General features: G+C 72.3%; 49 protein-coding genes (2 of these 49 only partly in view). 33 read left to right on the top strand and 16 right to left on the bottom strand.

The features are described 5' to 3' along the window. A protein-coding gene (locus OG904_RS03090) for a helix-turn-helix domain-containing protein (RefSeq protein WP_405487098.1) crosses the window boundary here: on the bottom strand, positions 1-537 show its 5' portion. 315 nt of this gene lie to the left of the window's left edge; 537 of the gene's 852 nt are visible here — the first part of the coding sequence; its start codon is at positions 535-537; its stop codon lies off the left edge, out of view. 194 nt (positions 538-731) lie between these two features. On the opposite strand from OG904_RS03090, the gene OG904_RS03085 reads away from it, so the two are divergent. After that, positions 732-1,223 (top strand): ATP-binding protein, encoded by a 492-nt coding sequence (locus OG904_RS03085; RefSeq protein WP_405487096.1) that lies wholly within the window; start codon positions 732-734, stop codon positions 1,221-1,223. A gap of 39 nt (positions 1,224-1,262) precedes the next feature. Here the strand turns inward: OG904_RS03085 and OG904_RS03080 are convergent, their stop codons facing one another. From OG904_RS03080 to OG904_RS03070, 3 genes are all read right to left on the bottom strand, one after another. After that, positions 1,263-2,903, bottom strand: a complete 1,641-nt coding sequence (locus OG904_RS03080; RefSeq protein WP_405487094.1) for an ABC-F family ATP-binding cassette domain-containing protein — start codon at positions 2,901-2,903, stop codon at positions 1,263-1,265. A 252-nt stretch (positions 2,904-3,155) separates the two neighbouring features. Next, complete coding sequence (locus OG904_RS03075; protein WP_405487092.1) at positions 3,156-3,572, bottom strand: SsgA family sporulation/cell division regulator; 417 nt, start codon at positions 3,570-3,572, stop codon at positions 3,156-3,158. A gap of 263 nt (positions 3,573-3,835) precedes the next feature. Beyond that, positions 3,836-4,138 (bottom strand): YciI family protein, encoded by a 303-nt coding sequence (locus OG904_RS03070; protein ID WP_405487090.1) that lies wholly within the window; start codon positions 4,136-4,138, stop codon positions 3,836-3,838. 26 nt (positions 4,139-4,164) lie between these two features. On the opposite strand from OG904_RS03070, the gene OG904_RS03065 reads away from it, so the two are divergent. Continuing rightward, complete coding sequence (locus tag OG904_RS03065; protein ID WP_405487088.1) at positions 4,165-4,845, top strand: endonuclease V; 681 nt, start codon at positions 4,165-4,167, stop codon at positions 4,843-4,845. A 51-nt stretch (positions 4,846-4,896) separates the two neighbouring features. On the opposite strand, the gene OG904_RS03060 is transcribed toward OG904_RS03065, so the two are convergent. Further along, on the bottom strand, positions 4,897-6,105 hold the full coding sequence (locus OG904_RS03060; protein WP_405487086.1) for a saccharopine dehydrogenase family protein: 1,209 nt from the start codon (positions 6,103-6,105) through the stop codon (positions 4,897-4,899). 96 nt (positions 6,106-6,201) lie between these two features. On the opposite strand from OG904_RS03060, the gene OG904_RS03055 reads away from it, so the two are divergent. From OG904_RS03055 to OG904_RS03030, 6 genes are all read left to right on the top strand, one after another. After that, a complete protein-coding gene (locus OG904_RS03055; protein ID WP_405487084.1) occupies positions 6,202-6,588 on the top strand; it encodes an MmcQ/YjbR family DNA-binding protein in 387 nt (128 codons plus the stop codon). A gap of 119 nt (positions 6,589-6,707) precedes the next feature. Then, positions 6,708-7,856, top strand: coding sequence for a CaiB/BaiF CoA transferase family protein (locus OG904_RS03050; RefSeq protein WP_405487082.1), 1,149 nt, complete (start codon positions 6,708-6,710; stop codon positions 7,854-7,856). Continuing rightward, entirely contained in the window at positions 7,856-8,881 is a 1,026-nt protein-coding gene (locus tag OG904_RS03045) for an LLM class F420-dependent oxidoreductase (protein WP_405487080.1), read from the top strand. Before OG904_RS03050 ends, OG904_RS03045 begins: the two co-directional genes overlap by 1 nt. A 12-nt stretch (positions 8,882-8,893) precedes the next feature. Then, entirely contained in the window at positions 8,894-10,036 is a 1,143-nt protein-coding gene (locus OG904_RS03040) for an acyl-CoA dehydrogenase family protein (RefSeq protein WP_405487078.1), read from the top strand. A gap of 56 nt (positions 10,037-10,092) precedes the next feature. After that, entirely contained in the window at positions 10,093-11,307 is a 1,215-nt protein-coding gene (locus OG904_RS03035) for an acetyl-CoA C-acetyltransferase (RefSeq protein ID WP_405487076.1), read from the top strand. 52 nt (positions 11,308-11,359) lie between these two features. After that, on the top strand, positions 11,360-13,531 hold the full coding sequence (locus tag OG904_RS03030) for a 3-hydroxyacyl-CoA dehydrogenase NAD-binding domain-containing protein (RefSeq protein WP_405487075.1): 2,172 nt from the start codon (positions 11,360-11,362) through the stop codon (positions 13,529-13,531). 54 nt (positions 13,532-13,585) lie between these two features. Here OG904_RS03030 and OG904_RS03025 read toward each other — a convergent pair whose 3' ends face one another. Then, on the bottom strand, positions 13,586-14,326 hold the full coding sequence (locus tag OG904_RS03025; RefSeq protein WP_405487073.1) for a MerR family transcriptional regulator: 741 nt from the start codon (positions 14,324-14,326) through the stop codon (positions 13,586-13,588). A gap of 118 nt (positions 14,327-14,444) precedes the next feature. Between OG904_RS03025 and OG904_RS03020 the strand changes: the two genes are divergently transcribed. From OG904_RS03020 to OG904_RS03005, 4 genes are all read left to right on the top strand, one after another. Continuing rightward, positions 14,445-16,313, top strand: coding sequence for an AMP-dependent synthetase/ligase (locus tag OG904_RS03020; RefSeq protein WP_405487071.1), 1,869 nt, complete (start codon positions 14,445-14,447; stop codon positions 16,311-16,313). A 121-nt stretch (positions 16,314-16,434) separates the two neighbouring features. Then, positions 16,435-18,117 carry an aspartate-alanine antiporter gene (gene aspT / locus OG904_RS03015; protein WP_405487069.1) on the top strand — a complete coding sequence of 561 codons (1,683 nt, stop codon included), beginning with the start codon at positions 16,435-16,437 and terminating at the stop codon, positions 18,115-18,117. 44 nt (positions 18,118-18,161) lie between these two features. Further along, positions 18,162-19,865: an aspartate-alanine antiporter gene (gene aspT, locus OG904_RS03010; protein WP_405487067.1), complete on the top strand. Its 1,704-nt coding sequence runs from the start codon at positions 18,162-18,164 to the stop codon at positions 19,863-19,865. 50 nt (positions 19,866-19,915) lie between these two features. Next, the gene (locus tag OG904_RS03005; protein ID WP_405487065.1) at positions 19,916-21,574 is read left to right on the top strand and encodes a bifunctional aspartate transaminase/aspartate 4-decarboxylase; all 1,659 of its coding nucleotides are present in this window, start codon (positions 19,916-19,918) and stop codon (positions 21,572-21,574) included. Positions 21,575-21,690: 116 nt separating this feature from the next. Here OG904_RS03005 and sph read toward each other — a convergent pair whose 3' ends face one another. Continuing rightward, a complete protein-coding gene (gene sph / locus OG904_RS03000) occupies positions 21,691-22,680 on the bottom strand; it encodes a sphingomyelin phosphodiesterase (protein ID WP_405487063.1) in 990 nt (329 codons plus the stop codon). A 135-nt stretch (positions 22,681-22,815) separates the two neighbouring features. Further along, positions 22,816-23,028, bottom strand: a complete 213-nt coding sequence (locus tag OG904_RS02995; protein ID WP_405487061.1) for a hypothetical protein — start codon at positions 23,026-23,028, stop codon at positions 22,816-22,818. A 95-nt stretch (positions 23,029-23,123) separates the two neighbouring features. Here OG904_RS02995 and OG904_RS02990 point away from each other — a divergent pair, with 95 nt between their 5' ends. Then, on the top strand, positions 23,124-24,035 hold the full coding sequence (locus OG904_RS02990; protein WP_405487059.1) for an oxygenase MpaB family protein: 912 nt from the start codon (positions 23,124-23,126) through the stop codon (positions 24,033-24,035). A 111-nt stretch (positions 24,036-24,146) separates the two neighbouring features. Here the strand turns inward: OG904_RS02990 and OG904_RS02985 are convergent, their stop codons facing one another. Beyond that, complete coding sequence (locus tag OG904_RS02985; protein WP_405487057.1) at positions 24,147-25,664, bottom strand: M1 family metallopeptidase; 1,518 nt, start codon at positions 25,662-25,664, stop codon at positions 24,147-24,149. A 286-nt stretch (positions 25,665-25,950) separates the two neighbouring features. Between OG904_RS02985 and OG904_RS02980 the strand changes: the two genes are divergently transcribed. The 6 genes from OG904_RS02980 (at position 25,951) to OG904_RS02955 (ending at position 33,132) form a co-directional block, all read left to right on the top strand. After that, entirely contained in the window at positions 25,951-26,526 is a 576-nt protein-coding gene (locus OG904_RS02980) for an isochorismatase family protein (RefSeq protein ID WP_405487055.1), read from the top strand. Positions 26,527-26,874: 348 nt separating this feature from the next. Beyond that, on the top strand, positions 26,875-27,738 hold the full coding sequence (locus OG904_RS02975; RefSeq protein WP_405487053.1) for an SCO6745 family protein: 864 nt from the start codon (positions 26,875-26,877) through the stop codon (positions 27,736-27,738). A gap of 124 nt (positions 27,739-27,862) precedes the next feature. Further along, positions 27,863-30,325: a Tex family protein gene (locus tag OG904_RS02970; protein WP_405487051.1), complete on the top strand. Its 2,463-nt coding sequence runs from the start codon at positions 27,863-27,865 to the stop codon at positions 30,323-30,325. Positions 30,326-30,565: 240 nt separating this feature from the next. Beyond that, entirely contained in the window at positions 30,566-31,087 is a 522-nt protein-coding gene (locus tag OG904_RS02965) for a hypothetical protein (RefSeq protein ID WP_405487049.1), read from the top strand. Beyond that, the gene (locus OG904_RS02960; protein WP_405487047.1) at positions 31,077-32,258 is read left to right on the top strand and encodes an MAB_1171c family putative transporter; all 1,182 of its coding nucleotides are present in this window, start codon (positions 31,077-31,079) and stop codon (positions 32,256-32,258) included. Before OG904_RS02965 ends, OG904_RS02960 begins: the two co-directional genes overlap by 11 nt. Positions 32,259-32,352: 94 nt before the next feature. After that, positions 32,353-33,132, top strand: a complete 780-nt coding sequence (locus OG904_RS02955; RefSeq protein WP_405487045.1) for an SDR family NAD(P)-dependent oxidoreductase — start codon at positions 32,353-32,355, stop codon at positions 33,130-33,132. On the opposite strand, the gene OG904_RS02950 is transcribed toward OG904_RS02955, so the two are convergent. The 4 genes from OG904_RS02950 to OG904_RS02935 form a co-directional block, all read right to left on the bottom strand. After that, positions 33,129-35,027, bottom strand: coding sequence for a hypothetical protein (locus OG904_RS02950; protein ID WP_405487043.1), 1,899 nt, complete (start codon positions 35,025-35,027; stop codon positions 33,129-33,131). The two genes, OG904_RS02955 and OG904_RS02950, sit on opposite strands and share 4 nt — an antisense overlap. A 122-nt stretch (positions 35,028-35,149) precedes the next feature. After that, entirely contained in the window at positions 35,150-36,787 is a 1,638-nt protein-coding gene (locus OG904_RS02945; protein WP_405487041.1) for an ABC-F family ATP-binding cassette domain-containing protein, read from the bottom strand. Positions 36,788-37,675: 888 nt separating this feature from the next. Further along, entirely contained in the window at positions 37,676-38,941 is a 1,266-nt protein-coding gene (locus tag OG904_RS02940; RefSeq protein WP_405497724.1) for an SLC13 family permease, read from the bottom strand. A 285-nt stretch (positions 38,942-39,226) separates the two neighbouring features. Next, positions 39,227-40,027, bottom strand: a complete 801-nt coding sequence (locus tag OG904_RS02935; RefSeq protein ID WP_405487039.1) for a maleylpyruvate isomerase family mycothiol-dependent enzyme — start codon at positions 40,025-40,027, stop codon at positions 39,227-39,229. A gap of 846 nt (positions 40,028-40,873) precedes the next feature. Here OG904_RS02935 and OG904_RS02930 point away from each other — a divergent pair. Further along, on the top strand, positions 40,874-41,845 hold the full coding sequence (locus OG904_RS02930) for a GlxA family transcriptional regulator (protein WP_405487037.1): 972 nt from the start codon (positions 40,874-40,876) through the stop codon (positions 41,843-41,845). Positions 41,846-42,112: 267 nt separating this feature from the next. Then, on the top strand, positions 42,113-42,751 hold the full coding sequence (locus OG904_RS02925; RefSeq protein WP_405487035.1) for a DJ-1/PfpI family protein: 639 nt from the start codon (positions 42,113-42,115) through the stop codon (positions 42,749-42,751). Here OG904_RS02925 and OG904_RS02920 read toward each other — a convergent pair. Continuing rightward, on the bottom strand, positions 42,726-43,475 hold the full coding sequence (locus tag OG904_RS02920) for an enoyl-CoA hydratase/isomerase family protein (RefSeq protein ID WP_405487033.1): 750 nt from the start codon (positions 43,473-43,475) through the stop codon (positions 42,726-42,728). The two genes, OG904_RS02925 and OG904_RS02920, sit on opposite strands and share 26 nt — an antisense overlap. 163 nt (positions 43,476-43,638) lie before the next feature. Here OG904_RS02920 and OG904_RS02915 point away from each other — a divergent pair, with 163 nt between their 5' ends. Both OG904_RS02915 and OG904_RS02910 read left to right on the top strand, forming a co-directional pair. Further along, positions 43,639-44,292, top strand: coding sequence for an HdeD family acid-resistance protein (locus OG904_RS02915; protein WP_405497722.1), 654 nt, complete (start codon positions 43,639-43,641; stop codon positions 44,290-44,292). A gap of 130 nt (positions 44,293-44,422) precedes the next feature. After that, complete coding sequence (locus OG904_RS02910; RefSeq protein ID WP_405487031.1) at positions 44,423-44,941, top strand: ATP-binding protein; 519 nt, start codon at positions 44,423-44,425, stop codon at positions 44,939-44,941. A gap of 125 nt (positions 44,942-45,066) precedes the next feature. Here OG904_RS02910 and idi read toward each other — a convergent pair whose 3' ends face one another. Further along, entirely contained in the window at positions 45,067-45,666 is a 600-nt protein-coding gene (gene idi / locus OG904_RS02905) for an isopentenyl-diphosphate Delta-isomerase (protein ID WP_405487029.1), read from the bottom strand. 188 nt (positions 45,667-45,854) lie between these two features. Next, complete coding sequence (locus OG904_RS02900) at positions 45,855-47,111, bottom strand: GNAT family N-acetyltransferase (RefSeq protein WP_405497720.1); 1,257 nt, start codon at positions 47,109-47,111, stop codon at positions 45,855-45,857. A 512-nt stretch (positions 47,112-47,623) separates the two neighbouring features. Here OG904_RS02900 and OG904_RS02895 point away from each other — a divergent pair. From OG904_RS02895 to hpnE, 10 genes are all read left to right on the top strand, one after another. Beyond that, on the top strand, positions 47,624-49,417 hold the full coding sequence (locus OG904_RS02895; protein WP_405497718.1) for a DUF5941 domain-containing protein: 1,794 nt from the start codon (positions 47,624-47,626) through the stop codon (positions 49,415-49,417). After that, positions 49,414-50,166, top strand: a complete 753-nt coding sequence (locus OG904_RS02890) for a sugar phosphate nucleotidyltransferase (RefSeq protein WP_405487027.1) — start codon at positions 49,414-49,416, stop codon at positions 50,164-50,166. The genes OG904_RS02895 and OG904_RS02890 overlap by 4 nt, the downstream gene beginning before the upstream one ends. Then, entirely contained in the window at positions 50,154-51,215 is a 1,062-nt protein-coding gene (locus OG904_RS02885; protein WP_328301834.1) for an iron-containing alcohol dehydrogenase family protein, read from the top strand. Before OG904_RS02890 ends, OG904_RS02885 begins: the two co-directional genes overlap by 13 nt. Then, positions 51,193-51,972 (top strand): CDP-alcohol phosphatidyltransferase family protein, encoded by a 780-nt coding sequence (locus OG904_RS02880; protein ID WP_405487024.1) that lies wholly within the window; start codon positions 51,193-51,195, stop codon positions 51,970-51,972. Before OG904_RS02885 ends, OG904_RS02880 begins: the two co-directional genes overlap by 23 nt. 35 nt (positions 51,973-52,007) lie before the next feature. Beyond that, complete coding sequence (locus tag OG904_RS02875) at positions 52,008-52,871, top strand: glycosyltransferase family 2 protein (protein WP_405497716.1); 864 nt, start codon at positions 52,008-52,010, stop codon at positions 52,869-52,871. A 96-nt stretch (positions 52,872-52,967) separates the two neighbouring features. After that, positions 52,968-53,897 carry an ABC transporter permease gene (locus OG904_RS02870; RefSeq protein WP_405487022.1) on the top strand — a complete coding sequence of 310 codons (930 nt, stop codon included), beginning with the start codon at positions 52,968-52,970 and terminating at the stop codon, positions 53,895-53,897. Continuing rightward, the gene (locus OG904_RS02865) at positions 53,890-54,669 is read left to right on the top strand and encodes an ABC transporter ATP-binding protein (RefSeq protein ID WP_405487020.1); all 780 of its coding nucleotides are present in this window, start codon (positions 53,890-53,892) and stop codon (positions 54,667-54,669) included. The genes OG904_RS02870 and OG904_RS02865 overlap by 8 nt, the downstream gene beginning before the upstream one ends. A gap of 383 nt (positions 54,670-55,052) precedes the next feature. After that, entirely contained in the window at positions 55,053-55,991 is a 939-nt protein-coding gene (gene hpnC, locus OG904_RS02860; RefSeq protein ID WP_405497714.1) for a squalene synthase HpnC, read from the top strand. Positions 55,992-56,134: 143 nt separating this feature from the next. Then, positions 56,135-57,067 carry a presqualene diphosphate synthase HpnD gene (hpnD, locus tag OG904_RS02855; RefSeq protein WP_405487018.1) on the top strand — a complete coding sequence of 311 codons (933 nt, stop codon included), beginning with the start codon at positions 56,135-56,137 and terminating at the stop codon, positions 57,065-57,067. 91 nt (positions 57,068-57,158) lie between these two features. Continuing rightward, positions 57,159-57,547, top strand: the 5' portion of a protein-coding gene (hpnE, locus tag OG904_RS02850; RefSeq protein ID WP_405487016.1) for a hydroxysqualene dehydroxylase HpnE. It continues 985 nt past the right edge of the window; 389 of the gene's 1,374 nt are visible here — the first part of the coding sequence; the start codon lies at positions 57,159-57,161; the stop codon falls past the right edge of the window.

Here is a 57,547-nt window from a genome sequence, read left to right as displayed (position 1 = left end):
CATGCGCAGCGCCGCCTCGTGCACGACCGCCTCGTACAGCGGCGGCGCCTCCCGCGCGAACACCTGCCGGCGGTGCATCCGCAGGGCGAGCCGCGCCCGGAGATCGGGCTCCGGCAGCGGCGGGTCGGCGGTGTCGAAGACGGCCCGCGCGTGCGCCTCGGTCTGCAGCAGGCCGGGTATGTGCGTGGTCACGGCCGTGTGCAACTCGGTGGAGTGGTGCTCCAGTTCGCAGATGTCCAGGAGGGCGGGCGGCAGCATTCCCCGGTGCTGCTCCCACCACCCCTTGTCCCGCTCCTGCGCCATCGAGGCGAGCAGGTCGACCAGCCCCGTGTCGGGACAGTCGTAGTTGAAGGCGAGGGTGCGGACACGCTCGGCGCTGATGCCGATCCGGCCGGATTCGATGTTCGGGATCCGGGTGCGGTCCACGCCCATGAGCGCCGCGGCCTGCTGGACCGTCGTTCCCGACTGCTCGCGGAGTCTGCGCAGCTCGGAACCCAGGCGCTGCTGGCGTGCGGTCGGTGTGCTCCTCGGTGGCACGTGGCCCCCTCTCCTGCGGCCGGGGCGTGCGGGCGTGCCCCGCAAGTCCGGAAATGCCATGAGAAATCATCAAGTCGTCGTACAAGTAGTAGCACTGTGCACCACGTTGCGCTACGGTCGGTAGCGCAAGTCTCACACGGGGCGACCTCGGGGCCTTGTATGACCACACGGCGATGACACCTTGGAGCAGCACGATGACGGGCACCCTCCGTGGCCTGCGGTCGGTCCACGAGTTCCGGCAGGCCCCGCTGGAAGCGGAGAAGCTGAGCTACTCCATAGGTCTGCCGGGCAGCGCCCATTGCGCCGGCAGTGCCCGCGGCGCCCTGCGGTCCCTGCTGACCCGGCACGGGCTGCCCGACCTGTGCGACACCGCGGCCCTCGCCGTCTCCGAACTGGTGGCCTGTGCCTACCGGTTCACGCCGGACAAGGAGATGATGCTCAAAGTCCGGTGGCAGTTCGACGCGTTGCGCATCGTCGTCTACGACCAGCACCCGACGCACTCCTCGCCCGGGCGGAGCGAGGAGTGCAGGCATCGGCGCAGCCGCGGGATGTGGCTGCTCGCGGCGGTGGTGGAGGCCTGCGGCGGGGACTGGGGGCTCACCCCCGTCCTCACCCCGATGGGCGGCACCAAGTCCTGGGCCTTACTGCCACTCCCTCTGCCGCTCCCGGTCCCGCCGCCGGGCTGAGGGCCGTCCCCGGTGCCCGGCCCCGCCCCGGTGCCCGCGTCACTCGTGCCACAGCGACTCCCGGACCTCCTCGGCCGTGGTGGGCCGCAGCCCGCCGTCGAGCAGCAGCCACCGGGTGATCCCGATCGATTCCAGGAACGGCACGTCATGGCTTGCCACCACGAGCGCCCCCTCGTACGCCTCCAGCGCGGCGGTCAGCTGGCCCGCGCTCGCCAGGTCCAGGTTGTTCGTCGGCTCGTCCAGCAGGAGCAGCTGCGGAGCGGGCTCCGCGAGCAGCAGCGCCGCCAGCGCCGCCCGGAACCGCTCGCCGCCCGACAGGGTGCCGGCCGGCCGGTCCGCCCGCGCGCCCCGGAACAGGAAGTGCGCGAGCCGCGCCCGGATCAGGTTGTCCGTCGCGTGCGGGGCGAACCGCGCCACGTTCTCCACGACCGAGCGGTCGTCGTCCAGGAGGTCGAGGCGCTGCGGCAGGAACCGGGTCGGCACGTGCGTCACCGACTCGCCGGCCGGCGGGGCGAGTTCCCCCGCGATCGTCCGCAGCAGGGTCGTCTTGCCCGAGCCGTTGCGGCCCACCAGCGCGATCCGTTCCGGACCGCGCAGCTCCCACTCCTGCGCCACCTCGGCGCCGTGGGCCAGGCACAGGGGGCCCAGCGTGAGCACGCGGCGGCCCGGTGGGACCTGGGTGGCGGGGAGTTCGATCCGGATCCCGGCGTCGTCGCGCACCGCCAGCGCCGCTTGGTCCAGGCGCTCCCTGGCCTGCGCGAGCCTCTCGGCGTGCAGGGTGCGGTGCTTGCCCGCCGACTCCTGGGCCGCGCGCTTGCGGGCCCCCATGACGATCTTCGGCTCGCGCTTGTTCTCGAACATCTTCTGGCCGTACCGCTTCCGCCGGGCCAGCTTGACCTGAGCCTCCGTCAGCTCGCGCTTCTGGCGCCGTACATCGCCCTCCGCGACCCGGACCATCCGCTCGGCCGCCTCCTGCTCGGCCTCGAGCATCTCCTCGTAGTCCGTGAAGTTGCCGCCGTACCAGCGGACTTCGCCGTCGTGCAGGTCGGCGATCTGGTCCACTCGCTCCAGCAGCTCCCGGTCGTGACTGACCAGGAGCATCACCCCGGACCAGGATTCGACGGCCGCGTACAGCCGGCGCCGGGCCCGCAGGTCGAGGTTGTTGGTCGGCTCGTCCAGCAGCAGGACGTCCGGACGGGCCAGCAGCAGCGCGGCCAGCCGGAGCAGCACGCATTCCCCGCCCGACAGTTCGCCGGTGGTGCGGTCCAGCCCGATCCGGGCGAGCCCGAGCTGGTCGAGCGTGGCCAGGGCCCGCTCCTCCACGTCCCAGTCCTCGCCGACGGCCGCGAAGTTCGCCTCGGTCGCCTCGCCCGCCTCGATGGCGTGCAGGGCGGTCCGGGCGGTGCGGATGCCGAGGGCCTCGTCCACCCGCAGGGCGGTGTCGTAGGTGACGGTCTGCGGGAGGTGCCCGATGGTGCCCGATACCGTCAACTGGCCTTCGCGTGGCGTCAGTTCCCCGGCGATGAGCTTGAGGAGGGTGGACTTCCCGCAGCCGTTGAGGCCGATCAGGCCGGTGCGGCCGGGGCCGACGGCCAGTTGGAAGCCGTCGAATACGGGTGTTCCGTCGGGCCAGTCGAAGGACAGCGCGGAACAGGTGATGAACGGGGGCGCAGGACTCATGGAGGCCTCCAGGTTGCGTGAGTGGTGAGTGCAACGCGGGGGGACAGCGGACCGTGAGTGATGACGGTGACCGGTGTCCGGACCTCAGACGAGCAATGTCCTGCTCCGTTTCGACGGCGATGGGGCGTCTACGAAGCTACGGGCGGCAGGGGGCGCCCGCAAACGAATAACGGGGAGCCGCCCGGGCGGGCCGACGCCTCGGCCGGCGGGCGGGCTGCCGCGCCGGCTGCCGTGCGGGCCGTCACGGAGCGGTCAGCAGGAGTCGCGCATCAGCTCGGCCAGGCTCTGGTCCATGTCGAGGTAGAGGTGCTCCAGACCGGGCGGCACGACCGTCGAGGCCCGCTCCAGGAAGCGGTGCAGCTCGGCCGTCACCATCAGCACGATCGCGACGCCCTCGGGGGCGTGGAACTCCACGGTGGTCCGGTCGGCGTCGTACGGGCGCACGCGCACGTCCCCGTAACCGGACGGGCGGTCCAGTCCGACCTCCAGCAGCTCGCGCGAGAAGGTCCAGGAGACCTCGACGCCCTCCAGGGTCGCGGGCGCGGGGAAGGCCATGCGGACGGCGAAGGGATCCGACCGGTCGTAGCAGAGCGTGACGGGGACGGTGTCGACCTTCGGTGCGGTGGCGACCAGTCGGGCCTGCACGGCCTGCTCGATGACAGTGATCAAGGCTCGCTCCCTTGCGGCGGATCTCGTGCCGGGCTGCGGGGTGGGGTCCGGCAACGGGATAGACGCTCGATTCGGTGAATCCGTGCACGCGGGATTGAGTGAGCTGTGTCACCGGATGGCCTGAACCCGCCTGTGTGATCGCACAGGGTGACGGGGGCGCAAGGATTCAGGCCCCGTGCGCGGCTCCCGGCGCGGGCACAGTACGGCTGGTTCCCGCTCACTCCACAGGCCCAAGCACGAGCCGGACCCGCCCCCGCCCGACCTCAGGCCACCGGGCTCTCCCGCACCGTCGCCAGGTCCGACGAGGTCCTCGTCGCGATGAACTCCGTGATGCGGTAGGTGCAGACCCCCGCCACCGTGAAGGGGTCCTCCGACGCGATCTTCTTGATCGCCGCGAGGGAGACCCCGCCGGCCGCCAGGATCACGCCCCCGTCGCGCGGGAATTTGCGGCCCGAGGCCAGGAAGATGCCGGCCGCGTAGTAGCCGTCCAGCCAGGCGATGTGCGCGGGCATCTCCTCTTCGACGGCTTCGACGGGCGCGGTGTAGGTGAGCTCCATGACGTACATGATCGCCAGGCTACTCTCGCACCACTATGACGAGTGCGAAGACCCCTGCCGACGAGGCCGAGGCCCGGGCGGTACAGGACGAACTGCGCGGGCGCGTCCTGCTGACCGAGACCGGACCCCCGCCCGGCGAGGGGCTGATAGCGGGGGTGGACGTCGCCTACGACGACGAGCGCGACCTGGTGGCCGCCGCGGCCGTGGTCCTCGACGCGGCCACCCTGCGGGTCGTGGAGGAGGCCACCTCCGTAGGCCGGGTCAGCTTCCCCTACGTGCCCGGACTGCTCGCCTTCCGCGAGCTGCCGACGGTGCTCGCCGCCCTGGAGGCGCTGAGCGTCACGCCCGGTCTCGTCGTCTGCGACGGCTACGGCCTGGCCCACCCGCGCCGCTTCGGGCTCGCCTGCCACCTCGGGGTGGTCACGGGGCTGCCCGCCATCGGCGTCGCGAAGAACCCGTTCACCTTCACCTACGAGGAACCGGGCGCCCGGCGCGGTGACGTCTCCCCGCTGCGCGCGCCCGACGGCGAGGTCGTCGGGCGGGCGCTGCGCACGCAGGACGGGATCAAGCCCGTGTACGTGTCCGTGGGGCACCGGGTGTCGCTGGACAACGCCTGCGCGCACGCCCTCGCGCTGAGCCCCCGCTTCCGCATCCCGGAGACCACCCGGCACGCCGACTCCCTGTGCCGGCGCGCCCTGCGCGAAGCCACCGCCTAGGCGGCGGCCGCGCCCCATGCCATGGCCGTGCCCCAGGCCATGGCCCGGCCCTCAGCCCGTGGTCGCCGCCACCCGGAAGCGGATGCCCGCCTTCTGCAGCCGGTCCAGCAGGGCGTCGCCCATCGCCACGGCGGTGGTCAGCTGGCCGGAGCGGTCGGGCAGGGCGTCGTACGCCAGGCTGAGCGCCGACTCCGCGACCATCTTCGCGGTCTCCCCGTACCCGGGGTCCCCGCCGGAGACCTCGGTCAGCACCCGCCGCCCGCCGCCCTCGCCGACGAACCGCACGCTGAACCAGCTGCGCGCCCGCCGCTCGGCGTCCGGGCCCTGCCCGGGCGCCCAGTGGCCCGCCAGCCACCGCCGCACCGGCGGGACCTGCGCCAGCGCCGCCGCCGCGCCGATCGCCGCGGTGCCGCCCACCGCGACGGGCAGGTGCCGCACGGAGGCGTAGTGCCGGTAGCGGAAGTCCGGCCCGTACCGCTCCAGCGCGGCCGCGGACCGGGCCACGACCCCGGCGTCCAGGGTGGGCAGCGGCAGCGCCCAGGTCCCGGTCTCGCGGCTGAAGCGCGGTGCGCCCAGCGGCCCCCGGGCCCGCCGCCCCAGCAGCCGCGGCTCGTGCAGCCGGCGGGCCCGGGCCGCGGCCAGGGTCTGCGCGCCGCGGCCCATGGAGGTGAGCGCGGTGGTCAGGGTGCCGCCGGAGAAGATCGCGTTGGAGCGTACGAACCCGTCCACGCTCAGCGGCACCCCGGCCGGCAGCTGCTGCACCGTGAAGTACGCCCCGAGGTCGGCCGGGATCGAGTCGAAGCCGCAGGCGTGGACGATCCGGGCGCCGGTCTCGCGGGCCCGCGCGTCGTGTTCGACGTACATCCGGTCCACGAACTCGGGCTCGCCGGTGAGGTCCACGTAGTCGGTGCCCGCCTCGGCGCAGGCGGCGACCAGCCCGGCCCCGTACCAGACGTACGGGCCCACGGTCGTGGCCAGTACCCGGGTGGCGGCGGCCAGTTGGCGCATCGCCGCGCTGTCCTCGGCGTCCGCGCGCAGCAGCGGCAGCTCCGCGCAGTGCGGGTGGGCGGCGGCCAGCCGCTCGCGCAGCCGCTCCAGCTTCGCGAGGTCGCGCCCGGCGAGGGCCCACCGGCAGTCCGCGGGGGCGTGCGCGGCGAGGTACTCGGCGGTCAGCGCCCCCACGAAGCCGGTCGCTCCGAAGAGCACGACGTCGTACTCCCGCTCCGCGGTGCGCGGTTCGTGTCGAACATCTGCGTTCATCGGGCGCCTCCCAGACGGTTTCGGTGGTGGCTGAGGCTAGCGTGAGCGGCGGCTGTCCGTGCGAGCAGGTGCGACCTGCGGCGAGTGGAGGTTCGAATGAGGGCTGCGGTGCGCAAGTGGGAGTCCGTCCGGGAGTTCGCCCGGGGGTTGCCCGAGGCCGGGGAGGAGTTCCCGTGGGGCCCTGAGGACGGCGTGGTGAAGGTCAACAAGAAGATCTTCGTCTTCCTCGGGAACGCCGACGGCCCGCAGCCGCCCCGGATCTCCGTGAAGCTCAGGGACGAGGCCCTGCACGGTCACGCCATGACCGCGCCCGGGGCGGAGCCGACCGGATACGGGCTGGGGAAGGCCGGTTGGGTCTCCGTGCCGCTGGGGGAGAAGGGCGCGCCCTCCGCGGAGGTGCTGTGCGAGTGGGTGGAGGAGAGCTACCGGACCGTCGCCCTCAAGCGGCACGTCAGGGAACTGGACGCGCGCATCGCAGGGTGAAACGCGCCGACCTAAGCGCTTGCTCTTGTGCTGAGTGGAACGGGTTCCTAGCATCACTGGTGTTACATCAGTTGTGTCACACCGTGGCGGCAGTGGTGCCACCGGATGCTGGGGGCTCGATGGCAGTGACAGGGAACGTGCCCGGTGGTGGCGGGGGCCCGCTCGCGGGCGTGCGCGTCGTGGAACTGGCGGGCATCGGGCCGGGCCCGTTCGCCGCCATGCTCCTCGCCGACCTGGGGGCCGACGTCGTCCGCGTGGACCGGCCCGGCGGTGGCGGCCTCGCGGTGAACCCGGCCTACGACATCACCAACCGGAACAAGCGCTCCGTCCTCGTCGACCTGAAGTCCGCCGACGGCCCGGCCCGCGTACTGGACCTGGTCGAGCGCGCCGACGTGCTCATCGAGGGCTTCCGTCCCGGGGTCGCCGAACGGCTCGGCGTCGGCCCGGCCGACTGCCACGCCCGCAATCCGCGGCTCGTCTACGGCCGGATGACCGGCTGGGGCCAGGAGGGCCCGCTCGCCCACACCGCCGGACACGACATCGCGTACATCGCCGTCACCGGCGCCCTCGGGATGATCGGCAACCCGGACGAGCCCCCGGCCGTCCCCGCCAACCTGGTCGGGGACTACGCGGGCGGCTCGCTCTACCTCGTCATCGGCGTCCTCGCCGCCCTCCAGCACGCCCGCACCCCCGGCGGTACGGGCCAGGTCGTCGACGCGGCGATCGTCGACGGGACCGCCCACCTCACGGCGATGATCCACGGCATGCTCGCGGCCGGCGGCTGGCAGGACCGCCGCGGGGCCAACCTCCTCGACGGCGGCTGCCCCTTCTACGGCACCTACGAGACCTCCGACGGCGGCCACATGGCGGTCGGCGCGCTGGAGCAGCAGTTCTACGACACCTTCGTGGAGCTCCTCGGCATCAAGGACCGGGCCCCCGCCCGCAAGGACCTGGCCCGCTGGGGCGAGCTCCGCGAGGCCGTCGCCGAGCGCTTCAGGACCCGTACCCGCGAGGAGTGGACGGCCGTCTTCGAGGGGACCGACGCCTGCGTGGCGCCCGTGCTCTCGCTGCGCGAGGCACCGCACCACCCCCACCTCGCGGCCCGGGGCACCTTCGTGGAGGCCGCCGGGATCACCCAGCCGGCTCCCGCGCCCCGCTTCTCCGCGACCCCGGCCACCGCCGTGGGCGCCCCCGCGCTGCCGGGTGCGCACACGGAGTCCGTGGCGGCGGACTGGGGCGTACCGGGGCTGCTGGGCAAGGAGGGCTGATGGAGCTCTCGATGATGCTCGACTACGCCGGGGACCCGCGCAGGGCCGCCGACGCGGCCGCCGAGCTGGAGGCGGCCGGGCTCGACGCGGTGTGGGTGGCCGAGGCCTGGGGCTTCGACGCCCCGACGATCATGGGCTATCTGGCGGCCCGGACCGAGCGGATGAAGATCGGCTCGGCCATCCTCAACGTCTACTCGCGCACCCCCGCGCTCATCGCCCAGACCGCCGCGGGCCTGGACGCGATGTCCGGCGGCCGGGCCCTGCTCGGCCTGGGGGCCTCGGGCCCGCAGGTGGTCGAGGGCTGGCACGGGAAGCCGTACGACAAGCCGATCGGCCGGACCCGCGAGACCGTCGAGCTGTGCCGGCGCATCTGGCGCCGCGAGACCATCGACCACCACGGCATCACCGACATGCCGCTGCCGGCGGACAAGGGCGGCCGGCACGGCAAGCCGCTGAAGATCCTGACCCGCCCGGTCCGCGCGGACATCCCCGTCTACGTGGCCGCACTCGGACCCGCCAACGTACGGATGACGGCGGAGATCGCGGACGGCTGGCTGCCCACCCTCTTCGTGCCGGAGAAGGCCGACGCGGTGTGGGGGAGCGCGCTCGCCGCGGGCGCGGCCCTGCGCGCACCCGGGCTCGGCCCGCTGCGGACGGTGGCGGGCGGACTGCTGGCCATCGGCGAGGACGCGGCGGCGCTGCGGGACCTCGCCCGCCCGCAGATCGCCCTGTACGTCGGCGGCATGGGCGCGGTCGGCAAGAACTTCTACAACGACCTGGCCGTCGCCTACGGGTACGGGGACGCGGCCCGCAGGATCCAGGATCTCTACCTCTCCGGGCACAAGCGCGACGCCGCGGCCGCCGTACCGGACGAACTGTGCGAGCTCACCACGCTGTGCGGGCCCGAGGGTTACGTGCGCGAGCGGGTCGAGGCCTTCCGGGCCGCCGGAGTGACCATGCTCAACGTCACGCCCGTCGGACCCGAGCCGGCCCGGCTCCTCGAAACCGTCAAGAACTGGCTCTAGGAGGCCCCCGAAATGAAACGCCGGCTCTTCGACGCCGACCACGAGGCGTTCCGCGAGACCGTGCGCACCTTCCTCAGCAAGGAGGTGCTGCCGCACTACGAGCAGTGGGAGAAGGACGGGATCGTCAGCCGCGAGGCCTGGCGCGCCGCGGGCCGCCAGGGGCTGCTGGGCCTGGCCGTCCCCGAGGAGTACGGCGGCGGCGGGAACACCGACTTCCGGTACGCGGCGGTGATCGCCGAGGAATTCACCCGGGCGGGCGCGGCCGGGCTCGCGATCGGCCTGCACAACGACATCATCGGGCCGTACCTGACCTCCCTGGCCACCGAGGAGCAGAAGCGCCGCTGGCTCCCCGGCTTCTGCTCCGGCGAGATCATCACCGCCATCGCCATGACCGAGCCGGGCGCGGGCTCCGACCTGCAGGGCATCCGGACCACCGCCGAGGACGCGGGCGACCACTGGGTCCTCAATGGCTCCAAGACCTTCATCTCCAACGGCATCCTCGCCGACCTGGTGATCGTGGTCGCGAAGACCACCCCCGAGGGCGGGGCGCACGGCATGTCCCTGCTGGTCGTGGAGCGCGGCACGGATGGCTTCGAGCGCGGCCGGAACCTCGACAAGATCGGCCAGAAGGCCCAGGACACCGCCGAGCTGTTCTTCAACGACGTGCGCGTGCCCAAGGAGAACCTCCTCGGCGAACCGAACGGCGCCTTCGTCCACCTGATGACCAACCTCGCGCAGGAGCGGATGGGCATCGCCATGGCGGGCATCGCCGCCGCCGAGTACCTGCTGGAGATCACCACGCAGTACGTGAAGGAGCGCGAGGCCTTCGGACGGCCGCTCTCCAAGCTCCAGCACATCCGGTTCGAGATCGCGGAGATGGCCACCGAGTGCGCGGTCACCCGCACCTTCCTCGACCGCTGCATCACCGACCACTCCAACGGGGAGCTGGACCACGTCCACGCCTCCATGGCGAAGTGGTGGGCCACCGAACTCCAGAAGCGGGTCGCCGACCGCTGTCTGCAACTGCACGGCGGCTACGGCTACATGACCGAGTACCGGGTCGCCCGGGCCTTCACCGACGGCCGCATCCAGACCATCTACGGCGGTACGACCGAGATCATGAAGGAGATCATCGGCCGTTCCCTGCTGGCCTGACCGCCGCGCAGCACCCCTCCCCGACCTCGCCTCCGCACCCCCGAAAGGCTTGACCAGTGAGCACCGAAGCGTACGTATACGACGCGATCCGCACGCCGCGCGGACGCGGCAAGGCCAATGGCTCCCTGCACGGCACCAAGCCGATCGACCTGGTCGTCGGCCTGATCCACGCCCTGCGCGAGCGCAACCCCGGGCTGGATCCCGCCACCATCGACGACATCGTGCTCGGCGTCGTCAGCCCGGTCGGCGACCAGGGCTCCGACATCGCCCGGATCGCGGCGATCGCCGCAGGGCTCCCGGACACCGTGGCCGGACTCCAGGAGAACCGCTTCTGCGCCTCCGGTCTGGAAGCCGTCAACCTGGCCGCCGCGAAGGTCCGCTCCGGCTGGGAGGACCTGGTCCTCGCGGGCGGCGTCGAGTCGATGTCCCGCGTCCCGATGGCCTCGGACGGCGGAGCCTGGTTCAACGACCCGATGACCGGCTGGAACACCGACTTCGTCCCGCAGGGCATCGGCGCCGACCTGATCGCCACGATCGAGGGATTCTCCCGCCGCGAGGTGGACGAGTACGCGGCCCTGTCCCAGGAGCGGGCCGCCGCCGCCATCAAGGACGGCCGCTTCGCCAAGTCGATCGTGCCGGTCACCGACCGCAACGGCCTGGTCGTCCTGGACCACGACGAGTTCGTCCGCCCCGGCACCACCGCCGACACCCTCGCCCGGCTCAAGCCCTCCTTCGCGGACATCGGCGACCTCGGCGGCTTCGACGCCGTCGCGCTGCAGAAGTACCACTGGGTCGAGAAGATCGACCACGTCCACCACGCGGGCAACTCCTCCGGCATCGTCGACGGAGCCTCGCTCGTCGCGATCGGCTCCCGGGAGGCCGGCGAGCGCAACGGGCTGGCGCCCCGCGCCCGGATCGTCTCGGCGGCCGTCTCCGGCTCCGAGCCCACCATCATGCTCACCGGCCCCGCCCCGGCCACCCGCAAGGCCCTCGCCAAGGCCGGCCTGACCATCGACGACATCGACCTGATCGAGATCAACGAGGCCTTCGCGGGCGTCGTGCTCCGCTTCGTCAAGGACATGGGCGTCTCCCTGGACAAGGTCAACGTCAACGGCGGCGCCATCGCGCTCGGCCACCCGCTCGGCGCCACCGGCGCGATGATCCTCGGCACGGTCGTCGACGAACTGGAGCGCCAGGACAAGCGCTACGGCCTCGTCACCCTGTGCGTCGGCGGCGGCATGGGCGTCGCCACCATCGTCGAACGCGTCTGATCCGTCCTGATCTCCGATCCCTGATCCCACCCCTGACACGGAAGTAGCGAACATGAGCGAGTCCACCACGATCCGCTGGGAACAGGACGAGACCGGCGTCGTCACCCTGGTCCTCGACGACCCCGACCAGTCCGCCAACACGATGAACCAGGCCTTCAAGGACTCCATCGCCGCCATCGCGGAGCGCGCCGAGGCCGAGAAGGACTCCATCCGGGGCATCATCTTCACCTCCGCCAAGAAGACCTTCTTCGCGGGCGGCGACCTCAAGGACATGATCCGGCTGCGTCCCGAGGACGCCCAACTGGCCTTCGACACCGGCACCCAGATCAAGAGCTCGCTGCGCCGCATCGAGACCCTCGGCAAGCCCGTGGTCGCCGCCATCAACGGCGCCGCCCTCGGCGGCGGTTACGAGATCTGCCTGGCCTCCCACCACCGGGTGGCCCTCGACGCGCCCGGCTCCCGGATCGGCCTGCCGGAGGTCACCCTCGGCCTGCTCCCGGCCGGCGGCGGCGTCACCCGCACCGTCCGCCTGATGGGCATCGCCGACGCGCTGCTCAAGGTGCTGCTGCAGGGGACCCAGTACAACCCCCAGCACGCCCTGGACAACGGCCTGGTCCACGAACTGGCCGCCACGCCCGAGGAGATGCTCGCCAAGGCGCACGCCTTCATCGACGCGAACCCGGAGTCGAAGCAGCCGTGGGACGTCCCCGGCTACCGGATCCCGGGCGGCACGCCCTCCAACCCGCGCTTCGCCGCCAACCTCCCGGCCTTCCCGGCCAACCTCAAGAAGCAGCTGAACGGGGCCCCTTACCCGGCGCCGCGCAACATCCTGGCCTGCGCCGTCGAGGGCGCGCAGGTGGACTTCGAGACCGCGCTGACCATCGAGGCCCGCTACTTCACCGAGCTGGTCACCGGGCAGACCGCCAAGAACATGATCCAGGCGTTCTTCTTCGACCTCCAGGCCGTCAACGCCGGCCGCAGCCGGCCGCAGGGCGTGGAGCCCCGCAAGGTCACCAAGGTCGCCGTCCTCGGCGCGGGCATGATGGGCGCGGGCATCGCCTACTCCTGCGCCCGCGCGGGCATCGAGGTGGTGCTCAAGGACGTCACCCCCGAGGCCGCCGCCAAGGGCAAGGCGTACTCCGAGAAGCTGCTCGACAAGGCGCTGTCCCGCGGCCGTACGACCGAGGCCAAGCGCGCCGAGCTGCTCGCCCGGATCACCCCGACCGCCGAGGCCGCCGACGTGGCGGGCTGCGACGCCGTCATCGAGGCCGTCTTCGAGGACACCGCCCTCAAGCACAAGGTGTTCCAGGAGATCCAGGAGTTCCTCGCGCCCGACGCGCTGCTCTGCTCCAACACCTCCACGCTGCCCATCACGGGCCTCGCGGAAGGGGTTTCGCGTCCCGCGGACTTCATCGGGCTGCACTTCTTCTCGCCCGTGGACAAGATGCCGCTCGTCGAGATCATCAAGGGGGAGCGGACCGGCGACGAGGCCGTCGCCCGCGCCTTCGACCTCGTCCGGCAGATCAGCAAGACCCCCATCGTGGTCAACGACTCCCGCGGGTTCTTCACCTCGCGCGTCATCGGCCAGTTCATCAACGAGGGCGTCGCCATGGTCGGCGAGGGCATCGAGCCCGCGTCCATCGAGCAGGCGGCCGCACAGGCCGGGTACCCCGCCAAGGTGCTCTCCCTGATGGACGAGCTGACGCTCACCCTGCCCCGCAAGATCCGCAACGAGACCCGCAAGGCCTTCGAGGCCGAGGGCCGGGCGTGGGCCGAGCACCCCGCCGACACCGTCATCGACCGGATGGTCGACGAGTTCGGGCGCCCCGGGCGCAGCGGCGGGGGCGGTTTCTACGCGTACGACGAGAGCGGCAAGCGCGCCGGGATCTGGCCGGGGCTGCGGGAGCACTTCACCAAGCCGGGGCATGAGATCCCGTTCGGGGACATGAAGGAGCGGATGCTCTTCTCCGAGGCGCTGGACACCGTCCGCTGCTTCGACGAGGGCGTCCTGACCTCGTACGCCGACGCCAACATCGGCTCCATCATGGGCATCGGCTTCCCGGCCTGGACCGGTGGCGTCATCCAGTACATCAACGGCTACGAGGGCGGCCTCGCCGGATTCGTCGCCCGCGCCCGGGAGCTCGCCGGGAAGTACGGCGAGCGGTTCGAGCCGCCGGCCTCCCTGGTGGAGAAGGCCGGACGCGGAGAGAAGTACGAGGACTGACGGCCGCCGCGCGGTCCCGGGGCGGGCGTGCCCCGGGACCGCGCGCGGGACGGCCTACCGTTCGGGCCCGGCCTCCGAGACGAACGCGGCCCGGAGCTCCGCCTTCAGCGAGCGCTGGAAGGCGGTCACCAGGGCCTGCACCACCATCGGCTGCATGTGCGCGGACAGCGCCTTCATGGTCTCCACCCGCTCCGGATCGCTCTCGCCCTCCGTGAACGGTCCCCACACCTCGTCCCGGAACAGCGCCGTCAGCTGGTGCGCCGCCGTCCGCGCGTGTTCCAGCAGCACCTGGCGCGCGGCCAGGATCGTCTCGTGGGCGATCGGTACGTCGAGCAGCGCGACCCCGAGCCGCAGCAGCCCGACGTCGACCCGGAACCCCTCCGGGGTGGGTGCCAGCACGTTCATCGCCGTCAGCCGCCGCAGGTCGCCCTCCGTCAGGGTCCGGCCGGCCCGCTTCTCCAGCTCCCCGAGCGAGGACTCCAGCGCCGCGTCCGGGGCCCACGTCGCCACCAGCGCCCGGTGGATCGCCAGATCGTGGGCGCTCAGGTCGTCGGGGAGCGCGTCGAGGTACCGCTCGATGGCGGACAGGGTCATTCCCTGGTGCTGCAACTCCTCGATCAGCGCGAGCCGGGACAGGTGCTCCGGTCCGTAGTGGCCCACGCGACGGGGGCCGATCACGGGAGGGGGCAAAAGGCCGCGGGTGCTGTAGAACCGTACGGTGCGGACGGTCACACCCGCCCTGGCCGCCAGCTCGTCGACGGTGAGCGACGACGGTTCCGGTGCCTGGGTGGTCATGTGCTCTCCGCCTCGCTCACTGATCAGCACGTCTTGAATCAGCACTGTTTCGATCGACACAGCTCGTGTTCAACAGTATTGCTGTCGCACCAACGATGTGAAACGGCCAGGAGCTGCCATGACCACGAAACTCCGACTGCCCGCATCTCCCGACGAGCTCACCCTGCCCGCCCTGCTGGCACGCAACGCCGCCGAGCACGGTGATCTTCCCGCCCTCTCGTGGCGCGAGGGCGAAGGCTGGTCCACCCTCAGCTGGTCGGACGTCCGCCGCAGGGTGGCCGTCCTCGCCGCCGGCTACGCCGCCGCGGGCGTCGAGCGCGGCGAGCACGTCCTGCTGATGATGGGCAACCGCCCCGAGCACTGGCTCACCGACCTCGCCCTCGTCCATCTCGGCGCCGTGCCCGTCACCGTGTACGGGACCTCCGCGCCCGAGCAGATCGCCCACATCGCCCGGCACAGCCGGGCCCGGCTCGCCGTCGTCGAGGGAGCCCGGGAACTGGCCCGGTGGGAGCCGCTGCTGGCCGATCCCGGGATCCCGCTGGAACGGCTCGTCGTGGCCGAGGCCGCCGAAGCGGGCCCGCACTCCACCTACGCCTCCCTGTACGCCGGCGGTGTCCACCTGCACCGCGCCGAGGCCTTCGAGAAGGCCTGGCGGGAGTCGCGGCCCGGGGACCCGCTGACCGTCGTCTACACCTCGGGCACCACCGGAGACCCCAAGGGCGTCCGCCTGACCCACCGCAACATCCTGCTCCAGTCCCTGCGGCTGGACCGGCACATCGAGCTGCCCGAGCACGCCGAGCACATCTGCTACCTGCCCTTCGCGCACATAGCGGAGCGGATCCTCGGCATCTACCTCCCCCTCCTGCGGGCCGCCCACGTCCGGCTGTGCGCCGACCCGGCCGCCGTGTCCGCCGCCGTGCGCGAGCTGCGCCCTGTGCAGTTCTTCGGGGTGCCCCGGGTGTGGGAGAAGCTGGCCGCCTCCGTACGGGCGGTGCTCGGGCGGCTCCCGCAGGAGCAGCAGCGCGCCATCGAGGCGGCGAACGGCCTGGCGCGGGACCGCGCGGGCCACCGGGAGCGGGGGGAGGAGGTCCCGGCGGAGCTCGAAGCCTCGTACGGCCGGGCCAAGGAGCAGGTGCTGGACCCCTTGCTGACGCTGGCCGGGATGGACCGGCTGGTGTGGACGGCCAGCGCCACGGCGCCGATGCCGATCGACGTGGTCCGCTTCTGGGCCGGCTGGGGGATCACCATCATGGACGCGTGGGGGCTGACCGAGACCTCCGGCGTGTGCACGGTCAACAGTCCGGACGGTTTCCGGCTGGGCTCGGTCGGCCGTCCGATCGAGGGGCTGGAGCTGCGGATCGGCGCGGACGGGGAGATCTTCACGCGCGGGGAGACGGTCTTCGGCGGCTACCTGAGGGCGGACGGGTCGGTGGAGAGCGCCTCCGACGGCCAGGGCTGGTTCCCGACCGGGGACATCGGGCGCGTCGACGGGGACGGGTTCCTGTGGCTGACCGACCGCAAGAAGGAACTGATCATCACCTCGAACGGCAAGAACGTTTCTCCGGCCCTGGTGGAGAACACCGTCAAGGAGCACCCGCTGATCGGGCAGGCGCTGGTGCACGGCGACGGCCGCTCCTACCTCGTCGCCCTCCTCGTGCTGGACCCCGAACTGGCCCCGGCCTGGGCCGAGGCCCACGGGATCGCGGCCCGCACGCCCGCCGAACTCGCCGCGCACCCGGCCGTGCGGGAAGAGATCGCCCGCGCCGTCGGCGCCGCCAACGCACGGCTCAACCGCACCGAGCAGATCAAGCGCTACCGGCTGCTGACCGGGGAATGGGGCCCGGAGACCGGGGAGCTGACCCCCTCGCTGAAGCTGCGCCGCCGGGTGGTCCGGGAGAAGTACGGGGAACTGATCGAGGGGCTGTACGCGGAGTCGTACGAGGAGCCGCACGGGGCCTCGGACCCGGAAGCGCACGAGGCCCCGTAGGGGAGCGTCACCCGGACGGCCCTGTCCCGGTGAGCGGCAGGGCGCTCACCGGGACAGGGTGAGGGGATGTACATATGCGTCGCATTCGTCCCCTCGCCCGGAACGGTGGGCTGAGCCGCACATGGGTGTGCTGCGTGACCATCCCGAACTCGCCCTGTTCCTCTGCCTCGCCGTCGGCCACCTCGTCGGCAAACTGCGCGTCGGCCCGATCACCCTCGGCGGCATCTGCGGCACGCTGATCGTCTCGCTGTTGCTCGGCGCCTGGGCCGAGATCGAGATCGACGCCGATGTGAAGACGATCTTCTTCGCGCTCTTCATCTTCGCCCTCGGCTACATGGCCGGACCGCAGTTCTTCGCCAATCTCAACCGCAAGAGCATGCGCTTCTTCGCGCTCTGCCTCATCGAGCTCGTCAGCGTGCTCGGCCTCGCCTACCTGCTCGCCAAGGCCTTCGACCTCGACGTCGGCACCGCATCGGGCATCCTGGCCGGCGCGGCCACCGAATCCGCCGTCGTCGGCACCGCCACCGAGGCCATCGGCAAGCTCCCGGACCTGACCGCGGACCAGATCTCCACGTACCAGGGCCACGTGGCCACCGCGTACACCGTCTGCTACCTCTTCGGCCTGGTCACCATCGTCATCTACACCAGCCAGATCATGCCGATGATGCTCCGGATCAACCTGCGGGACGCCTCCCGCGCGCTGTGGGAGAAGATGCGCGGGGGTGGCGGCGGCGCCCTGGAGAGCGATGAGCGCGAGGCGCTGCCCGGCCTGGTCGGGCGGACCCACCTGGTCACGCTCGCCGACGGCCGCACCGTCGGGGACCTGGAATCCGCCTTCGGCGGCGGGGTCACCGTGGAGGCCGTCAGGCGCGGCTCCAGGAACCTCACCCCCACCCCGGACCTCGAACTCACCCTCTCCGACCTGGTCCTCGTCGTCGGCCGGCGCTCCGACGCCATCGCGGCGGGCCGGGCCATCGGCCCCGAGACCCCCGGCATCCCCGGTGTGGACACCCCGCTCGCCACCAGCCAGGTCGCGATGACCGATCCGGTGGTCGCCGGGAAGACGCTGGACGAGATCCGCGCCGGGTATCCGGACTTCGCCCGCAGCGGGGTCTACGTGACCGACGTGCTCCGCGGGGAACAGCACCTGCCCGCCACCCCGGAGACCGTCGTCCAGCGCGGCGACGTCGTCACCCTCGTGGGCGCCCGCGCGGGCCTGGACCGGATCGTCGCGAAGATCGGCACGGTCGCCAGGAACGACGCCACCGACTTCATCTACCTCGGCCTCGGCATCGCGCTCGGCTCGCTCATCGGCCAGCTCGTGGTCCGCCTCGGCGGGGTCCCGCTCTCGCTCGGCACCGGCGGCGGCTGCCTGGTCTCCGGTCTGCTCTTCGGGTGGTTCCGCTCCCGCCGGCAGACCTTCGGCGCGTTCCCGCCGCAAGCCGCCACCACCATCAAGGACATGGGGCTCGCGGTCTTCATCGCCTGCACCGGGCTGACCTCGGGCCCGCAGGCCTGGCCGCTGCTCAAGGAGTACGGGGCCCTGCTGCCGTTCGCCGGGATGGCCATGGTCCTCGTACCGGCCACGCTCTCGCTGGCCGTCGGGCGCAAGCTCCTGAAGATCGAGAAGCCGCTGCTGATCGGCGCCATCGCCGGACAGCAGTGCTCCACGCCCGCCATCACCTCGGTGACGCAGGTGGCCCAGAGCTCGGTGCCGATGCTGGGCTACACGATCACCTACGCCCTCTCCAACTTCCTGCTCCCCCTCACCGGGCCGATCCTCGTCGGGATCCTCGGGGCCTGACCCCGCCCCTGCCTCCCCTGCCCCCCATCAGGACGGGTTTCCGCATGATCGACTTCCTCAGCCGGAACATCTTCAAGCCCCATCCCGAACTGCTGGTCTTCATCACCGTAGCCTTCGGCTTCCTCGTCGGGAAGCTCCGCTGGAAGGCCATCGGCCTGGGCGCCGTCACGGGCTGTCTCATCGTGGGTCTGGTCTTCGGGGCCCAGTTCAAGATCACCATCGACGGGACCGTGAAGAACCTCTTCTTCACGATGTTCCTCTTCGCCCTCGGCTACAAGGTGGGCCCGCAGTTCTTCCGCGGCCTGAAGAAGGACGGCCTGCCGCAGGTCCTCAACGCCGTGATCGTCTGCGTCACCGGCCTGCTCGTCTCCTGGGGCTTCGCCGTGATGCTCGGCTACGGCCCGGGGCTCAGCGCCGGCCTGCTCGGCGGCGCGCTCACCCAGTCCGCCGTCATCGGCGTCGCACAGGACGCGATCGGCAACCTGCCCGGGCTCAGCCCGGACCAGGTCACCGAGCAGCAGAACCTCGTCGCGGTCGGGTACGCGGTCACCTACCCGCTCGGCACCATCCTGTGCGCGATGCTCCTCGCCAACGTGCTGCCCAGGCTCTACCGCCGCAACCTGGCCGCCGAGAGCGCCGAACTCGCCCAGGAGCTCGACGCGCCCGCCGACAACCCCGACCTGCGCGAGGGGTACTACGAGATCGTCCTGCGGGCGTACACCATCCAGCGGCCCGATCTCGTCGGGCGGACCATCGACGACTTCGAGAATCAGCAAAAGGCGCTGGGCCACCGCATCTACCTCACCCGGATCCGGCGGGACGGGAAGATCATCGACCACACCCAGCGGACCACACTGGCCGAGGGCGACGTGGTCGCCGTCAGCGCCCTGCGCGGATCCCTGGTCGAGTTCGACGCCCGCACGCACATCGGCCCCGAGACCGACGACGTCGAACTCCTCGGCTACCAGACCGAGAACCTGCACGTGGTCGCCTCGGAGAAGGCGCAGCTGGGAAAGACCATCGAGGAACTGCGCGCCGAGCCCTTCATGGTCGGGGTCTACATCGACAAACTCTTCCGCTCCGGCACGGAGTTCCCCTACCGGCTCTCCACCCCGCTGGAGCGCGGCGACACCCTGATCCTCTCCGGTCCCAAGCGGCTGGTGGACCCGGCGGGCAAGGCCATCGGCAAGCCGGTCCCGACCAGCTTCGCCACCGACATGATCTGGGTGGGCCTCGGCATCTTCCTCGGCGGCTGCCTCGGGATCCCGGCGCTCACCGCGGGCGGGGTCCCGATCTCGCTGTCCACCTCGGGCGGCGCGCTCATCATGGGCCTCGTCTTCGGCTGGATCCGGGGCAGGTACCCGACGTACGGCAACGTCCCGCCCGGTGCCCAGTGGTTCATGGACACCCTCGGGCTGTGCCTCTTCGTCGCGGTCGTCGGCCTCAACGCCGGGCCGAGCTTCACCAGCGGGCTCGCCACCGCGGGCTGGGGGCTGCTCCTCTGGGGCGCGGTCATCACGCTGATCCCGCTGCTGGTCGGCTTCCTCGTGGGCCATCACGTCCAGAAGATCCGCTTCCCGATCCTGATGGGCGTACTGGCCGGCGGCCAGACCACCACGGCGGCGATCGGGGCGGTCAACGAAGCGTCCAAATCGCAGGTGCCGACGCTCGGTTACACGATCCCCTACGCCATCAGCAACGTGCTGCTGACCATCTGGGGCGCCGTCATCGTCCTCCTCAACCACTGAACGTCCCCCGACCGACCGACAGTCCCCCCGACGCAAAGGAACGAACCACCGTGCCGGAGACCACTTTCAGCCGCGAGGAGATCCAGTCCTTCGCGCAGCTCAGCCCGTTCGAGCTGAAGGACAAGTTCATCCAGCTCGCCACCGCCGCCCAGGCCGACAAGCCGGGCCAGAAGGACACCACCGCGCGCGCCATGCTCAACGCGGGCCGCGGGAACCCCAACTGGATCGCCACCGGGCCGCGCGAGGCCTTCTACGCGCTGGGCTTCTTCGCGCTGGAGGAGTCCCGGCGGGTGTGGACCGCCGACAACCTCGGCGGAATGCCGGAGAGGAAGGGCATCGGGGAGCGGTTCGATTCCTGGGCCCGTCGCCACCCCGACCTGCCGGGCGTGGAGATGCTGTCCGCCTGCGTCCAGTACGCCCTCTCGCGCTGGCCGTTCGACAAGGACGCCTTCGTGCACGAGCTGACCGACGCCGTCACCGGCGACAACTACCCGGTACCGGACCGGATGCTGAAGCACGCGGAGCAGATCGTGCGCGGCTACGTCGCCGACGAGATGTTCGACAAGAAGCCGCCGCAGGGCAACAACCTGTCGCTGTTCGCCACCGAGGGCGGCACGGCCGCCATGTGCTACATCTTCGACTCGCTGATGAAGAACGGGATCCTGGAGAAGGGCGACAAGATCGCCCTGATGACCCCGGTGTTCACCCCGTACATCGAGATCCCCGAGCTCGACACGTTCGAGTTCGAGGTGGTCAACGTCTCCGCGAGCCTGTTCGCGGAGACCGGGGTGCGGCAGTGGCGCTATCCGGAGGAGGAGGTCGCCAAGCTGGCCGACCCCTCCGTGAAGCTCGTCTGCCTGGTCAACCCGAGCAACCCGCCCTCGCTCGCCCTGAGCGACCGGGTGGCGGACCAGATCAAGGACATCGTCGCCACCAGCAACCCGAACCTGCTGATCGTCACGGACGACGTGTACGGCACCTTCGTGCCGGGCTTCCGCTCGATCGCCGCCGATCTGCCCCGCAACACCCTGCTCGTGTACTCGTACTCCAAGCACTACGGCTGCACCGGCTGGCGGCTCGGAGTGATCGGCCTGCACGACGACAACGTCATCGACCGGATGATCGCCGAATTCCCCCGGGACCGGAAGGACCGGCTCGCCAAGCGGTACGGCACGCTCAGCCTGGAGCCGGAGAAGATCCGCTTCATCGACCGGCTCGTCGCGGACTCCCGGTCCGTGGCCCTCAACCACACGGCAGGCCTGTCGCTGCCGCAGCAGACGATGATGACGCTCTTCTCGCTCTTCGACATGCTGGAGGAGGGGCAGGCGTACAAGGAGCGCATCCGCCAGATCGTCCACCGCAGGCTCGACCTGCTGCTGGAGGGCGCCCAGATGAAGATCTCCGAGGACGACAAGCGGGCCGCGTACTACATCGAACTCGATCTGCTGGCCGAGGCGGAGCGGGTCCACGGAAAGGACTTCGCGGACTTCCTGGAGAAGAACTACGAGCCCGTCGACCCGTTGTTCCGCCTCGCCGAGCAGACCTCGGTGGTCCTGCTCAACGGCGGCGGCTTCGACGGCCCGCAGTGGTCGGTGCGCGTCTCGCTGGCCAACCTCGACGACCTGGACTACCTGAAGATCGGCCACCACCTGCGGGAGATCTTCCAGGACTACGCGAGCGAGTGGGAGCGCGCGAAGGCGGCCGGCTAGCGGCGGCGGCCCCCGGGCCGCGGGTGCCCGCCGGATCACGGCGGGCACCCGCGGCGACCGGTCGGTGACCGGTCAGGGGTCGGTCGGCGGTCGGTCGGAGACCGGTCAGCGGCCGGTCAGCGGCCGATCAGCGGGTAGTGGTCGGAGAGGTTGGTGTAGGTGTACGAGGTGCCCCAGCTGGAGACGGTCCAGGGCGCGGACTGCTCCTTCACCACGTTGTTGTCCCAGTTCGCGGGGCGCGCGTTGCCCTTGCGGTAGAGGACGTAGTCCAGGTCCTCGCGCGGGTCGGTCGGGTAGCGGTAGTTCGCGATCGAGTTCAGCGCGGTGTCGAAGGAGTACGGGTGCCCCGTGCGGGTGTCGGACGGCGCCAGGTCGGCATCGGCCAGCATGGAGGCGAGCTCGGGGGTCCGCGAGTCGACGTTCATGTCGCCCGCCACGATGACCTGTTCGTTCGCGGGGATGTTCTTGCCGTCCAGGAACGCGTCGATGTTCCGGAACTGGCGGGAGCGCATCTGCGCCGCCTCGCCCGCACTGCAGCCCGGGTCGGTGGACTGGGCGTGGGTGCCGACCACGTGGACCTTGGTCCCGTTCACGTTCAGCACGACGTAGGCGAAGCCCTTGTTGGACCACCAGTCGGCGCCGCAGGCGTCCTTGTAGACGACCTGTTCCTTGCGCAGGACCGGCCACTTGCTGAGGATCGTGACGCCGCCGTCCTCCGGGGTGGTGGAGGAGTAGGCGCCGCCCGTCGCGTCCCAGCCGCTCTTGCTGCGGCCCACGACGGGGGTCTGGTACGGGTACTGCGCCGAGGCGTTGGACTTCAGCGCGTCCGAGGCGCCGTTGTCGAAGGCCTCCTGGAGCACGACCACGTCGTGGCCCTGGAAGAAGGAGGCCTTGGGGATCTCCGTCGCCCGGATGTCCTGGCCCCAGTTCGGGTAGAGGTTCTTGCTCATCAGGAACGTGTTGTACGTCAGAACGCTGAGCCGCGGCGCGGCGGCGTTCTCCGCGGCGGTGGCGGCCGGAGCCGTGGTCGCGGCGAGCGAACCGACGGCGATCGCGGCGACGACCGCGGCGGCGGCCCTGGCCTTGCGGGGCTGGAGGTGGGGCATGGAGGTCTCCCTCGTTCCTGTGGGGGAAGATCGGCCCCGCCATCCAAGCAGCCACGGTTACCTCTGGGTAACACCCATGACACGACTTTCTGTCCGGACCACGACAACGTGGGGGCGGCAGAAAAACGGAGCTGGTCAGTCCGTCGTGGAGGTCCAGGTGAAGCCGGAGAGACCGCCCTGCTCGGGGGCGGCGCAGGCACCGTCGCGGAGCCTGCGGCGCCGCAGGACGAAGCGCAGCAGGGCGAAGACCGCGAGGGCGACCGCGGTGACGCAGGCCAGCGTGACGGCCGCGATCGCGAGCAGGGTGGGGGCCGAGGCCTCCAGCCAGGCCGAAGGGGACAGGTCCATCGCCGCAGGATGCACCGTCAGGGGGTCCCGGCGGAAGGCTCGGGACCACCGTCATACTGGGAGAACGGCGAGGTCCACACCCTGGGGGCGCACTCATGAGCACGACGGAGCACCCGGCGCAGCCGGCGGACCCCGCGGCGCGGCGCACGGGCGGCGGCCGGGCCGACCCCGAGCCCCCGCCGGCCGGTGGAGTGCTCTGGACCATCGCCGGAGACGTCCGCGGGCTGCTCATGCTGCCCGCCGCCTTCACCATGCAGGTCGCGCACCCCGCGATCGGGGCCGGCGTCGACGAGTACTCCGTCTTCCGCACCGACCCCTGGGGCCGCGGCGAGCGCTCCCTGCGCTCCGTCCAGCTGTGGGTGTACGGCGGAGCGGACGCCGCGGCCGAGGGGCGCCGGGTGCGCCGGCTGCACAAGGAGATACAGGGCACGGACACCCGGGGGCGCCGCTACCACTCCCTCGACCCGGCCTGCTACGCCTGGGTGCACGCCACCGGCTTCCCGGTCTACCTCTACGCCGGGCGCTACCTGCTGCGCCGCTTCACGCCCGCCCAGGAGCGCCAGCTCTACCGCGAGTGGCTCCAGGTGGGCCGCATCCTCGGTCTCCACGACCGGGACATGCCCCGGAGCATCGAGGAGTACTGGCCCTACTACCACCGGATGCTGGCCGAGGAGATCGAGTCCACCGCGGTCGCCCGCGAGCTCGTCGCCACCGACACGCCGCTGCCCCGCCCCGAGGGCGGCCCACTGGCCGTCCGGATCCTGCTGCGCCTGGCCTGGCCGGTGGCGCGGGCCGCCTTCCTGCACTTCCGGGCCTTCGTCAGCGTCGGCTACATGCCGCCCGAGGCCCGCGCCGCCATAGGCCTGGAGTGGACCCCGTCCCAGGAGCGCCGCCTGCGCCGTTTCAGCACGGCCGTACGCATCCTCGTACCACTCCTGCCGGAGCGCCTGCGCTACCTCCCGATCGCCCGGGCGGCCCGGGCACGCCGGCGCGCCGGGACCCCCTGAGGGGTACCGGCGCGCGAAGGGACCGTACGGCCCTGGTTCCGTACGGTCCCGGCTCGGTGCGGCCTGCACGGTGCGGCCCGCTCGGCGCCGCCGTGTCCGTGCGGCCGTGGATCAGTGGCCCTCGTGGACCGAGTCCGTCGCCGCGATCTTCTTCCAGGACTTCGGCTCCGCCGCCGGCTTCGCCGCCGGGGCCTGGAGCGTGCGGGCGCCCGGGGCCTTGGCCGCCGGGTTCAGGGCCGAGAGGGCCGGCTTGCCCGGGGTGTAGAGCCAGGTCTCGAAGAGCTGCGCCAGCGGCTGGTTGGAGACCTTCTCCGCGTAGCGGACGAAGTCACCGACCTTGGCGTTGCCGTAGGCGCGCTCGGTCGGCCAGCCCTTGAGGATCTGGAAGAACTTCTCGTCGCCGACCTTGTTGCGCAGCGCCTGGATGGCGATCGCGCCCCGGTCGTAGACGGCCCCGTGGAACTGGTTCTCCGGGCCCGGGTCGCCCGGCTTCACCTGCCAGAACGGGTCCTCCGCGGTGCGCAGCTGGTACGCCCAGTCGGCGAGCTCCTGCGCGGTGCCCTCGCCCTCCTTCTCCGACCACAGCCACTGGCTGTAGCGGGCGAAGCCCTCGTTGACCCAGATGTCCTTCCAGCCGTCGACGGACACGCTGTCGCCGTACCACTGGTGGGCCAGCTCGTGCACGACCACCGAGACGTTCGCGCCGTTCGCGAACTGCTTGGGGCTGTAGAACGGCCGGGTCTGCGTCTCCAGGGCGAAGCTGCTGGGCACGTTCGGGACGTAGCCGCCCAGCGCGTTGAAGGGATACGGGCCGAAGACCCCCTCCAGCCACTCCGCGACCTCTCCGGTGCGCTCCACGCTCGCCCGCGCCGCGCCCGCGTTGTCACCGAGGTCCTGGCTGTAGGCGTTCAGGATCGGCAGCCCGCTCGAGGTCTTGTCGGTGGTGATGTCGAACTTGCCGATCGCCAGGGTGGCGAGGTACGTGGCCTGCGGCTTGTTCGAGCGCCAGTTGTAGCGGGTCCAGCCCAGCCGCGAACTCTGCGACTGCAGCACGCCGTTGCTGATGGCCTGGGTGCCGTCGGGCACGTTCACCGAGACGTCGAAGGTGGCCTTGTCGAGCGGGTGGTCGTTGCTCGGGAACCACCAGACCGCCGAATCGGGCTCCTGCGCGGCGATGCCGCCGTCCGGCGTGCGCTGCCAGGCCGACCAGCCGTCGACCTTGAACTCCGAAGGCTTGCCCGCGTATTTGACGACCACGCTCGACTGGCGGCCGCGCTGGAGCGGGGTGGCCGGGGTGATCTCCAGCTCCTGGGTGCCGGACTTGGCGAACTTCGCCTTGACGCCGTTGACCCGGATCTCGCTGACGTCCAGGCCGAAGTCCAGGTTGAAGCGGGACAGGTCCTGCTTCGCGGTGGTGAGGAGGGTGGCGGTGCCCTCCAGCAGGTCGGTCTTCGGCTGGTACTGCAGGCGCAGGTCGTAATGGGAGACCTCGTACCCGCCGTTGCCGCTGGCCGGGTAATAGGGATCGCCGATACCCGGGGCGCCCGGACCCGAACTCGCCGCCGACGCCGGGATCACCAGCAGGAGGGAAGCGGCGAGCACGCTCGGGGCGATGACTTTGCGGTGCACCTTGAACTCCAATTGGTAGGGGAGTGGCTTCCGTTCGACCGTATTCACGCCCGGGACCCCACGTCATGTCCATGGCCCCTGCTGTCACACGATCGCCATGCGTCTGAAAAACGCCCGTACCGGACCGGGCGGCGCCGGAAATCTCGCGGCCGGCCCCTGGCCTGCACCGATCGATGTCCGTATCTGCAATTCAGCCGTCATTGCCGCCGCGTTCCCCGGGTCCTAGCGTTGCCGTCGTGGCCCCGCACGCCGGCCGCCACCCCACCCTCTTGAGAACGGCATTCCTATGGCTACCACCACCCTGCGTCAGCTCAACGGCTTCGACGAGACCCCCGCGACCTTCGAGAACGCGGTCCTCGTCCTGGTCGACTACCAGAACACCTACACCGGCGGCGTCATGGAACTGGACGGCTGGGAGCCCGCGCTGGCCTCCGCCGCGCAGCTCCTCGCCCGGGCCCGCGAGGCCGGCACCCCCGTCGTCCACATCCGTGACGGCGGCTACGGCATCGACACCGAGCCGGGCACCATCCACGCGTCCGTCGCCCCCCAGGGCAACGAAGCGGTCGTCACCAAGTCCGTGCCCAACGGCTTCCACAACACCGATCTCCACGGGATCATCGAGGCCACCGGCCGCAAGAACCTGATCATCGCCGGGTTCATGACCAACATGTGCACCCTCTTCACCACCGAGGGCGCCTTCCTGCGCGGCTACGCCCCGACCGTCGTCGCCGACGCCTCGGCCACGCGAGCGCTGGAGAGCCCGGCGGGCGCCCTGACGGCGCAGCAGATCCACCAGGCGGCCCTCGCCACGGTCACCGAGCTCTACGGTGTGGTCGTCGCCACCGGTGCAGAGCTGAAGTAACACCGGCGCCGCGACACCGGCAACCGGCCCCCCTCTCCCGCAGACGGTGCGGAAGAGGGGGACTTCCGTTTTCCGGCCGGATGTTTTCCCCGCCCTGCGTGCCGAGGCGCTCGGCCGCGCCGTCCGCCACGGGACCGCAGGGCGCCGGTCCGGGGTCCGGGCCGGATGCGCGGCCGGGCACGCGGCAGGGTGTGCCGCCGGGCACGCGGCAGGGTGTGCCGCCGGGCGGGCCGCAGAGTGTGCCGCCGGGCGGGCCGCCGGGTACACGGCCGGAAGGCGCCCTCCCACTACCGGTCCGCAGGAGCCCCGCTCTTCTCTGCATACCAAGCAGTCGTTAGCCTGCCCGGCATGACCCTTCCCGAGCACGCCGCCCGCCGCTGTTGGCACGGAGCGATCAACCCGCTGCACTCCACCGTCTACTTCTCGCCCGACCTCGGCAAGGAGTTCTCCGCCCTCGGGATCACCGACTGGGCCGCCGTCAACCTCTCCTCCCGGTCCGCCGCCATGGGCGCGGTCGGCCCGGGCACCGTGACGGCCACCTTCTACAACTACCGCCACGACCTGGTCGCCCGGCACCTGCCGGCCGTCTGGGAGACCGCGACCCCCGAGCAGGTACTCGCCGCCCGGCTGCGGGCCGCCGACACCACGCTGCGCCGCCTCCTCGGCCCCGAGACCATCGAGTCCCCCGAGGTCGCCGAAGCCGCCGAGCTGGCGATGCGCGCGACCGAGGCCTGCACCCGGCACGCCCGCACGCTGTACTCGGCCCACGCGGACCTCCCCGTACCCGAGGAGCCGCACCTCAAGCTGTGGCACGCCACCACCCTCCTGCGCGAGCACCGCGGGGACGGCCACCTCGTCGCCCTGCTCACCGTAGGCCTGGACCCGGTCGAGGCCCTGGTCAGCCACACGGCCACCGGTCGCGGGATGACCCCGAAGTACCTCAAGTCCATCCGCGGCTGGAACCAGTCCGACCTGGACGCGGCCACCGGCCGGCTGCGCGACCGCGGCCTGCTCGACGCCGAGGGCGGGCTCACCAGCGAGGGCGCGGCCCTGCGCGAAGCGCTGGAGACGGAGACCGACCGCCTGGACGAGGCTCCGTACGAGCACCTCGGAGCCGCCGGACTCGCCCGGCTCGCGGAGATCGGCGGCGGCTTCACCATGCAGGCCTTCGCCGCCGGGGCCTTCCCCCGGGACCTCCTCGGCAAGGCCTGAGACCCGGGCCGGTCCGGGCTCCCGACGTCAGGCGCCGCCACCTGCCACAATTGGCAGCCTTCCGACGCAGCACGCAGCACGCAGCAGCATCACGTACACGTACGAAGGCAGGCGGGACCGCACAGTGACCATGTCCATCGAAGGCAGGATCGCCGAGGAGCTCGGCGTACGGGAGCGGCAGGTCAAGTCCGCCGTCGAGCTGCTCGACGGCGGCTCGACCGTGCCGTTCATCGCTCGCTACCGCAAGGAAGCGACCGAGATGCTCGACGACACCCAGCTGCGCACCCTGGAGGAACGGCTGCGCTACCTGCGCGAGCTGGAGGACCGGCGCGCGGCGATCCTCACCGCCGTACGGGAGCAGGGCAAGCTCGACGCCGAGCTGGAGGCCCGCATCAACGCGGCCGACACCAAGGCCCGGCTGGAGGACATCTACCTCCCCTTCAAGACCAAGCGCCGCACCAAGGCCCAGATCGCCCGCGAGGCCGGCCTGGAGCCGCTCGCCGACGGCCTGCTGGCCGACCCCTCGGTGGAACCGGCCGCCCGGGCCGCCGCGTTCGTGGACGCCGACAAGGGCGTCGCCGATCCGGCCGCCGCCCTGGAGGGGGCCCGCTCCATCCTCACCGAGAAGTTCGGCGAGGACGCCGACCTCATCGGCGAACTGCGCGAGCGCATGTGGGGCCGCGGCCGGCTCGCCGCGAAGGTCCGCGAGGGCAAGGAGGAGGCGGGCGCCAAGTTCGCCGACTACTTCGACTTCACCGAGCCCTTCACCGCACTGCCCTCGCACCGCGTGCTCGCCATGCTCCGCGGCGAGAAGGAGGACGTGCTCGACCTCACCCTGGAGCCGGAGGACCGCGAAGACACGGCGACGCCCGGGCCGTCCACGTACGAGGGCATGGTCGCCCGCCGTTTCGGCATCAACGACCGCGGCCGCCCCGCCGACAAGTGGCTCGCCGACACCGTCCGCTGGGCCTGGCGCACGAAGATCCAGGTGCACCTCGGCATCGACCTGCGCACCCGGCTGCGCGCCGCCGCCGAGGACGAGGCGGTACGGGTCTTCGCGTCCAACCTGCGCGACCTGCTGCTCGCCGCGCCCGCCGGCACCCGGGCGACGCTCGGCCTGGACCCGGGCTTCCGCACGGGCGTGAAGGTCGCCGTCGTGGACGCCACCGGCAAGGTCGTGGCCACCGAGGTGATCTACCCGCACGTGCCCGCGAACAAGTGGGACGACGCGCTCGCCAAGCTCGCCCGCCTGGCGAAGGAGCACGAGGTCGAGCTCGTCGCCATCGGCAACGGCACGGCCTCCCGCGAGACCGACAAGCTCGCCGCGGACCTCATCACCCGCCACCCCGAGCTGAAGCTCACCAAGGTGATGGTCTCGGAGGCCGGCGCCTCCGTGTACTCGGCCTCCGCCTTCGCCTCGCAGGAACTCCCGGACATGGACGTGTCGCTGCGCGGCGCCGTCTCCATCGCCCGCCGTCTGCAGGACCCGCTCGCCGAACTGGTGAAGATCGACCCGAAGTCGATCGGCGTCGGCCAGTACCAGCACGACCTGTCCGAGGTGAAGCTCTCGCGCTCGCTCGACGCCGTGGTCGAGGACTGTGTGAACGGCGTCGGCGTCGACGTCAACACCGCCTCCGCGCCGCTGCTCTCGCGGGTGTCGGGCATCAGCGGCGGACTCGCCGAGAACATCGTCGCGCACCGCGACGCCAACGGCCCCTTCCGCAACCGCAAGGGCCTCAAGGACGTGGCGCGGCTCGGCCCGAAGGCGTACGAGCAGTGCGCGGGCTTCCTGCGGATCCGCGGCGGGGACGACCCGCTGGACTCCTCAAGCGTGCACCCCGAGGCGTACCCGGTGGTGCGCTCCATGGGCAAGACGGCGGGCAGCGAGGTGGCGGCCCTGATCGGCAACACCGGCGTGCTGCGCTCGCTGCGGCCGGAGCAGTTCGTCACCGAGGCCTTCGGCCTGCCGACGGTCAGCGACATCCTGCGCGAGCTGGAGAAGCCGGGCCGGGACCCGCGTCCCGCGTTCAAGACGGCCACCTTCAAGGAGGGCGTCGAGAAGCTCGGCGACCTGGCCCCCGGAATGATCCTGGAGGGCGTGGTCACCAACGTGGCCGCCTTCGGCGCCTTCATCGACATCGGAGTCCACCAGGACGGGCTGGCGCACGTCTCCGCGCTCTCGAAGACCTTCGTCAAGGATCCGCGGGACGTGGTCAAGCCGGGTGACGTCGTCCGCGTCAAGGTCATGGACGTGGACATCCCGCGCAAGCGGATCTCGCTGACACTGCGGCTGGAGGACGAGGCGGAGCGCGGCGCCGGCGGCGGTGCGCCGAAGCAGCGCGAGGAGCGGGGCGAGCGCGGTGAGCGGCGCGGCGGCGGCAAGCCCCCGCAGCAGCGCGGCGGACAGGGCGGCGGGCAGGGCGGCTCGCGCGACGCGGCCAGGGGCGGCTCGCGCGACGGCGGCAAGGGCCAGCGCCAGGGCGGTCAGGGCGGCGGCGCTCCGGCACCCGCCAACAGCGCGATGGCCGACGCCCTGCGCCGTGCCGGTCTCAGCGGCCCCGACGAGCGGGGCGGCCGCAAGCGCTAGCAACTCGTGGCAGTGCGTGACGGATTGGCCGAATAGGCACCTCACAAGGGGACATACCTTGCCAACTCCGCTGCAAGATCTGTAGGCATGACGGAACGCCCGTTCGTTTAATGGCGAACGGGCTTCCGTGTTTCCCCTCAGGACCGCACTCCCGAGGTCGCCTTGAAGGCAAAGGACGTCATGCCCCTGCCCACGCACGCCTATCATCGCTGCCCGAGAAAGGGTCCGAAGAGGGAACACATGCGCCACCCGCAACTCAGCCTGCGCAAACGGTGCGAGTCGATTCTCAGCCGTCTTGAACTGCCACACCCCTTCTCCCTCGACGGACTGTGCGACCGGATAGCCGAGCAGCGGGGCCGCCCCATCCGGCTCCACCCGCTCCCCAAGGAAGCGGCGGAGTCCGGAGTGTGCGGGCTGTGGGTCGGCACCGCCAGCGTCGACTACGTGTTCTACGAGGCCCAGACCACCCCGCTGCACCGGGAGCACATCGTGCTCCACGAGATCGGCCACATCCTCTTCGGGCACCACTCCCTGGAGGCCGAAGAGGCGGGCGGAGACGTCCCCACCGTGCTCGGGCGCACCAACTACACCACCCGCCAGGAGCGGGAGGCGGAAATGCTCGCCAGCATGATCCGCATCCGTACGGGATCGCGCGGTCCGCACCTCGGCCACGGAGCCCCGGGCCGGGACACGCTCGCCCGGCTGGAGTCCGCCATGGGCTACGAGCGGCGGGGTCGGGGGCCGGGCCGCCATGGCTGCTGATCTCACCGCCTTCGGCGACGCGCTCGCCGTGCCCAGCGTCGTGGGCCTCTGGCTCGCCGTCCTGCTCCGCGCACCCGGCGCCCTGCGCGCCCCGCACCAGCGGGGCCTGTGGCTCGCCGTCGCCACCGCCGCGGCCGCGATGACCCTGAACCTGCCCGACATCGTCGCCTACGCCATGAGCCGCGACCCGGGCTACGCCCACACCATCGGGCTGGTCCGCAACCTCATCGGCGTCCTCTCCGCGGGCGCCGTGCTCTACTTCGTGGCCGCCGCCACCCGGGGCCGCCGGCTCCAGATCGCCTCCGGCGCCGGCACGGTCCTGTGGCTGACCGCCCTCGTCGCCCTGGACGCGGCCGCGCCCGGGCACGGCACGCACACCATCCCGCCGGCCGGCGATCCGGTGCCCTCCCTCGCCTACTGGCTGGTGCTGATCTCCGCGCACCTCCTCGCCAACAGCGTCTGCGTGTCCGTCTGCTGGCGCTACAGCCGCCGCACCGAGAGCCGGGGCCTGGCCGCCGGACTGCTGCTCTTCGGCCTCGGTACCGCGCTCGCCGGGGCGTTCTGGTTCGTGTACCTGCTCAAGGCGCTCTTCGGCTTCACCTGGGCGATGCCCGTGAACCCGCTGCTGATGAACGCGCACGGCCTGCTGCGCGCCGCCGCGATCCTCGTCCCGACCCTGTTCACCTTCCGCCGCACGGCCGCCGACACCGCCACCGCCTGGCGGCTGTGGCCGCTCTGGCGCGACCTGGTCCACGCCGTCCCGCACGTCGCCCTCAACGAGCCGCGCGCCGGACGGTTGCTGGAGCTGCTGTGGCCGCCGGTCCCGCGCAACCTGCTCGTCTACCGCAAGGTCATCGAGACCCGCGACGCCATCCTGATCCTGGGGGAGTACGTGGCCCCGGGCGTGCCGGAGCTCGCGCGCAGCCACGTCGCGGGCAGCGGGGTACCCGAACCGCGGCGCAGCGCGGCCGCGTTGGCCTGCGTGCTGAAGGAGGCGCGGCAGGCGAAGCTGGCCGGGACCCCGCAACAGCGGTGCGAGGGTGACGCGCTGGAGCTGCCCGCCGCCCTGCAGACCTCGGGCGGGGGAGGAGACCTGGAAGGCGAGGCCCGCTTCCTCGTGGAGGTCGCCCAGGCCTACGCCTCGCCCGCCGCCACCGGCTTCACCCCGTGAGACCCCGGCCGCCCCGGCACGACGCGGCGCACCCGCATCCGTACTCGTACCCGTATCCGCACGAATCGCTCGACCGCCAGGAAATGGAACTCCCTTGACCGCCACCGTACTGATCACAGGAGCCAGCGCCGGACTCGGCACGGCCTTCGCCCGCGGCTTCGCCGCCAAGGGCTGCGACCTCGTCCTCGTCGCCCGCGACAAGGCCCGCCTCGAAGCCGTCGCCGCGGACCTCGGCCGGGAATTCGGTACCGTCTGCGAGGTGTTGCCCGCCGACCTGCTCGACCCCGACAGCCTGGGGACCGTCGTGGAGCGGCTCGCCGACCCCACCCGGCCCGTCGACATCCTGGTCAACAACGCCGGCTTCGGACTGCCCGCGCCGTTCCCGTACAGCCCCGTCGAGGACGAGGAACGGATGCTCGACCTGCTGGTCAAGGTCCCGCTCCGGCTCACCCACGCGGTGCTCCCGGGCCTGCGCGCGCGCCGCCGGGGCGCGGTCGTCAACGTCTCCTCGGTCGCCGGACTGCTGCCGACCGGGACCTACGGCGCCGCGAAGGCCTGGATCACGGCCTTCAGCGAGTCCCTGCGCGTGGACATGGAGCCGTACGGGGTGCGCGTGCTGGCCGTGGTGCCCGGGTTCACCCGCACCGAGTTCCAGGAGCGTGCCGGGATGGACGTCAGCGCCCTGCGCGACGCGGTGTGGCTGGAGCCGCACGAGGTGGTGGCCCAGGCCCTGAAGGACCTGGCCCGGCGCCGCCCGGTGAGCATCACCGGCCGCCGCTACCAGGCGTACGCCCTCGCGGCCCGCCACCTCCCGCGCACCTTCGTGGCCCGGAAGATGGCCCGCAAGCGGCGCCCGCCGGCCGACGCGGGTTAGGCCGTCTCCTTCCGGGGGCCTTCGATGCGGTCCAGTGCCTCCCGCGCGGCCCGGTACAGGTCCTCGTCCCGGAGGATGTCCGCGCCGTAGCGGCGCTCAGAGCCGACCACCGTGCGCAGTGCGGGCAGGGCCGCCGCCGCGGGCCGGCCGATCGTTCCGAGGGCCCGTACGGTCCGCAGCACCACCGGGGGCGCCTCGTACCCGGCCAGCGGGCGCAGCTGCGGCAGCAGGGCCGCCAGGGCGGGGGCCGCGTCGCCGGTGATCCCCCACCAGGCCTCGGCCGCGCCGACCCGGGTCCACTCGCCCGGGCCGTCGAGCAGGGGCCGCACGGCGTCGGCGTACGGTGCGGCGAGCGGGCCGAGGTCGGCGAGGTAGCGCAGCACCGGGCGGCTCAGCCCGGCCCGGGCCGCCGATCCGCAGACCCGCAGCGCCAGTTCCGGGTCGCCGGTGACCCGCCAGTGCGCCCACGCCGCGGTCTGCGCGCCCTGCCACGGTTTCGCAGGGCGTCCGCCGGCCGGGCCGAGGGGATACGGGGTCCTGTCGCCGCGGGCCAGGGCGGCGAGCGCGTCGGCGGCCCGCGCGGCGGCCGGGCCGATCCGTCCCAGGGCCTCGGCCGCCGGCCGGGCGTGCCCGCACTCCAGCAGTCCGGTCAGCTCGGGCACGGCCGGCGCCGCGGCCGGGCCCCACCGGGTGAGGATCTCCAGCACCGCGGGGATGGCGCCTGCCCCGGAATCGGCGGCGAGCCGGTCCCGCAGGGCCGGGAGCAGATCCGCCGCCCACCGTTCGGGCAGTGATTCGACCCGCGGGCAGCGCTCCCCGAGGCGTTCGCGGTACCAGACCCTCGCCCGGTCGTCCCCCAGGCCGGCCAGGGCCCGTACCGCGAGGTCGGTGTGCGGGTTCGCGGGGGTGAGCCCGAACCCCTCGACGAAGCGGACGAGCCGGTCCGCGTACGGGGCCGCCGCGGTCCCGCCCCGCGCGAACACCTCGAGCGCCCTGCCCGCGATCCGCTCCTCGTCGTCCAGCCCGGCGGCGACCGTCTCCCACAGGTGCGCCGAGCGGCGCCGCCAGGAACGCAGCTGGCTCCCGGCGACCGTCACCGCCCGCGCGCGCAGCTCCGGGTCCCGGTGGCGGGACAGGCCGTCCACCAGGGCCGCCCCTTCGAGGGGATGGGCCGAGAGCAGCCGTGTGCAGTGCTCGACCGGTGAGTAGCGGTAGTACCCCCACGGCAGGTCCGGCAGGCAGTCGTCCCCGGTCTCGGCGAAGACCCCGGCGAGGCGGCGGCCCGTACCCCGCGCACCGCCGGGAGCGGCCACCAGCAGCACGGCCCACGCGGCCGCCAGCCCGACCTGGGTGTTGCGGTGGTCCAGCCAGGGCCGCACCCACTCGACGGTCGCCCCGGAGCCCTCGGACCCCGACAGTGTTCCCACGGCGAGCAGTTGGGCGGCCAGTGCCACCGGGTCGCGCTCCTCGGCGGCCTGCCGCCGCAGGGCCTGCAGTACCGCCGGATCCGCACCGCGCAGCTCGCGCAGCAGCCAGGCCGCGCCCGCCCGTACCTGCGCCGACCGGTCCGCGACCAGCGGGAGCACGTGGTGCCCGGAGCCGGTGAAGGCGAGGAAGGCCGGGCGGTGCACGCCGACGGGGCGCTCGCAGATGAGGTGGGCGCGGCGGGCCAGGTACCCGAGCACCAGGGCCCGGCGGTTCCTGTCGAGCCGGGGGAGCAGCTCGAACAGCCGCCGGGTGACCGCGATGAACAGCGGGTCGTCGGACCGCCACCCGAGCAGCGCCTCCAGCTTCGCCCAGGCGGAGCGCCGCAGACCCGGTACCAGCAGTCCGTGCAGCAGGCCCGGAACCACTTCCCGCCCCGCCGGCACCCCTTCGAGCTCGTGCCACCGCATCCCGCCCCCCGATCGTCCATGATCGGGAGCTTAACGAAGGCCAACGGGGGCTTGGGGGCGCCGGGTCCGTGGTCGACGGGCGGACGGCGGGCCGGTTGGGGGCGGCCGCCCGCCGACCGGGATCAGAGCTCGGTGACCTTGCCGTCCTCGACCCGCAGCCGGCGGGTCACGTGGACCGCGTCGAGCATCCGGCGGTCGTGCGTGACCAGCAGCAGGGTGCCCTCGTAGGCCTCCAGGGCGGACTCCAGCTGCTCGATCGCCGGAAGGTCGAGGTGGTTGGTGGGCTCGTCCAGCACCAGCAGGTTCACCCCGCGCCCCTGGAGCAGCGCCAGGGCCGCCCGGGTGCGCTCGCCGGGGGAGAGGGTCGCCGCCGGACGGGTCACGTGCGCCGCCTTCAGGCCGAACTTGGCCAGCAGGGTGCGGACTTCGGCCGGCTCGGTGTCGGGCACGGCCGCGCAGAAGGCGTCGATGAGCGGCTCGTCACCGAGGAACAGGCCACGCGCCTGGTCGACTTCGCCGACCCGTACCCCCGAACCGAGGGTGGCGGAGCCGGAGTCCGGGGCCAGCCGGCCCAGGAGCACGGCCAGCAGCGTGGACTTCCCGGCGCCGTTGGCCCCGGTGATGGCGACCCGGTCCGCCCAGTCGATCTGCAGGCTGGCCGGGCCGAAGCCGAACTCCCCGCGCCGTACGGAGGCTTCGCGCAGGGTGGCGACCACGGAGCCGGAGCGCGGGGCCGCCGCGATCTCCATGCGCAGCTCCCACTCCTTGCGCGGCTCGTCGACCACTTCGAGCCGCTCGATCGCGCGCTGCGTCTGGCGGGCCTTGGAGGCCTGCTTCTCGCTCGCCTCGCTGCGGAACTTCTTGCCGATCTTGTCGTTGTCGGTGGCCTTGCGGCGGGCGTTCTTGACGCCCTTGTCCATCCAGCCGCGCTGCATGGCGGCCCGGTCCTCCAGCGAGGACCGCTTGTCGGCGTACTCGTCGTACTCCTCACGGGCGTGGTTGCGGGCCCGCTCGCGCTCCTCCAGGTAGGCGTCGTAGCCGCCGCCGTAGAGGTTGATCTGCTGCTGGGCCAGGTCCAGTTCGAGGACCTTGGTGACGGTGCGCGTGAGGAACTCGCGGTCGTGGCTGATGACCACCGTGCCGGCGCGCAGCCCCTTCACGAACTGCTCGAGGCGCTCCAGACCGTCGAGGTCGAGGTCGTTGGTCGGCTCGTCGAGCAGGAACACGTCGTACCGGGACAGCAGGAGCGAGGCGAGCCCGGCGCGGGCGGCCTGGCCGCCGGAGAGCGCGGTCATCGGCAGGTCGAGCCCCACCGCCAGCCCCAGGTCGTCGGCGACCTCCTGGGCCCGCTCGTCGAGGTCGGCGCCGCCGAGGTTCAGCCACTGGTCGAGGGTCTCCGCGTACGCGTCGTCCGCACCCGGAGTGCCGTCCACCAGCCCCTGCGTCGCCGCGTCGAGCGCGGCCTGCGCCGCCGCCACGCCGGTACGCCGCGCCAGGAACTCGCGGATCGACTCGCCGGGGCGCCGCTCGGGCTCCTGCGGGAGGTGCCCGACGGCGGCGGTGGGCGGGGACAGGCGCAGCTCACCGGTCTCGGGAGCGTCCAGCCCGGCGAGCAGCCGCAGCAGGGTCGACTTCCCGGCGCCGTTGACGCCGACGAGGCCGATGACGTCGCCGGGCGCGACGACGAGGTCGAGATCGGCGAAGAGCGTGCGCTCACCGTGCGCGGCGGTGAGCTTCTTGGCGACGAGGGTTGCAGTCATGATCTGCCGATCCTATCCGCGCCCCGGCCCTCCGGGTCCCGGGGCCGGGCAGCGGCGGCACCCCGGCGGACGGGCGCGGACGCCGGGCCGGTGGAGGCCCGCCCACGGGGCCGGGGCCGGCCCTGTGGGCGGGGGCGGCGCTGCCCGACTGGCGGGCTCAGGTGCCGGGCGGGGGCCCTGGGGCCCCGCGGGCGGGGGGTGGCGTCCGGCTGGCGGCCTGAGGCGTCGGCGGGCAGGCGGCGGCCCTCCCGGCGGGTCCGGCCCTTGGAGTCCGGCCCTTGGAGTCCGGCGCCCGGCGAGTGGTGGTGCCCGGCCTGCGCGCTCAGGCGCCGGGTGGGCACGGGCCCGTCCACGGGGTCCGGCCTTCGGATCTCGCGGGTGGGGGCGGCGGTGTCTGGCCGACGGGCCCAGGTGGCGGGCGGGTGCGGGCCCGCTCGCAGGGGCCGGCCGGTCGGGGCCTATGGGTGGTGGGTTGTGTGCCTAGCCTGTGGGCTGGGGTGGCGCGTGGGCGTAGTCCCGTCGTCGGGGTCCGGCCTTTCGGATCCCGTGGGTGGGGTGGCGGCGGCTGGACCTTCGGGTCTCGCGGGTGGGGGTGGTGGCGCCCCGGCCTGCGGGCTCGGGTGGCAGGTAGGCGGAGGCCCGCTCGCAGGCCGAGCCCTGCGGGCGAAGCTGCGCCTACCCACCACCACTCCCCGCCCACAGGACCCGGGCCGGCCCCTGCGAGCAGGCCCGCCCCCGCCCGCCACAGCAGCCTTCCGTCCCCGGGACCCGATAGGCCGAGCCCCGTGGACGGGCAGGCACCCGACCGGCACCTGAACCGCCGACCGGGCACCGTCACTCCCCACCGACGGCCCCAAGGGCCGCCCCTCTTGGCGTTGGCCGGTGGGCTCAGGTGCCGAAGAGGCGGAGGCCCGCCCACAGGGCCGTCACCGCAGCCGTGAGTGCCGGGACCGTGGTCAGGAGGCCGAGCCGGGTGAAGTCCCCGAGCCGTACGCCCCCGTACCCGTCCGCGTGCAGGATCCGCCGCCACAGCAGCGTGGCCAGCGATCCCGCGTAGGTGAGGTTCGGCCCGATGTTCACCCCGATCAGCACCGCCAGCACCGGCCCCGCGCCACCCGCCGAAGCCACCGGGAGCAGGGCGAGCACCGCGGGCAGGTTGTTGATCAGGTTGGCCAGTACGGCGGCCAGGGCCGCCACCGCGAGCAGCGCGGGCAGGGAACCCCCGGCCGGTGTCACCCGCTCCAGCCCGGCCCCGAGTCCGTGGTCCACGACCGCCCGCACCACCACCCCCAGCGCCAGCACGAACAGGCAGAAGGCCGGCGCGGCCGACTCCAGGATCCGGACCGGCGTGGTCTCGCGCCGCCGCAGCGCCCGTACGGCCAGGACGAGCACGCCCGCGAGCGCCGCCCATGCGGGGCTCGCCCCCGCGAAGGAGGCGAGGGCGAAGCCCGCCAGGGTCAGCGCGAGCACAGCGGCCGCGAACCGGGGCAGCGGCGCGGGCTCCCCGGCCTCCGGGACGTGCTCCGGAGCCGCCGCCAGGTCGCGGCGGAAGAAGCGGCGGAAGACCGCGTACTCCACCCCGATCGCGGCGAGCCACGGCAAGGCCATCAGCGCCGCGAAGCGGGTGAAGGACAGGCCGCTCGCGGCGAAGGCGAGCAGGTTCGTGAGGTTGGAGACCGGCAGGAGGAGCGAGGCCGAGTTGGCGAGGTGCGCGGTGGCGTAGACGTGCGGCCGGGGCCGGGCCCCCAGCCGGGAGGCCGTGGCCAGCACCACCGGGGTCAGCAGCACCACCGTCGCGTCGAGGCTCAGCGCGGCCGTGACGACCGATGCGACGGCGAACACCCCGCCGAGCAGCGCCACCGGCCCCCGCCCCGCCGCACGCCGGGCCACCGCGGCGCCGGCGGCCCGGAAGAGCCCCTCGTCGGCGCAGAGCTGGGCCAGCGCCAGGATCACCGCGAGGAACCCGACCACCGGCAGCAGCTCGCGCACCTGCGCCCACGCGTCGGCGGGCGGTACGACACCGAGTACGACGAGCAGCCCGGCGGCGGGCACGGCCGCGGCGGCCTCGGGCAGCCCGCGCGGACGCAGAACGGCGAAGGCCAGCACTCCGAGGAGGAGGGCGGCGGAAAGGGACGCGGCGGCGAGGGGATTCAGAACGAGCTCCGGAGCGGGGTGGGCGGGGCGGGGTGGGCGGGGCAGGCCGGACCCGGAACACGCGCACCGCGGCGCGGCGCCACGGCACGAGGCGGAACGCCAGGCTAGACGCCGGCCCGGGCACCGCACCGGGGGCGGGGTCGCGCACGGTGCAGGACGTATGGCCGCGGGCCGGGCGCGGTCCAGGCGTCGGGCCGGGCCGGGCGCCGGGCCGGGCCGGGCGTCGGGCCGGGCATGAGTCGTGTCCTACCGGCTCGTGGCGCGGCCAACCGCCCCCGCTACGTCCTACTTCTCCTCCGGCTCCCAGGCGCGGAGCAGGTCGAGCAGCCCTGCGTCTCCGTCAACGTGCAAGGAGTCGGCCTGGATCCGGTCGTACAGGTAGAGGACCAGCTCACCGGCCGTGCCGTGGACGGAGGCGCCGGCTGCGTCCGAGACTTCGCCGGGCGCGGCGGTGGGCGCGGGGATGCGGGTGATGCGTGCGCCGTCGCCGTCGACGGTGAGGCGCCAGGAGCGGCCCTCGGCGGCGTGGAAGTCGAAGGCCGTGGGCTTGTGCGGCCAGGCACTCGGCGTTGCGCAGACGGTGAACAGGAACTCCTCCACACCGTCGAGTGCCAGCTCGACCGGCAGCGGCTGCGGGGAGCCCCCGGCGAGCTGGGCGTCGTAGGTGTGCACCGCGGTCTCCTGGACCCGGTGCCGGGCGGTGCCGCCGGCGGTCTGCGGTGACTGCGACGCGGGCCACCACGTCCAGCAACCGCTCTCCGGTCCCGCCGCGCGCAGGGCGCCCAGCAGAAGCTGCGTCGACGCGTCCAGCCAGTCCAGCAGGTCCTCACGCTCCTGCGGCACTTCCAGCGCGGCGCGCGCGGCGACGGCCTCGGCCGGGGGAGCGTCGGCAGACCCCGCGCCGACGATGGCGGCCCAGAAACGGTCTCCCCCACCCAGGTGCTTCACCAGATCGAACAGCGTCCACCCGGGGCAGGTCGGCACCTGCGCGTCGAGACCGGGCGCGGCGGCGACCACGGCGCGGAAGGCGGTCGACCGTTCATCGATCAGTCGCAACAGGTCAGGGAACTCAAGATTCTTTTCCACGCCGGATGTCTATCACCGTGCTCCGGTGATCGGACAGCGATATTCCCAGTCGCCGCCGGTTGGCCATTGCGGACGTCCCTGCCTCCCACCGCTGGGGTGACAAGCTGCGCATTGCTGCGAGGACGGTGGTGGTGGCGGTACGCCAGGCGTCGTGCCGGTGGGCGCTCTGGCCTCACCGTGCGGCCGGTGAGACCGGGGCCAGACCGGATGTGGGGCCGGACACTGCACCCGGCGTGGGGGCGGTCATGGTGCCGGACACGAGTGTGGACACCGGGCCGGACACGAGGCCTGAGGCCAGGTCAGAGGTGAGGCCCGAGGCCAGGCCGGACGTGGGGCGGAGACGACGCCGGGCATGAGGCCAGACAACGCACGGAAGGTGAGGCCGGACGCCAGGGCGGACGTGGGACCGGACACCGCGCCGACGTGAGTCCGGGCGTGCGTGCCGGACGCGGGGCCGGTCACTGTGTCGTGCGAGGTCGGAGCCCAGGCCGGGGGTGAGGTCGCGCCCTGTGCTGGGTGTGGCGCTGGACCCCGTGGCGGGCGTGGGATCAGAGGCCAGGCCGGGCGTGAGTCCGGACAGTGCGCTGGGCGTGGGGTCGGGCATGGTGGTGGGTGTCGGGTCGGGCACGGTGCTGGGCGTGGGGTCGGGCACGGTGGTGGGTGCGGGGACGGACACCGTTCCGGATGTGAGTCCGGCCGGTGGGCTGGGTGTGGGCCGGGCGTCGGGCTGGGCGCCAGGCCGGAGGCAGTGCCGGGCGTGAGGTCGGGCATCCGGGCCGCGGAATGGCCGGATAGGAGGGATCCGTGTCATTGCGGCCATGGGGCGCGGTGTCACACGATGAGGTCATGTCGCCTCGAAACGTGCTCGTCCTCCTCTACGACGGTGTGCAGAGCCTGGATGTCACGGGGCCGATGGAGGTGTTCTCCGGCGCCGACCGCCACCCCGGACCGGCGCGTTACGTCCTGCGGACCGTCTCCCTGGGCGGCGCTCCGGTCCGTGCGAGCAGCGGGCTGGGGCTGGTCACGGACGGGGACCTGGAGAGCGAGCGCCCGGGCGCCGGGACCACTCTGCTGGTGCCCGGGGGCCGGTACACGGGGGACTTCGAGCCGAGGCTCACCGACTGGCTCCGGGCGCACGGGGGTCGCGCGGAGCGCCTGGTCTCGGTCTGCACCGGAGGTTTGCTGCTGGCCGAGGCCGGGCTGCTGGACGGGCGGCGCGCGACGACGCACTGGTACGTGTGTGAGCGGATGGCCCGGGACTACCCGGCCGTCACGGTCGAACCCGACCCGATCTACGTCCGGGACGGCCCGGTGGCGACCTCGGCCGGGGTCACGGCCGGCATCGACCTGGCGCTGGCGCTGGTGGAGGAGGACCACGGGAGGCAGCTCGCGCTGTCCGTGGCGCGCCATCTGGTGGTCTTCCTGCGGCGGCCCGGGAACCAGGCGCAGTTCAGCGTGCAGCTCGCGACGCAGACGGCGCGGCGGGAGCCGCTGCGGGACGTGCAGCACTGGATCACCGAGCACCCGGGGGAGGACCTGAGCGTGGACGCGCTGGCGGCGCGGGCCGCGCTGTCGCCACGGCACTTCGCGCGGTCTTTCCAGGCGGAGACCGGGGTGACACCGGGGCGGTACGTGGAGCGGGTCCGGGTGGAACACGCGCGGCGGCTCCTGGAGGAGGGCGGCGAAGGCGTCGCCCAGATCTCCCGGGCCTGCGGCTACGGCAACCCGGAGGCCCTGCGCCGGGCGTTCGTGAAGACCCTGGGCCAATCCCCAGCCGAATACCGCCGCCGCTTCGGCACCCCCCACGAACACTCCTGAGACAGCCCGCCGACCAAATGCCCCACAACTCCGCCCGCCGACCACACGCTCATCGGGCTCGCCCCGCCGCCGCACGCCCCGAGGCCCCGCCCCGTCGACCGCCCCCCAGGCTCCGTCCCGCAGGACCGCTCCCGCACCCCGTCCGGGGTACCGGTCCCGGACCGTCCCGAGCCCGGCGGCCCGGCAGCCGAACACCCCGGCAGCCAAACACCCTGGCAGCCCGGCATCCACACAGCCCGACACCCCGCCAACCGCTCCGGAGGAGCCATGCAGATCGCCGTACTGCTCTACGACGGGTTCACCGCCCTCGACGCCGTCGGACCCTTCGACACCCTCGGCCGGCTTCCGGGTGCCGAGATCGTCTTCGTGTCCGAGCGGCCGGGGCCCGTGCGCAACGACAACGGGCTGCTCGCGCTCGTCGCGGAGAAGGGGCTCGACGAGGTGGCGCGGGCCGACATCCTCATCGTGCCCGGAGGGCCGTCCTCCGACGCGGAGATGAAGAACCCCGTCGTCCTCGACTGGCTGCGCACCGTCGACGCCACCACCACCTGGACCACTTCCGTCTGCACCGGCTCGACGCTGCTCGCCGCCGCGGGGCTGCTCGACGGGCGGCGGGCCACCAGTCACTGGCTGTACCTGGACCGCCTGCCTCCGTACGGAGCGGAGCCCACCGGGGAGCGGGTGGTCTTCGACGGGAAGTACGTGACGGCGGCCGGGGTGTCCTCGGGGATCGACATGGGGCTCGCCCTGCTCGGCCGCATCGCCGGGGACGAGTTCGCGCAGACCGTGCAGCTGATGACCGAGTACGATCCGCAGCCGCCCTACGACGCCGGTTCCCCGGAGAAGGCGCCCGCCGAAATCGTCGCGCGGCTGCGCGAGTTCACCCCTGCGGCGGAGTCCAGGTAAAGGCGGGCGCGCGCCGCTCCAGGAACGCGGCGACACCCTCCGCGATGTCGCCGCTTCCGGCGGCCTGGGCCGCCCAGTGGGCGTCCCGGTCCGTGCGACCGTCCGCGAACTCCTTAGCGGAGGCCTGGGTGAGCTGCGAGCGGGTGGCCAGGATCCGCGTGAACTCGGCCACCCGTTTGGTCAGTTGGCCGACCGGCAGCAGCTCGTCCAGCAGGCCCGTGCGCAGTGCCCGTTCCGCGTCGATCAACTCCGCTGAGAAGAGCAGGTACTTGGCGGCCGACGGGCCCACCAGGGAGGCCAGTCTCCGGGTGGAGGAGGCCGGGTACACGATGCCCAGCTTCGCCGGGGTCACGCCGAACGACGCCCCCTCCTCAGCGAAGCGCAGATCGCAGGCGGCGGCGAGCTGGCTCCCGCCGCCCACGCAGAAACCGCGGATCGCGGCGAGCGTGGGCTTGGGGAAGGCGGCGAGCGCCTCCTCCGCCGCCACGGACAGGGCCTGCGGGTCGTCGTCCCCGGTCAGGGTGGAGATGTCGGCCCCCGCGCAGAACGTCCCGCCGGCTCCCGTCAGCACCAGCACCCGTACGGCGGGATCGGCCGCGAGCCCGGCCAGCAGCTCCGGCAGGCCGCGCCACATCGACGCCGTCATGGCGTTGCGCTTGGCGGGGTGCGAGATCACGACGGTGGCGACCCCGTCGGCGACGGAGGAGAGGAGGGCTGCGTCCATGCGCCGGATGCTATCCCGGACGGTCAAACCTATGATCAAAAGAACCGGTACCCGCCAGGTTGGCGGACCGGCAGTCGGGAAGTCCGTCCGGGGGGTGCTGAAAGGTGGCGCGTCCATGGGCGCAGACCGTGCCGAGCGTGCGGACCGTACCGGTCCCCGGGACATGAAGGACGACAAGAAGAAGGTCAGCCGCAGCTTCGGGGTGATGGCCCTGCTCGGGGTGCTCCTGGTGCTGGCCGGGCTGGTGGGCCTCGTCTACACCGGCGTCGCCACCCTGACCACGATGTTCCTCTTCGGCTGGCTCCTGCTGGCCGGCGGATGCGTGGGCCTGCTCCAGGCGATCCAGTCCCGCAAGAGCAACTACTTCTGGCTCGCCGTCATCGTCGCCGCGATCAACATCGCGGCGGGTTTCGTGATCCTGCGCCGCCCCGAGGCGAGCGCCGAGGCGCTGACCATGTTCGCCGCGCTGCTGTTCCTCACCGGCGGGGTGTTCCGGCTGGCCGGCGCCGTCGTGGTGCGCGGCGCCCACCTCGGGCTGACCCTCGTCCAGGGCGCCTTCGGCATCCTGCTGGGCCTGCTGATCCTCGCCAACTGGCCCGGCAGCAGTCTGTACGTGATCGGAGCGTTCTTCTCCCTCGCGCTGCTGTTCGACGGTCTGAGTCTGATCGCGGTGGGCATGGGAGCCCGTCGCATCCTGGGCTTGGTCAGGGAGGATGAGGTTGCGGTGACGCCGGGAGGGACGGCGGACGCCGTGACCGAGCCGCGCGAGGCGGCCGGGAACCGGCCTCCAGAAGATCAGGAACGGTCGAACAACTGACTCTGTCATACGCCAGCGGTCAAAAAGTGTCCGATTGATGCTGACTTCTGGTCAGTGGTCCGGGCCGGAGCCCTGTGGTCCCCACTCTTGACGTGTGCAGACGATCGAGCGTGAAGACGGGGGCCGGGAAATGGATGTCAGCGGGAGCGTCCCGCCAGTCAAGGGGGCCGAGCCGGAGGTCGCGGCCGCCCCCCTCGCCTATGAGGGAGTGTGGCGATTCACGGCTCCCGCCGTAGAAGAATCCGTTCCGCAGGCCCGCCGTGCGGTCCGGGACCTGCTCGGCCGCCAGGAGGTGCCGGCGGACCGGGACCTGGTCTACTCCCTGCTGCTGATCGTCTCCGAACTGGTGACGAACTCGGTCCGGCACGCGGCCGTGCTCTCGCCGGAGGTCGCGGTCGAGGTCGCCATCGGCCGGGAGTGGGTACGGGTGGCGGTCGAGGACAACCACCCGTACCGCCCGAAGGCGCTGGAGGCCGATTTCGGTCAGACCGGCGGCCGGGGCCTCCTCCTCGTCAGGGAGATCACGCTCGAGGCCGGCGGGGTCTGCGACGTGGAGCACACCTCGACGGGCGGCAAGGTGATCTGGGCGGCCCTGCCGCTCACCGGGGCGGCCACCTCACCGGCCGCCACCCCGACCTCCGCGGTCTGAGGAGCCCGAACGCGCCGGCGTACCGGCTTCCCGTGCGCGGCATCCCGCCAGGCGCTTGGACCTCCCGGCGCTTGGACCTCCCGGCACGTGGACCTCACCGGCACGTGGACCTTCCGGCGTACCGGCTACCAGCCCGCCGCGTCACCCGTGAGCTCGCGGATCGCGGGCCGGGCCGCGTCCAGCACGGTCATGAACCAGGCCGAGAACGGCACCTCGGCGTTCCGCTTCACCAGTTCCTCGGCGGTCACGAAGGCCGTGTCCGCGATCTCCTCCGGATCCGGCCGCAGCGCCGCCTGCGCGAGTCCCACGAACAGGTGGTTGTACTCCTGCTCCACCAGCCCCGAAGCCGGGTCCGGGTGGTTGTAGCGCACCGTCCCCGCCTCCGCGAGCAGTGAGGGCGACAGCCCCAGCTCCTCGTGGGTCCGCCGGGCCGCGGCCGCGAACGGCGACTCCCCGGGATAGGGGTGACCGCAACACGTGTTCGACCAGACGCCGGGGGAGTGGTACTTCCCGAGGGCGCGCTGCTGGAGCAGCAGCCGGCCCTGCTCGTCGAAGAGGAACACGGAGAACGCCCGGTGCAGCTGACCGGGCGCCTGATGGGCGGAGAGCTTCTCCGCCGTGCCGATGGTGTTGCCGGACTCGTCGACCAGTTCGAGCATGATCGGCTCTTGCGTACCGGTGCCGGTGGTCGCGCTGTTCGCGGCGGTGGCTGGTGTGGTCGGCATACCCATCCTTCGCTTCGGACTTCGACCTTCAGTCTGCCGTACAAAAGAGGTTTGTCCGCACTTCGGTGATCCGCGCATGTCTGCCCCCCGCCGCGTGATAAGCGGCGGAGGGCAGACCATTCGCGTCCTTCGCGTCCTTCGCTTCCTTCACTTCACTCGAGCTCGCTCGAGCGCGCGCAGGACTCCGATCAGACTCCGAAAGGGGCCGGGTACTTGATGGTGCCCGCCGGGACGGGCGCGGAATCGTCGAGGACCAGCGCCATCATCGCCTCGTCGAGTACGTCGAAAGGCGCCCGGATCCCGAAATGCGAGGCCGGCGCGAAACCGAAGCGCGCGTAGTACGCGGGATGCCCCAGGACGAGCACCAGCTTCTCCCCGCGCTCCGCGGCGGCCGCGAGCAGCGCCCGTACGACCGCGCTGCCGGCGCCCGAGCGCTGGACGGCGGGGTCAACGGCCACCGGTGCGAGCGCCAGGGCCGGCGCCCCGTCCACCTCGCACCGGGTCAGCAGGGCGTGCGCCGCGAGCGACCCGTCCGGGCCCTCGGCCACGCAGGAGAGGCCGGGCAGCCAGGAGGCGTCGTCGCGCAGCGCGTCCACGAGGTCCGCTTCGGCCGGGGTCCCGAAGGCGGCCGCGTTCAGCGCGTGCACGGCGGCCGCGTCCCCCGCGCCCTCGGGGCGGACGGGCCAGGCGCCGCCGTCCCCGGCCGTCACCGGGCGCAGGACGTAGGCCGTGTACCCGTACTCGTGCCCGTGCCGCTCCCGTACGGCGACCTCCTCGCGTACGAAGCCCAGCGCGGCCGCGGCCTGCGGACCCGAGGGCTCCGGCGCCCGGGCCGCCCGCTCGCCGAGCGGGCCGTAGTAGGCGGCCCAGTCGGTGTCGGGCTGCCGGTGGACGGCGAGCACCTGGTACCCGGCGGCCTGGACGGCGGCCAGGTTCCGGGCGGTGGAGCGCAGCGCGTAGTGCGGGTCCCAGAAGGCGCGGACCCCGGCGGAGGGCTCGGCGACCGTCCATTCGCACTCGCTCAGCACCAGGGTGCCGCCGGGGGCGAGGAGCCGCTTCCACCGTGCGAGCGCGGTGGCGAAGCCGATGTTGTAGGCGGAACCCTCGGCCCATACGAGGTCGAAGGAACCATCCTGATAGGGGAGGGCGCCCATGTCCGCCTTGACGGCGTGGACGCGGCCGGCGAGCCCGCGGGCCACGGCGGCCGTACGGAGCTCGTCGAGGAAGCCGTCGTTCAGATCGACGGCGGTGACCTCGGCGCCCCGGCTTCCCGCCTCGGCGGCGAGCAGCAGGGCGGAGGGACCCGGACCGCAGCCCAGGTCCAGGACGCGCGGCCGCTCGGGCAGCGGTCCGCACAGGGACAGCAGGTGGCGGGTGGTCGCGTCCGAACCGGGGGACTGCCGGGGCAGGCCGCGGTGCAGCTCGAAGAACGCCTCGAAGAACAGCTCGCCCTGCGTGCTGAAGTCGGTGGTGTGCGAGTTGCCGCTGTTGTCGGCGATACCCGCGTTACCCGCGATATCCGTGTTTTCGATGTGATCGGTCAACGTGAACCCTTGAGAGGGGGCTCCGGCCGATCCGGGGCCGATCAGGCCCGGCCGGACGCCCGGAAGGAGAGGGGGATGTACCGGAGTTCGCTGCGCTGGGCGGCGAAGCCTGCGACGGTCATCAACCCCACCTCTTTCTCTGTTCCGTGACATTCGGGCGATTAAGACGCTTTTACGGCACTCGTACGCGTCTGCGACCAGGCTAACAGCAGCCGAGGCCGGGGCGGTTTGTGATCGCTCCTTCTCATCGTGAATGATGATCGGAACGGGGCCCACTGCCTCATGATTTTCGGCTTATCGGGGCGTAAACAGGTGGTGAACCCCTGCTTCCGTTCATCCGATAGCCTCTGCCGACGTGCCGCCGCCCCATCGGGCGTGCGCGTTTCCCGTGTTCGTGCAAGGAGTGAGTTCGTCTGCCGACCGTCATCCTTACCGGCCTGCCGGTGCCCGGATCAGCGCTCACCGACGAGCTGCGCTCCCTCGGCTTCGACGTCCGCCCCGCCGCCACCCCGTCGGACACCGCCGCCGCACTGGCGCTCGTACCCGCCGACCAGCGGGTGGCCGTCGTGGACGGGGAGTTCGTCGGGCACGTGCACGCGCTGCGCCTCGCCCTGACCGACCCGCGCTTCGACGCCTGCGCCGTCACCGGGGCCTTCGCCGTCCAGCCGGGCGCACGCGCGGCCCTGGACCGGGCCGCCGCGCTCGACGCGTCCGCCCCCGCGGGCAGCGGCCCGTACCCCGACCGGCTCTCCGCCGCCGTCGAGGCGGCCGGCACCCCCGTCCACCGCCCCGAGCTGGGCACCCTCGTGGCCGCGGTCCCCCGGACCGCCGCCGAGCGGGACACGGCGGTCGTGGCGGTGGCCGCCGTCGACGACGAGGCCGTACGCCTGCGCACCGCCGTGAAGTCCCGCGACGGGTTCTTCACCACCTTCTTCATCAGCCCGTACTCGCGCTACATCGCCCGCTGGTGCGCGCGCCGCGGCCTGACCCCCAACCAGGTCACGACCGCCTCCCTGATCACCGCGCTGATCGCGGCCGGCTGCGCCGCCACCGGCGACCGCTGGGGCTACGTGGCGGCCGGTGTGCTGCTCCTCGTCTCCTTCGTACTGGACTGCACGGACGGGCAGCTCGCCCGCTACTCGCTCCAGTACTCGACGATGGGCGCCTGGCTCGACGCCACCTTCGACCGCGCGAAGGAGTACTCCTTCTACGCGGGCCTCGCGCTCGGCGCGGCCAGGAACGGGGACGACGTCTGGGCCCTGGCCCTGGGCTCCATGATCCTGATGACCTGCCGCCACGTCGTGGACTTCGCCTTCAACGAGGCCAACCACGACGCCACGGCCAATACGAGCCCCACCGCGGCCCTGTCCGACAAGCTCGACAGCGTCGGCTGGACGGTCTGGGTGCGTCGGATGATCATCCTCCCGATCGGCGAGCGCTGGGCCATGATCGCGGTGCTGACGGCCCTGACCACACCCCGGATCGTCTTCTACGCCCTGCTCGTCGGCTGCGCCTTCGGCGCGCTCTACACCACCGCCGGCCGGGTCCTGCGCTCCCTGACCCGCAAGGCGACCCGTACCGACCGGGCCGCCCAGGCCCTCGCCGACCTCGCCGATTCGGGTCCGCTCGCCGAGCTCCAGGCCCGGATGCTGCGCGGCCGCGCCGGAGCCGGGGGCCGCGCGTACGTCGCGGCCCTGGGCACGCTGCTGCTGGTCGGCGCCGCCCTGTACCTGCCGTTCGGCGACGTGCGGCTGATCCCCGTCGCGGTGATCTACGTCATGGCCGCCGGCATCGCCGTCGCCGCACCCCTCAAGGGCGCCCTCGACTGGCTGATCCCGCCGCTGTTCCGGGCCGCCGAGTACACCACCGTGCTGATCCTCGCCGTCAAGGCGGACGTCCCCGGAGCCCTTCCGGCGGCATTCGGACTGGTCGCGGCGGTCGCCTACCATCACTACGACACGGTCTACCGCATCCGCGGTGGCACCGGCGCGCCCCCGCACTGGCTGGTGCGGGCGACCGGCGGGCACGAGGGCCGGGTGCTGCTGACCGCGGTCCTGGCCCGGATCCTGGCGTCGCGCGCCGCAGACTTCCCCGTCGCGCTCACGGCCCTGGCCGTGTTCGTGGCACTCGTGGTGCTCGTGGAGAGCATCCGCTTCTGGGTTTCCTCCGGGGCACCCGCCGTACATGACGAAGGAGAACCAGCATGATCGGCCTCGTCCTCGCTGCCGGTGCCGGACGCCGCCTGCGTCCCTACACCGACACCCTGCCCAAGGCCCTCGTGCCCGTCGGCCCCGAAGGCGACGAGGAGAGCATCACGGTCCTCGACCTGACGCTCGGCAACTTCGCCGAGGTCGGCCTGACCGAGGTCGCCGTCGTCGTCGGCTACCGCAAGGAGGCCGTGTACGAGCGCCGGGAGGCCCTGGAGGCCAAGTACGGCGTCAAGATCACGCTGATCGACAACGACAAGGCCGAGGAGTGGAACAACGCCTACTCCCTGTGGTGCGCGCGTGAGGTCCTCAAGCAGGGTGTGATCCTCGCCAACGGCGACACCGTCCACCCCGTCTCGGTCGAGAAGACCCTCCTCGCCGCCCGCGGCGAGGGCCGGCAGATCATCCTCGCCCTCGACACGGTCAAGCAGCTGGCCGACGAGGAGATGAAGGTCATCGTCGACGGTGAGAAGGGCGTCCGGCGGATCACCAAGCTGATGGACCCGGCCACCGCCACCGGCGAGTACATCGGTGTCACCCTGATCGAGCCGGAGGCCGCCGAGGCGCTGGCCGAGGCCCTGAAGACCACCTTCGAGCGCGACCCCGACCTCTACTACGAGGACGGCTACCAGCAGCTCGTCAACGACGGCTTCACCATCGACGTGGCTCCCATCGGTGACGTCAAGTGGGTCGAGATCGACAACCACGACGACCTCGCCAAGGGCCGGACGATCGCATGCCAGTACTGACGAGGCTGATCCCCTCGCCCCTCGTCGTCGACATCAGTCGCGGGGCGATGGACGACCTGGCCGGCCTCCTGGCCGACCAGCGGATCTCCGCCTCCGGCAAGCTGGCCATCGCGATCAGCGGAGGCTCCGGCGTGGCGCTGCGCGCCAAGCTGGAGCCCGTACTGCCGCACGCCGACTGGTACCCCGTCGTCGACGGGACCATCGACTCGGCGGTCAAGCTGGCCGACGACATAAAGGGCCGCCGCTACGACGCGGTCGTGGGCCTGGGCGGCGGCAAGATCATCGACGTGGCGAAGTACGCCGCGGCGCGGGTCGGGCTGCCCATGGTGGCCGTCGCCACCAACCTGGCGCACGACGGGATCTGCTCGCCGGTCGCCACCCTGGACAACGACAACGGCCGCGGCTCCTACGGCGTCCCCACGCCGATCGCCATGGTGATCGACCTCGACGTGATCCGCGACGCCCCGGTGCGGTTCGTCCGCTCGGGCATCGGCGACGCGCTCTCCAACATCTCGGCCATCGCCGACTGGGAGCTCTCGCACGAGATCACCGGTGAGGCCGTGGACGGCCTGGCGGCCGCGATGGCCCGCACCGCGGGCCAGTCCGTACTGCGCCACCCCGGCGGATGCGGCGACGACGAGTTCCTCACGGTGCTCTCCGAGGCACTCGTCCTCACCGGCATCGCCATGTCGATCAGCGGTGACACCCGCCCCGCCTCGGGCGCCTGCCACGAGATCAGCCACGCCTTCGACCTGCTCTACCCGGGACGCTCCGCGCTCCACGGCGAGCAGGTCGGCATCGGCGCCGCCTTCGCCATGCACCTGCGCGGGGCCCAGGAGCAGTCCGGGCTCTTCGTCGAGGTGCTGAGCCGGCACGGCCTGCCCGTCCTCCCCGAGGAGATCGGCTTCAGCGTCGACGAGTTCGTCGCGGCCGTCGAGTACGCCCCCCAGACCCGCCCGGGACGTTTCACGATCCTGGAGCACCTCAACTTGTCCGCAGCCGAGATCAGGGACGCTTACGCCGACTATGCCAAGACCATCCGTAGCTGAACTCCGGCCCGTCGTTCACCCGCCGGGCGTCAAGGACCGGCGCAGTGGCGAGCACTGGGGCGGACGCCTCTACATGCGCGAGATCTCCCTGCGCATCACCCGGGTCCTGGTCACCACCAAGGTCACGCCGAACCAGCTGACCTACGTGATGACCATCGCCGGCGTGCTCGCGGCCCCGGCCCTGCTGGTGCCGGGCGTCTGGGGCGCCGTCCTCGGCGTGGTGGCGGTCCAGATGTACCTGCTGCTCGACTGCGTCGACGGAGAGGTGGCCCGCTGGAAGAAGCAGTTCTCGCTCTCCGGCGTGTACCTGGACCGGGTCGGCGCCTACCTGTGCGACGCGGCGGTCCTGGTCGGCTTCGGCCTGCGCGCCTCGGACCTGTGGGGCAGCGGGCGGATCGACTGGCTGTGGGCTTTCCTGGGCACCCTGGCGGCGCTCGGCGCGATCCTGATCAAGGCCGAGACCGACCTGGTCGGCGTGGCCCGCCACCAGGTGGGCAAGGAGCCGGTCAAGGAAGCCGCGTCCGAACCGCGCTCGTCCGGGATGGCGCTCGCCCGCCGGGCCGCCGCGGCGCTCAAGTTCCACCGGCTGATCCTCGGCATCGAGGCGTCCCTGCTCATCCTGGTGCTGGCGGTCCTGGACCAGGTCCGCGGCGACCTGTACTTCTCCCGGCTCGGCGTCGCCGTGCTGGCCGGCATCGCGCTGCTCCAGACGCTGCTGCACCTGGTGTCCGTCCTCGCCTCCAGCAGGCTCAAGTGACGACGCCGCTGCGGCTCGGCGCCGTCATCATCACCATGGGCAACCGCCCCGACGAGCTCAAGGCGCTCCTCGACTCGGTGGCCCGGCAGGACGGCGCCCCGGTCGAGGTGGTCGTCGTGGGCCAGGGCGTACCGCTCACCGGCCTCGCCGACCCGGCGGCGGGCGTGCGCACCGTGGCACTGCCCGAGAACCTGGGCATCCCCGGCGGCCGCAACGTCGGCATCGAGGCGTTCCGCTCCGGCGACGGCGCGGGCTTCGACGTGGACGCCCTGCTCTTCCTCGACGACGACGGGCTGCTGGAGCGCACCGACACCGCCGAGCTGTGCCGGCAGGCCTTCGGCGAGGACCCGGAGCTCGGGATCATCAGCTTCCGGATCGCCGACCCCGAGACCGGTGCGACCCAGCGCCGTCACGTGCCCCGGCTGCGGGCCGCCGACCCGATGCGCTCCTCGCGCGTGACCACCTTCCTGGGCGGCGCGAACGCCGTCCGCTCGACGGTGTTCGAGCAGGTGGGAAACCTACCGGGGGAGTTCTTCTACGCGCACGAGGAGACCGATCTGGCCTGGCGGGCGCTCGACGCCGGGTGGCTGATCGACTACCGGGCGGACATGGTGCTCCTGCACCCCACCACGGCCCCCTCCCGCCACGCGGTCTACCACCGTATGGTGGCCCGCAACCGGGTATGGCTCGCCCGCCGCAACCTGCCCGCCCCGCTGGTCCCGGTCTACGTGGGCGTCTGGCTTCTGCTGACGCTCCTGCGCAGGCCCTCGGGGCCGGCGCTCAAGGCCTGGTTCGGGGGGTTCAAGGAGGGCTGGACCACCTCCTGCGGTCCCCGGCGCCCCATGAGATGGCGTACGGTCTGGCGGCTGACCCGGCTGGGCCGACCACCTGTCATCTGACCCGTTCGGGTCTGAGACCATGGCGCGATCACGTTCCGATCGACTCAGGCCCGATGCCACCTTCTGCCGCATCATGAAGACGGAAAGTTTCATCTTGTGAGTGACACAACCCAGGACGGCGCCCTCGCCACGAGCAAGCCGCCGTCCGAAGACGCGGGGCTGAGCCCCGCGGAGCTCGCCGGGAAGTACGGCCTGTCCGTCAGCGGAGCCCGGCCCACACTGGCCGAGTACACGCGCCAGCTCTGGGACCGGCGCCACTTCATCCTGGCCTTCTCCCGCGCGAAGCTGGTAGCCCAGTACAGCGAGGCGAAGCTCGGCCAGATCTGGCAGGTGGCGACCCCACTGCTGAACGCGCTGGTCTACTACCTGATCTTCGGGCTGATCCTGAACGCCGGCAAGGGGATCCACAAGCACGACTACATCCCCTTCCTGGTGATCGGCGTCTTCGTCTTCACCTTCACCCAGAGCTCGCTGATGGCGGGTGTCAGAGCGATCCCGGGCAACATCGGCCTGGTCCGCGCCCTGCACTTCCCGCGCGCCTCGCTGCCGATCTCCTTCTCGCTGCAGCAGCTCCAGCAGCTGCTGTTCTCGATGATCGTCGTCTTCGTGGTCGCGATCGGCTTCGGGAACTACCCCAGCCTGTCCTGGCTGCTGGTGGTCCCGGCGCTGATCCTCCAGTTCGCCTTCAACACCGGCCTCGCCCTGGTCTTCGCGCGGATGGGGTCCAAGACCCCCGACCTCGCGCAGCTGATGCCGTTCGTCACGCGCACGTGGATGTACGCCTCCGGCGTCATGTTCTCGATCAGCGAGATGCTCAAGGACAAGCCCCAGTGGATCGGGGAGGTGCTCCAGTGGAATCCGGCCGCGATCTACATGGACCTGATCCGCTTCGCGCTGATCGACGGGTACGGCCGGGAGAACCTGCCGCCGCACGTCTGGGCCTTCGCCGTCGGCTGGGCCGTCCTGTTCGGCCTCGGCGGCTTCGTGTACTTCTGGAAGGCTGAGGAGCGTTACGGCCGTGGCTGAGAACAACCGGGGGCACGTCCCCACCGTCATCGCCGACGACGTGCACATCGTCTACCGCGTCAACACCGGCAGCTCCGGCAAGGGCAGTGCCACGGCGGCGCTGAGCAAGATAGTCCGCCGGGGCAAGGGCGACGCACCGGGCGTGCGCCGGGTCCACGCCGTGCGCGGAGTCTCCTTCACGGCGTACCGGGGCGAGGCCATCGGCCTGATCGGCTCCAACGGTTCCGGCAAGTCCACCCTGCTGCGCGCCATCGCGGGTCTGCTGCCCTGCGAGTCCGGCAAGGTGTACACCGACGGCCAGCCCTCGCTGCTGGGCGTCAACGCGGCGCTGATGAACGACCTCACGGGTGAGCGCAACGTGGTCCTCGGCGGTCTCGCGATGGGCATGAGCCGCGAGCAGATCAGGGAGCGCTACGAGGACATCGTCGATTTCTCGGGCATCAACGAGAAGGGGGACTTCATCTCCCTGCCGATGCGCACGTACTCCTCCGGCATGGCGGCGCGTCTGCGTTTCTCCATCGCCGCGGCGAAGGACCACGACGTCCTGATGATCGACGAGGCGCTGGCCACCGGTGACCGGAAGTTCCAGGTGCGTTCCGAGGAGCGCATCCGGGAACTGCGCAAGAGCGCCGGCACCGTTTTCCTGGTGAGCCACAACAACAAGTCCATCCGCGACACCTGTGACCGGGTGCTGTGGCTGGAGCGGGGCGAACTCCTGATGGACGGCCCCACCGAGGAAGTCGTCTCGGCGTACGAGAAGGCGACCAGCTGACGGATTCCCACCGACGGCCCCCACCGCGTCCGGCGGCGGGGGCCGCGGCATGCCGTGCGGAGCCCGGCGCTCCGGGCGCCTCCCTTTCGCGCGGGCGGCACGCGGGCGACATTCGGTGGCGGAGCGAATACCCGTCGAGCCGTCGCGGCGTTGTACAGCGTAAGCTGGGCCAGTCCTCATTCGCGGGCAAGAGGGGACGATTCCCCGCAGGTGAATAGCCTGGGCCGCCCCGGTGAAAGCCCGGCGGCGTGTCCGAAATAGGATGTATTGGGTTGGCAGTGTAGAACGGGAGATGTGACGGCAATGGCTACGGGAATTCTCCGGCCCCCAGGCACGACGGCCGTCCCCGCCCCGGGCGGCGGGCGGTGACCCCGGGGCACGGCATCAGCCACCGGCCGCACGAGCTCCCCGACGCCCCCGCCACCTCCCTCGCCCACACGGGCGCCACCCTCGGCAAGGCGCGCTCCGAGAACTTCCCCGTCGCCCCCGTCTTCCTTCCCCGCGCCTGGCGCGAGGGCCTGATGGCCGTCTACGGATACGCCCGCCTGGTCGACGACATCGGCGACGGCGACCTCGCCCCGGGCGGCCGCGACGCCGTCCTGCTCGGCCTCGACCCCGCCGCCGCGGACGACCGGCCCGCCATGCTCGACGCCCTCGAAGCCGACCTGCGGCGCGTCTTCGGCGGGACCGACGGGCCCCCGCGCCACCCCCTGATGCTGGCCCTGCAGCCCGTCGTACGCGCCCACGCGCTCACCCCCGAGCCGTTCCTCGCGCTCATCGGAGCCAACCGCCAGGACCAGCGGGTCGCGCGCTACGAGACGTACGGCGACCTCCTCGGCTACTGCGAGCTCTCCGCCAACCCGGTGGGCCGCCTCGTGCTCCAGCTGACCGGCACCAGCACCCCCGAGCGGATCCGCCGCTCCGACGCCGTCTGCACCGCCCTGCAGATCATCGAACACCTCCAGGACGTCGCCGAGGACCTCGGCCGGGACCGGATCTACCTGCCGGCCGAGGACATGCGCCGGTTCCACGTGACGGAGGCCGACCTCGCGGCCCCGTCCGCCGGAGCGTCCGTACGCGCCCTGGTCGCCTTCGAGGCCGAACGCGCCCGGGAGCTCCTGAACGAAGGCCTGCCGCTCGTCGGCAGCGTCCACGGAAGGCTGCGACTGCTGCTCGCGGGCTTCGTGGGCGGCGGCCGCGCCGCCCTGCGAGCCGTCACCGCCGCCGGCTTCGACGTACTGCCCGGCCCGCCCGGGCCCACCAGGAGCGGCCTGCTCCGCGAGGTGGCCGCCGTCCTGCGCACAGCGCCGAGAAAGGGGTGAGCCCGACCGTGGAGGGCCCCGCACACGCGTCCGAACCGGACGCGCCCACAGCGATGTCCGCACCGGCGTCGACGTCCGCACCGGCGTCGGCGTCTTCACCGACCGCGACGTCTTCACCGGCCGCGCTGTCCGCACCGGCCGCGATGTCTGCACCGATCTCGGCCGCCTACAGCTACTGCGAGGCCGTCACCGGTTCGCAGGCGCGCAACTTCGCCTACGGCATCCGGCTGCTGCCCACCGACAAGCGGCAGGCGATGTCCGCCCTGTACGCCTTCTCCCGGCGGGTCGACGACATCGGCGACGGCACCCTGCCGCCCGAGGTCAAACTGGCCCGGCTGGAGGAGACCCGCACCCTGCTCGGACGGATCCGCGCCGAGGAGGTCGACGAGGACGACACCGACCCGGTCGCCGTCGCCCTCGCGCACGCCTCGCGCCGCTTCCCGATCCCGCTCGAAGGACTCGACGAGCTCATCGACGGCGTCCTGATGGACGTGCGCGGCGAGACGTACGAGACCTGGGACGACCTCAAGGTGTACTGCCGCTGCGTGGCCGGAGCCATCGGCCGGCTCTCGCTCGGCGTGTTCGGCACCGTGGACTCCGCCGGGTCCGGCGCGCACGACGCGGCGCGGGCCGGCGAGCACGCCGACACCCTCGGCCTCGCCCTGCAACTCACCAACATCCTGCGGGACGTCCGCGAGGACGCGGGCAACGGACGCACCTACCTGCCCGCCGAGGACCTTGCCAAGTTCGGCTGTTCCGAAGGCTTCCGGAGCGAGCGGATGCCCCCCGGCTCCGACTTCGCCGGGCTCGTGCACCACGAAGTCCGCCGCGCCCGCGCCCTGTTCGTGGAGGGCTACCGGCTGCTGCCCATGCTCGACCGGCGCAGCGGCGCCTGCGTCGCGGCCATGGCCGGCATCTACCGGCGCCTCCTGGACCGCATCGAGCGCGAGCCCGGGGCCGTACTCCGCGGCCGGGTCTCGCTGCCGACGCACGAGAAGGCGTACGTGGCCGTCCGCGGCCTCTCCGGCCTCGACGCGCGGACCATCTCGCGCCAGAGCGCCAGGAGGCGGCTCTGACCGCGGCGGGCCGGCGGACCGAGCCGGCGAAACGAACGGGAGCAACCCCCGGACGCCCGGCGGCGTCTGCCGGGGCGACAGAGGAGGACGCATGAGCGCGAACCACGCCGTGGTCGTCGGCGGCGGGCTCGCCGGTGTCACCGCCGCGCTGGAACTCGCCGACGCGGGCCTGCGGGTGACCCTGCTGGAGAACCGGCCCCGCCTCGGCGGCCTGGCGTTCTCCTTCAAGCGCGGCGACCTGACCGTCGACAACGGCCAGCACGTCTACCTGCGCTGCTGCACCGCCTACCGGTGGTTCCTCGACCGCGTCGAAGGCGCCGACCTGGCACCCCTGCAGGACCGCCTCGACGTCCCGGTCCTCGACGTCGCCCACCCCGGCGGCCCCCGGCTCGGCCGGCTGCGCCGCAGCGCCCTGCCCGCACCGCTGCACCTGGCCGGCTCGCTGGCCCGCTACCCGCACCTCTCGCTCGCCGAGCGGGC

This window comes from Streptomyces sp. NBC_00096, from assembly GCF_045041305.1.
Taxonomy (GTDB): Bacteria; Actinomycetota; Actinomycetes; order Streptomycetales; family Streptomycetaceae; genus Streptomyces.
Note: the sequence above shows the minus strand (reverse complement) of the source record. Positions and strands in the feature narration are given on the sequence as shown.

What these genes read in the sequence shown, in the direction of transcription:
- OG904_RS02990 (WP_405487059.1), top strand. Translation starts at nt 23,124, where the DNA reads ATGAGCACGACGGAGCACCCGGCGCAGCCGGCGGACCCCGCGGCGCGG.
- OG904_RS03020 (WP_405487071.1), top strand. Translation starts at nt 14,445, where the DNA reads ATGACCACGAAACTCCGACTGCCCGCATCTCCCGACGAGCTCACCCTG.
- OG904_RS02880 (WP_405487024.1), top strand. Translation starts at nt 51,193, where the DNA reads ATGCCAAGACCATCCGTAGCTGAACTCCGGCCCGTCGTTCACCCGCCG.
- OG904_RS02915 (WP_405497722.1), top strand. Translation starts at nt 43,639, where the DNA reads ATGAAGGACGACAAGAAGAAGGTCAGCCGCAGCTTCGGGGTGATGGCC.
- OG904_RS03085 (WP_405487096.1), top strand. Translation starts at nt 732, where the DNA reads ATGACGGGCACCCTCCGTGGCCTGCGGTCGGTCCACGAGTTCCGGCAG.
- OG904_RS02965 (WP_405487049.1), top strand. Translation starts at nt 30,566, where the DNA reads ATGCGCCACCCGCAACTCAGCCTGCGCAAACGGTGCGAGTCGATTCTC.
- OG904_RS02980 (WP_405487055.1), top strand. Translation starts at nt 25,951, where the DNA reads ATGGCTACCACCACCCTGCGTCAGCTCAACGGCTTCGACGAGACCCCC.
- OG904_RS03060 (WP_405487086.1), bottom strand. Translation starts at nt 6,105, where the DNA reads ATGAACGCAGATGTTCGACACGAACCGCGCACCGCGGAGCGGGAGTAC.
- OG904_RS03065 (WP_405487088.1), top strand. Translation starts at nt 4,165, where the DNA reads ATGACGAGTGCGAAGACCCCTGCCGACGAGGCCGAGGCCCGGGCGGTA.
- OG904_RS02910 (WP_405487031.1), top strand. Translation starts at nt 44,423, where the DNA reads ATGGATGTCAGCGGGAGCGTCCCGCCAGTCAAGGGGGCCGAGCCGGAG.
- OG904_RS03080 (WP_405487094.1), bottom strand. Translation starts at nt 2,903, where the DNA reads ATGAGTCCTGCGCCCCCGTTCATCACCTGTTCCGCGCTGTCCTTCGAC.
- hpnD (WP_405487018.1), top strand. Translation starts at nt 56,135, where the DNA reads ATGTCTGCACCGATCTCGGCCGCCTACAGCTACTGCGAGGCCGTCACC.
- OG904_RS02995 (WP_405487061.1), bottom strand. Translation starts at nt 23,028, where the DNA reads ATGGACCTGTCCCCTTCGGCCTGGCTGGAGGCCTCGGCCCCCACCCTG.
- OG904_RS03045 (WP_405487080.1), top strand. Translation starts at nt 7,856, where the DNA reads ATGGAGCTCTCGATGATGCTCGACTACGCCGGGGACCCGCGCAGGGCC.
- OG904_RS02960 (WP_405487047.1), top strand. Translation starts at nt 31,077, where the DNA reads ATGGCTGCTGATCTCACCGCCTTCGGCGACGCGCTCGCCGTGCCCAGC.
- OG904_RS02885 (WP_328301834.1), top strand. Translation starts at nt 50,154, where the DNA reads ATGCCAGTACTGACGAGGCTGATCCCCTCGCCCCTCGTCGTCGACATC.
- OG904_RS02920 (WP_405487033.1), bottom strand. Translation starts at nt 43,475, where the DNA reads ATGGACGCAGCCCTCCTCTCCTCCGTCGCCGACGGGGTCGCCACCGTC.
- OG904_RS02950 (WP_405487043.1), bottom strand. Translation starts at nt 35,027, where the DNA reads ATGCGGTGGCACGAGCTCGAAGGGGTGCCGGCGGGGCGGGAAGTGGTT.
- OG904_RS03030 (WP_405487075.1), top strand. Translation starts at nt 11,360, where the DNA reads ATGAGCGAGTCCACCACGATCCGCTGGGAACAGGACGAGACCGGCGTC.
- OG904_RS02875 (WP_405497716.1), top strand. Translation starts at nt 52,008, where the DNA reads ATGGGCAACCGCCCCGACGAGCTCAAGGCGCTCCTCGACTCGGTGGCC.
- sph (WP_405487063.1), bottom strand. Translation starts at nt 22,680, where the DNA reads ATGCCCCACCTCCAGCCCCGCAAGGCCAGGGCCGCCGCCGCGGTCGTC.
- OG904_RS02890 (WP_405487027.1), top strand. Translation starts at nt 49,414, where the DNA reads ATGATCGGCCTCGTCCTCGCTGCCGGTGCCGGACGCCGCCTGCGTCCC.
- OG904_RS02925 (WP_405487035.1), top strand. Translation starts at nt 42,113, where the DNA reads ATGCAGATCGCCGTACTGCTCTACGACGGGTTCACCGCCCTCGACGCC.
- idi (WP_405487029.1), bottom strand. Translation starts at nt 45,666, where the DNA reads ATGCCGACCACACCAGCCACCGCCGCGAACAGCGCGACCACCGGCACC.
- OG904_RS03040 (WP_405487078.1), top strand. Translation starts at nt 8,894, where the DNA reads ATGAAACGCCGGCTCTTCGACGCCGACCACGAGGCGTTCCGCGAGACC.
- OG904_RS02930 (WP_405487037.1), top strand. Translation starts at nt 40,874, where the DNA reads ATGTCGCCTCGAAACGTGCTCGTCCTCCTCTACGACGGTGTGCAGAGC.
- OG904_RS02975 (WP_405487053.1), top strand. Translation starts at nt 26,875, where the DNA reads ATGACCCTTCCCGAGCACGCCGCCCGCCGCTGTTGGCACGGAGCGATC.
- OG904_RS03055 (WP_405487084.1), top strand. Translation starts at nt 6,202, where the DNA reads ATGAGGGCTGCGGTGCGCAAGTGGGAGTCCGTCCGGGAGTTCGCCCGG.
- OG904_RS02945 (WP_405487041.1), bottom strand. Translation starts at nt 36,787, where the DNA reads ATGACTGCAACCCTCGTCGCCAAGAAGCTCACCGCCGCGCACGGTGAG.
- OG904_RS03070 (WP_405487090.1), bottom strand. Translation starts at nt 4,138, where the DNA reads ATGTACGTCATGGAGCTCACCTACACCGCGCCCGTCGAAGCCGTCGAA.
- OG904_RS03050 (WP_405487082.1), top strand. Translation starts at nt 6,708, where the DNA reads ATGGCAGTGACAGGGAACGTGCCCGGTGGTGGCGGGGGCCCGCTCGCG.
- aspT (WP_405487069.1), top strand. Translation starts at nt 16,435, where the DNA reads ATGGGTGTGCTGCGTGACCATCCCGAACTCGCCCTGTTCCTCTGCCTC.
- OG904_RS03025 (WP_405487073.1), bottom strand. Translation starts at nt 14,326, where the DNA reads ATGACCACCCAGGCACCGGAACCGTCGTCGCTCACCGTCGACGAGCTG.
- aspT (WP_405487067.1), top strand. Translation starts at nt 18,162, where the DNA reads ATGATCGACTTCCTCAGCCGGAACATCTTCAAGCCCCATCCCGAACTG.